General features: G+C 69.5%; 43 protein-coding genes and 1 pseudogene (1 of these 44 only partly in view). 18 read left to right on the top strand and 26 right to left on the bottom strand.

What is annotated here, in order from left to right:
- Window positions 1-17: 17 nt before the first annotated feature.
- From ACIBK6_RS29645 to ACIBK6_RS29635, 3 genes and pseudogenes are all read left to right on the top strand, one after another.
- Window positions 18-569 (top strand): annotated as a pseudogene (locus tag ACIBK6_RS29645) (Scr1 family TA system antitoxin-like transcriptional regulator); the annotation flags it as partial.
- Window positions 570-708: 139 nt separating this feature from the next.
- A complete protein-coding gene (locus ACIBK6_RS29640; RefSeq protein ID WP_399054486.1) occupies window positions 709-1,038 on the top strand; it encodes an Lsr2 family protein in 330 nt (109 codons plus the stop codon).
- 157 nt (window positions 1,039-1,195) lie between these two features.
- On the top strand, window positions 1,196-2,140 hold the full coding sequence (locus tag ACIBK6_RS29635; protein ID WP_399054485.1) for a hydrogen peroxide-inducible genes activator: 945 nt from the start codon (window positions 1,196-1,198) through the stop codon (window positions 2,138-2,140).
- A 49-nt stretch (window positions 2,141-2,189) separates the two neighbouring features.
- Here ACIBK6_RS29635 and ACIBK6_RS29630 read toward each other — a convergent pair whose 3' ends face one another.
- Genes ACIBK6_RS29630 through ACIBK6_RS29615 form a run of 4 tightly spaced genes read right to left on the bottom strand, consistent with a single transcriptional unit; the run spans window position 2,190 to window position 8,122 of the window.
- Complete coding sequence (locus tag ACIBK6_RS29630; RefSeq protein ID WP_399054484.1) at window positions 2,190-4,520, bottom strand: FtsX-like permease family protein; 2,331 nt, start codon at window positions 4,518-4,520, stop codon at window positions 2,190-2,192.
- Window positions 4,517-5,209, bottom strand: coding sequence for an ABC transporter ATP-binding protein (locus ACIBK6_RS29625; protein WP_399054483.1), 693 nt, complete (start codon window positions 5,207-5,209; stop codon window positions 4,517-4,519). The genes ACIBK6_RS29630 and ACIBK6_RS29625 overlap by 4 nt, the downstream gene beginning before the upstream one ends.
- The gene (locus ACIBK6_RS29620; RefSeq protein ID WP_399054482.1) at window positions 5,206-5,730 is read right to left on the bottom strand and encodes a PadR family transcriptional regulator; all 525 of its coding nucleotides are present in this window, start codon (window positions 5,728-5,730) and stop codon (window positions 5,206-5,208) included. The genes ACIBK6_RS29625 and ACIBK6_RS29620 overlap by 4 nt, the downstream gene beginning before the upstream one ends.
- Window positions 5,731-5,782: 52 nt before the next feature.
- On the bottom strand, window positions 5,783-8,122 hold the full coding sequence (locus ACIBK6_RS29615; protein WP_399054481.1) for an ABC transporter permease: 2,340 nt from the start codon (window positions 8,120-8,122) through the stop codon (window positions 5,783-5,785).
- A gap of 270 nt (window positions 8,123-8,392) precedes the next feature.
- On the opposite strand from ACIBK6_RS29615, the gene ACIBK6_RS29610 reads away from it, so the two are divergent.
- Window positions 8,393-10,681, top strand: coding sequence for a transglycosylase domain-containing protein (locus ACIBK6_RS29610; protein WP_399054480.1), 2,289 nt, complete (start codon window positions 8,393-8,395; stop codon window positions 10,679-10,681).
- A gap of 78 nt (window positions 10,682-10,759) precedes the next feature.
- Here ACIBK6_RS29610 and ACIBK6_RS29605 read toward each other — a convergent pair whose 3' ends face one another.
- The 3 genes from ACIBK6_RS29605 to ACIBK6_RS29595 form a co-directional block, all read right to left on the bottom strand.
- Window positions 10,760-12,838 (bottom strand): SpoIIE family protein phosphatase, encoded by a 2,079-nt coding sequence (locus ACIBK6_RS29605; protein ID WP_399054479.1) that lies wholly within the window; start codon window positions 12,836-12,838, stop codon window positions 10,760-10,762.
- Between the two features lie 293 nt (window positions 12,839-13,131).
- Window positions 13,132-13,809: a DUF402 domain-containing protein gene (locus ACIBK6_RS29600; RefSeq protein ID WP_399054478.1), complete on the bottom strand. Its 678-nt coding sequence runs from the start codon at window positions 13,807-13,809 to the stop codon at window positions 13,132-13,134.
- A gap of 58 nt (window positions 13,810-13,867) precedes the next feature.
- Entirely contained in the window at window positions 13,868-15,259 is a 1,392-nt protein-coding gene (locus ACIBK6_RS29595; protein WP_399054477.1) for a class II fumarate hydratase, read from the bottom strand.
- Window positions 15,260-15,367: 108 nt separating this feature from the next.
- Between ACIBK6_RS29595 and ACIBK6_RS29590 the strand changes: the two genes are divergently transcribed.
- Complete coding sequence (locus ACIBK6_RS29590) at window positions 15,368-16,891, top strand: ricin-type beta-trefoil lectin domain protein (RefSeq protein WP_399054476.1); 1,524 nt, start codon at window positions 15,368-15,370, stop codon at window positions 16,889-16,891.
- Between the two features lie 62 nt (window positions 16,892-16,953).
- Here the strand turns inward: ACIBK6_RS29590 and ACIBK6_RS29585 are convergent, their stop codons facing one another.
- Window positions 16,954-18,624 carry a fumarate hydratase gene (locus tag ACIBK6_RS29585; RefSeq protein WP_399054475.1) on the bottom strand — a complete coding sequence of 557 codons (1,671 nt, stop codon included), beginning with the start codon at window positions 18,622-18,624 and terminating at the stop codon, window positions 16,954-16,956.
- A gap of 166 nt (window positions 18,625-18,790) precedes the next feature.
- Between ACIBK6_RS29585 and ACIBK6_RS29580 the strand changes: the two genes are divergently transcribed.
- Entirely contained in the window at window positions 18,791-19,492 is a 702-nt protein-coding gene (locus ACIBK6_RS29580; protein WP_399054474.1) for a DUF1707 domain-containing protein, read from the top strand.
- Window positions 19,493-19,642: 150 nt separating this feature from the next.
- On the top strand, window positions 19,643-19,996 hold the full coding sequence (locus ACIBK6_RS29575) for a WhiB family transcriptional regulator (RefSeq protein ID WP_399054473.1): 354 nt from the start codon (window positions 19,643-19,645) through the stop codon (window positions 19,994-19,996).
- A 77-nt stretch (window positions 19,997-20,073) separates the two neighbouring features.
- Here the strand turns inward: ACIBK6_RS29575 and glpX are convergent, their stop codons facing one another.
- On the bottom strand, window positions 20,074-21,105 hold the full coding sequence (glpX, locus tag ACIBK6_RS29570; protein WP_399054472.1) for a class II fructose-bisphosphatase: 1,032 nt from the start codon (window positions 21,103-21,105) through the stop codon (window positions 20,074-20,076).
- A 126-nt stretch (window positions 21,106-21,231) separates the two neighbouring features.
- Here glpX and ACIBK6_RS29565 point away from each other — a divergent pair, with 126 nt between their 5' ends.
- The gene (locus ACIBK6_RS29565) at window positions 21,232-21,777 is read left to right on the top strand and encodes a DUF4245 domain-containing protein (RefSeq protein ID WP_399054471.1); all 546 of its coding nucleotides are present in this window, start codon (window positions 21,232-21,234) and stop codon (window positions 21,775-21,777) included.
- Window positions 21,778-21,857: 80 nt separating this feature from the next.
- Here ACIBK6_RS29565 and ACIBK6_RS29560 read toward each other — a convergent pair whose 3' ends face one another.
- From ACIBK6_RS29560 to ACIBK6_RS29545, 4 genes are all read right to left on the bottom strand, one after another.
- On the bottom strand, window positions 21,858-22,448 hold the full coding sequence (locus tag ACIBK6_RS29560; protein WP_399054470.1) for a malonic semialdehyde reductase: 591 nt from the start codon (window positions 22,446-22,448) through the stop codon (window positions 21,858-21,860).
- 390 nt (window positions 22,449-22,838) lie between these two features.
- Window positions 22,839-23,069 carry an exodeoxyribonuclease VII small subunit gene (locus ACIBK6_RS29555; RefSeq protein WP_399054469.1) on the bottom strand — a complete coding sequence of 77 codons (231 nt, stop codon included), beginning with the start codon at window positions 23,067-23,069 and terminating at the stop codon, window positions 22,839-22,841.
- A 10-nt stretch (window positions 23,070-23,079) separates the two neighbouring features.
- Complete coding sequence (gene xseA, locus ACIBK6_RS29550; RefSeq protein ID WP_399054468.1) at window positions 23,080-24,294, bottom strand: exodeoxyribonuclease VII large subunit; 1,215 nt, start codon at window positions 24,292-24,294, stop codon at window positions 23,080-23,082.
- Between the two features lie 9 nt (window positions 24,295-24,303).
- The gene (locus tag ACIBK6_RS29545) at window positions 24,304-25,740 is read right to left on the bottom strand and encodes an APC family permease (protein ID WP_399054467.1); all 1,437 of its coding nucleotides are present in this window, start codon (window positions 25,738-25,740) and stop codon (window positions 24,304-24,306) included.
- A 140-nt stretch (window positions 25,741-25,880) separates the two neighbouring features.
- Here ACIBK6_RS29545 and ACIBK6_RS29540 point away from each other — a divergent pair, with 140 nt between their 5' ends.
- Complete coding sequence (locus ACIBK6_RS29540; protein WP_399054466.1) at window positions 25,881-26,870, top strand: 4-hydroxy-3-methylbut-2-enyl diphosphate reductase; 990 nt, start codon at window positions 25,881-25,883, stop codon at window positions 26,868-26,870.
- 71 nt (window positions 26,871-26,941) lie between these two features.
- Window positions 26,942-27,712, top strand: coding sequence for a polyphosphate--glucose phosphotransferase (ppgK, locus tag ACIBK6_RS29535; RefSeq protein ID WP_399054465.1), 771 nt, complete (start codon window positions 26,942-26,944; stop codon window positions 27,710-27,712).
- A 93-nt stretch (window positions 27,713-27,805) separates the two neighbouring features.
- Here ppgK and ACIBK6_RS29530 read toward each other — a convergent pair whose 3' ends face one another.
- Window positions 27,806-28,375 (bottom strand): DUF6542 domain-containing protein, encoded by a 570-nt coding sequence (locus ACIBK6_RS29530; protein WP_399054464.1) that lies wholly within the window; start codon window positions 28,373-28,375, stop codon window positions 27,806-27,808.
- 210 nt (window positions 28,376-28,585) lie between these two features.
- On the opposite strand from ACIBK6_RS29530, the gene ychF reads away from it, so the two are divergent.
- The 3 genes from ychF to ACIBK6_RS29515 all read left to right on the top strand — a co-directional run bounded on the left by ychF (window position 28,586) and on the right by ACIBK6_RS29515 (window position 31,231).
- Window positions 28,586-29,674, top strand: a complete 1,089-nt coding sequence (gene ychF / locus ACIBK6_RS29525; RefSeq protein ID WP_399054463.1) for a redox-regulated ATPase YchF — start codon at window positions 28,586-28,588, stop codon at window positions 29,672-29,674.
- A gap of 121 nt (window positions 29,675-29,795) precedes the next feature.
- Window positions 29,796-30,371: a DinB family protein gene (locus tag ACIBK6_RS29520; RefSeq protein ID WP_399054462.1), complete on the top strand. Its 576-nt coding sequence runs from the start codon at window positions 29,796-29,798 to the stop codon at window positions 30,369-30,371.
- A gap of 42 nt (window positions 30,372-30,413) precedes the next feature.
- A protein-coding gene (locus ACIBK6_RS29515; RefSeq protein ID WP_399054461.1) for an IS5 family transposase occupies window positions 30,414-31,231 on the top strand; the annotation gives its coding sequence in 2 pieces (ribosomal slippage) (window positions 30,414-30,756 and window positions 30,756-31,231; 819 coding nt in all).
- 52 nt (window positions 31,232-31,283) lie between these two features.
- Here ACIBK6_RS29515 and ACIBK6_RS29510 read toward each other — a convergent pair.
- From ACIBK6_RS29510 to ACIBK6_RS29500, 3 genes are all read right to left on the bottom strand, one after another.
- On the bottom strand, window positions 31,284-31,799 hold the full coding sequence (locus ACIBK6_RS29510) for a GNAT family N-acetyltransferase (protein WP_399054460.1): 516 nt from the start codon (window positions 31,797-31,799) through the stop codon (window positions 31,284-31,286).
- A gap of 112 nt (window positions 31,800-31,911) precedes the next feature.
- A complete protein-coding gene (serB, locus tag ACIBK6_RS29505; protein WP_399054459.1) occupies window positions 31,912-33,138 on the bottom strand; it encodes a phosphoserine phosphatase SerB in 1,227 nt (408 codons plus the stop codon).
- Window positions 33,125-34,009, bottom strand: a complete 885-nt coding sequence (locus tag ACIBK6_RS29500) for a LysR family transcriptional regulator (protein WP_399054458.1) — start codon at window positions 34,007-34,009, stop codon at window positions 33,125-33,127. The genes serB and ACIBK6_RS29500 overlap by 14 nt, the downstream gene beginning before the upstream one ends.
- A 297-nt stretch (window positions 34,010-34,306) precedes the next feature.
- Here ACIBK6_RS29500 and serC point away from each other — a divergent pair, with 297 nt between their 5' ends.
- Window positions 34,307-35,428 (top strand): phosphoserine transaminase, encoded by a 1,122-nt coding sequence (serC, locus tag ACIBK6_RS29495; protein WP_399054457.1) that lies wholly within the window; start codon window positions 34,307-34,309, stop codon window positions 35,426-35,428.
- A gap of 40 nt (window positions 35,429-35,468) precedes the next feature.
- Here the strand turns inward: serC and ACIBK6_RS29490 are convergent, their stop codons facing one another.
- From ACIBK6_RS29490 to ACIBK6_RS29470, 5 genes are all read right to left on the bottom strand, one after another.
- Window positions 35,469-36,152 carry a response regulator gene (locus ACIBK6_RS29490; RefSeq protein WP_399054455.1) on the bottom strand — a complete coding sequence of 228 codons (684 nt, stop codon included), beginning with the start codon at window positions 36,150-36,152 and terminating at the stop codon, window positions 35,469-35,471.
- A 12-nt stretch (window positions 36,153-36,164) separates the two neighbouring features.
- A complete protein-coding gene (locus ACIBK6_RS29485; RefSeq protein WP_399054454.1) occupies window positions 36,165-37,319 on the bottom strand; it encodes a sensor histidine kinase in 1,155 nt (384 codons plus the stop codon).
- A 118-nt stretch (window positions 37,320-37,437) separates the two neighbouring features.
- The gene (locus ACIBK6_RS29480) at window positions 37,438-38,541 is read right to left on the bottom strand and encodes an aminotransferase class V-fold PLP-dependent enzyme (protein ID WP_399054453.1); all 1,104 of its coding nucleotides are present in this window, start codon (window positions 38,539-38,541) and stop codon (window positions 37,438-37,440) included.
- Between the two features lie 29 nt (window positions 38,542-38,570).
- Entirely contained in the window at window positions 38,571-38,978 is a 408-nt protein-coding gene (locus ACIBK6_RS29475; protein WP_399054452.1) for a RidA family protein, read from the bottom strand.
- Window positions 38,979-39,091: 113 nt separating this feature from the next.
- On the bottom strand, window positions 39,092-40,369 hold the full coding sequence (locus ACIBK6_RS29470; RefSeq protein WP_399054451.1) for an MFS transporter: 1,278 nt from the start codon (window positions 40,367-40,369) through the stop codon (window positions 39,092-39,094).
- Between the two features lie 406 nt (window positions 40,370-40,775).
- Between ACIBK6_RS29470 and hemA the strand changes: the two genes are divergently transcribed.
- From hemA to ACIBK6_RS29455, 3 genes are all read left to right on the top strand, one after another.
- The gene (gene hemA, locus ACIBK6_RS29465) at window positions 40,776-42,017 is read left to right on the top strand and encodes a 5-aminolevulinate synthase (protein WP_399054450.1); all 1,242 of its coding nucleotides are present in this window, start codon (window positions 40,776-40,778) and stop codon (window positions 42,015-42,017) included.
- A gap of 31 nt (window positions 42,018-42,048) precedes the next feature.
- On the top strand, window positions 42,049-43,071 hold the full coding sequence (locus ACIBK6_RS29460; RefSeq protein ID WP_399054449.1) for a hydroxyacid dehydrogenase: 1,023 nt from the start codon (window positions 42,049-42,051) through the stop codon (window positions 43,069-43,071).
- A gap of 198 nt (window positions 43,072-43,269) precedes the next feature.
- Window positions 43,270-44,103, top strand: a complete 834-nt coding sequence (locus tag ACIBK6_RS29455; RefSeq protein WP_399054448.1) for a UbiA family prenyltransferase — start codon at window positions 43,270-43,272, stop codon at window positions 44,101-44,103.
- Window positions 44,104-44,175: 72 nt separating this feature from the next.
- On the opposite strand, the gene ACIBK6_RS29450 is transcribed toward ACIBK6_RS29455, so the two are convergent.
- From ACIBK6_RS29450 to ACIBK6_RS29435, 4 genes are all read right to left on the bottom strand, one after another.
- Entirely contained in the window at window positions 44,176-46,941 is a 2,766-nt protein-coding gene (locus tag ACIBK6_RS29450) for a bifunctional YncE family protein/alkaline phosphatase family protein (protein ID WP_399054447.1), read from the bottom strand.
- Between the two features lie 4 nt (window positions 46,942-46,945).
- Window positions 46,946-48,316 (bottom strand): ABC transporter permease, encoded by a 1,371-nt coding sequence (locus ACIBK6_RS29445; protein WP_399054446.1) that lies wholly within the window; start codon window positions 48,314-48,316, stop codon window positions 46,946-46,948.
- The gene (locus tag ACIBK6_RS29440; RefSeq protein ID WP_399054445.1) at window positions 48,313-49,254 is read right to left on the bottom strand and encodes an ABC transporter ATP-binding protein; all 942 of its coding nucleotides are present in this window, start codon (window positions 49,252-49,254) and stop codon (window positions 48,313-48,315) included. The genes ACIBK6_RS29445 and ACIBK6_RS29440 overlap by 4 nt, the downstream gene beginning before the upstream one ends.
- A gap of 213 nt (window positions 49,255-49,467) precedes the next feature.
- The gene (locus ACIBK6_RS29435; RefSeq protein ID WP_399054444.1) at window positions 49,468-53,334 is read right to left on the bottom strand and encodes an FG-GAP-like repeat-containing protein; all 3,867 of its coding nucleotides are present in this window, start codon (window positions 53,332-53,334) and stop codon (window positions 49,468-49,470) included.
- 637 nt (window positions 53,335-53,971) lie between these two features.
- On the opposite strand from ACIBK6_RS29435, the gene ACIBK6_RS29430 reads away from it, so the two are divergent.
- Window positions 53,972-57,671 carry the 5' portion of an RHS repeat-associated core domain-containing protein gene (locus ACIBK6_RS29430; protein WP_399054443.1) on the top strand. Its footprint extends 3,104 nt past the window's final position, so only the first 3,700 of its 6,804 coding nucleotides appear in the window; it begins with the start codon at window positions 53,972-53,974; its stop codon lies beyond the right edge, outside the window.

Genomic DNA, 57,671 nt, shown 5'->3' with positions numbered 1-57,671 from the left:
CGGCGCTGTCGCTGGTCATGGTCTGGCGCCGTCGCCCTCCGCATGTACTCAACTTCCCTTGCTTGGGCCAGACTTGTGCTCACGCCGCCACCATCGGAAGTGTTTCGAGGCCCGACCTGGGCATTGGTCGCGGCGGCATATGTCAAACCCGCGGCCGGTTCGCCGAGGAACTGAAGAGCGTTCGGGAACTGCACCCAGACGGCCCGCTGACTCAGACGAAGGCTGGACAGCTCACTCGTACCTCAAAAAGCACTGTCAGCCGGGAGTCGGGCACTGGGTCAATTCCTGGAGAGCTTCCGACAGCCCTGGACCAACTCTTCAACACAGACGGAAAATTCAGGCGCCTGTATGAGGAGGTGATGTCAGCTGCCTTCCCGGCGCTCTACCAGCGCCGCATGACGATAGAGCGGACTGCGGTAGAGGTGCGGGAGTGGTCCCGGACAGTCGTACCGGGCTTGCTGCAAACACCCGAGTACGCGCATGCCATTCTGCGCAAGGGCGACCCAGGAGCCAGTGACGCCGAGATCGCTGAAGCCGTTCACCTTCGCATGGCACGTCAGGAGCTCCTCAACGGGGCGCCGGGCTTGTGGAGTTCGCGAAGCGGGCGGACGAGGTGTGAGGGCACGAAGAACAGCCTGAACGTCACCGCTGGTAACTCGACGCGGGACGTGGATGTTGCAAGGGTCAAACGGCCCTACAATCCCACCCATGGCTCAGAAAATCGTAACCGTCTACACCGACGACCTCACTGGCAAAGAGTCCCAGGAGGCCGCAACCCACACCATCGTGATCGACGGCGTGGGGTACGAAATCGACCTCGGCCCCGACAGCTACGACAAGCTGCTGGAAGCCGTTGCGCCCTTCACCAAGGCCGGTCGCCGCATCAAGGCGGGCCGCATCAAGACCGCTCAGAAGGCCTCTGGGGGCCGTACTGACACGGCGGCAATCCGGGCCTGGGCCAAGGAGAAGGGCTACGACATCAACGACCGCGGTCGAGTGCCGGCCGAGATCCGCGAGGCCTACGACAAGGCCAACTGAACGAGACGAACGTCTTGAGGAAGGCCCCCAGCGATGGGGGCCTTCTTGCATCTCTGGCCGGCACGTATTTGCCGCGATGCGCGCCCAGAAGTTGCAAATAGATAAGTAGTGGATCGCGATAGATAGAATGGCTCGGCATGACCGGAGGTGCCCATCAGTGGCCATCAGTAATAGGGGCAAGCAGCCCAGCCTGGCGCAGCTGCGGGCGTTCGCGGCCGTCGCGGAGCATCTGCACTTCCGTGACGCGGCGGCCGCCATCGGCATGAGCCAGCCCGCGCTGTCCGGAGCGGTCTCGGCGCTTGAGGAAGCGCTCGGCGTGCAGCTCCTGGAGCGTACGACCCGCAAGGTGCTGCTCTCGCCGGCCGGCGAGCGGCTCGCGGTGCGGACGAAGGCGGTGCTCGACGCGGTGGGCGGGCTGATGGAGGAGGCGGAGGCGGTACGCGCCCCCTTCACCGGGGTGCTCCGGCTCGGGGTGATCCCGACGGTGGCTCCCTATCTGCTGCCCGCCGTGCTGCGGCTCGTCCATGAGCGCTACCCGGAGCTCGACCTCCAGGTCCACGAGGAGCAGACCTCCTCGCTGCTCGACGGGCTCGGCGCCGGGCGCCTCGATCTGCTGCTGCTCGCCGTTCCGCTCGGGGTGCCGGGGGTGACCGAACTCCCTTTGTTCGACGAGGACTTCGTGCTCGTCACCCCGCGCGACCACCGGCTCGGCGGGCGTACCGGCATTCCCCGTGAGGCTCTGCGCGAACTGCATCTGCTGCTCCTCGACGAGGGGCACTGCCTGCGGGACCAGGCGCTCGACATCTGCCGGGAGGCCGGGCGGACCGAGGGGGCGCCGGTGACGACGACCGCGGCGGGCCTGTCGACGCTGGTGCAACTGGTCGCGGGCGGGCTCGGGGTGACGCTGCTGCCGCGTACCGCCGTCGAGATCGAGACGGGCCGCAACGACCGCCTGGTCACCGGGTACTTCGCGGAACCGGCCCCCTCGCGCACGGTCGCCCTGGCGATGCGGACGGGGGCCGCTCGCCAGGGCGAGTTCGAGGAGTTCGCCGTCGCTCTTCGCGGGGCGATGCGGGATTTGCCGGTCAGGGTGTCGGGGTGACGGTACCGGGGGCGCTGCCCCCGGACCCCCGTACCGCGACCTCCCGGCGCTACTCCGTACGCAGCCCGTCCGGCCGCATGAGGCGCCACAGCGGTGGCAGGGACAGTGCCGTGACCAGGGCGACCACGCCCGCGCCGATGCCGACCATCGACACCGCGGGCACCCAGTCGACGGTGACGGACCGGCCCACCATCCTGAGCAGGACCGAGCCGAGGCCGAGGCCGACCACCGCCGCGAGGCCGAGGCCCAGCGCGACCGGCAGCGCGGTCTGCCACAGCACCGACCAGCTGAGGGTGGTGCGCCGGGTGCCGAAGGCGACCAGGGACGAGAGCAGCTTCCTGCGTTCGCGCAGCTGCTCCAGCATCGAGACCAGCAGGCTCGCGCCGATCAGCATCAGTACCGCCGCGGCCCCGATGTAGAGGCCCCTGCGCACCCCGGCGAACCGGGCCGACGTCTGCACGCTGCTCAGCGCCCGCGCCGTGGTGAGCGGGTCGGCCGCGGCGGCCACGTTCAGCACGCGCTCCTTGGCCAGGGAGTCGCCGGGGGCGGTCGAGACGTACACGCTGGAGCGCGTCGGCACCTTCGGGGTGTGGGCGAGCGCGCCCGGGGTGAGCAGGAGGCCGTTGCGGGCCGTTCCCATCGGGTCGGGGCGGGTCTGGACGTTCTTGATGCCCGCCGGGACGGTCCAGGGGATCTCCGCGCCCTTGGGCTGGCCGGGGCCGCCGTTCGTCGGGTCGAGGTAGAGCGTGCTGCCCGGCTTCGCGGGCGTCTCGTGGCCGAACTCACCACCGACCGCGTTGAAGACGTCCCCGTCCGCGCAGGCCGGCAGGGTGGCGGTTTCGCGCAGGTCCGCGCAGCTGCCGACCGTGACGGGGGTGTAGTTCGTCAGGTTCTTGGGCCGGTCGCCGGCGTCCACGTAGCCGAGGACCACCGTCTGGGTCACGCCCTCGGTGTCCTTCAGGGTCTGGACCTCGCGGGACTGCTGCGCGGGGGTGCTGTCGGCGAGCGGCACGGTCAGCTGGGCCCGGCTGGTGTCCTCGCCGCTCGACTTCACGTAGTCGCCCTCGACGGCGCCGAACAGCATCTGCAGGGCGATCGCGCCGGCCACCGCCACCGCGATGCCGTTCACCGTCCTGGCCGCCGAACCGGACGTCAACTGCATTCTGCGGACGGCGAGTTGCCAGCCCACCGGGCCGCCGCCGAGCCTGCGCACGACCGCTTCCACCAGCCAGGGGAGCAGCGCGGTCACGCCGATGAGCAGCAGTACGGTGCCGCCGATCACCTGGATCTGGTTGAACGTTCCGTGGTCGCGGCCCCGGCCCATCATCGGGGCGAGCAGAGCGAGGCCGCCGAGCGGCGGCAGCGCCCGCCACCACATGCGCCGCTTGCGCGGCACCGAGGTGCGGACGACACCCAGCGGTTCCACGACCACCGAGCGCATCGCGAACAGGGTCACGGCGACCGCCGAGGCGGGGACCGCGACGGCCACGCCCGCCGCGAGCAGCGGGGTGGGGTCGAGGTCGGAGGGGAAGACGTTGAGCCCGGCGATCGAGACGTCGCCCGCGTACTGGCGGCCGACCACGAAGAACAGGGTGCCGAGGACGAGCCCGACGAGCGCTCCGGCGAGCGCCTCGCCGGCCGCGATCCACCGGGTCATCCGGCGGTCGGCGCCCGCAAGGCGCAGCGCCGCAAGCCGCTGGTCGCGCCGGTCGCCGCCGAAGCGTACGGCGGCGGCGATGAACACGCCGACCGGCATCAGCAGCACCACGAAGATGATCACGATGAGCAGGGCGAGGACCGGGTCGAGCTTCTCCTGCTGCCGGTCCACGAACCCGGTGATCCGCAGCACGTCGCCCTGGCTGACGGCGGCCTTGCGCTGTTTGAGGGTGTCGCTGCCCGCGTAGTAGGCGAGTTCACGCGGTCCCATCAGACCCTGGTCGGCGATGGTCGCGCTGATCTTGTACGGGATGCGCTCACGCAGCAGCTTGCCCTCGGGCGATGCGAGGAGATCGCGCAGGGCGGGCGAGGCCACCATGGTGCCGGGGGCCGGGATCGCCGAGAGGCCCGGTGGCAGCGGAGGCCTGTCGCCCTCCGGCTGGAGCAGCCGGCCCCGTATGTCCTCACCTTGGTACGTCGATTCCGCGCGCCCGATGAGCAGGGTGTCCGCCGTCGCGCCGGTCTGGACGGAGGATCCGTAGTCGTTGCGGGCGTTGTCGCGGGCGTGCCGGGCGTTCAGCGCGCCCGGCAGGGCCGTGGTGCCGAGCAGCAGTGCCACGCCGAGGCCGACGCCGACCGCGGTGAGCAGGGTGCGCGTCCAGCCCTCCCGGCCGCCGGACAGGGCGAACCGGGCGCCGAGGGCGAGGTCGCGGTACAGGCTCATGCGGAGTGCTCCAGCATCATGTCGCGGGACTTTCCGTCGCGTACGACGATCTCGCGGTCCGAGTAGGCGGCCACCCGCGCCTCGTGGGTGACCAGGACCACGGCCGCGTTGGTGGAGCGGGCCGCCTCGGTCAGGAGCTGCATGACGCGTTCGCCGTTGAGCGAGTCGAGCGCGCCGGTCGGCTCGTCGGCGAAGACGACCCGGGGGGCGGTCACGAGCGAGCGGGCCACGGCCACCCGCTGGCCCTGACCGCCGGAGACCTCGCCGGGGCGCTTGTGCCCGAGCTCGGCGACCTCCAGGCGCTCCATCCACTCCAGCGACCTGCGCTCGGCCTCCTTGCGCTTGACGCCGGTCAGCCGGAGCGGCAGCGCCACGTTCTCCACGCAGGTCAACTCGGGTACCAGCTGGCCGAATTGGAAGACGAAGCCGAACTCGGTGCGGCGCAGCGCGCTGCGCTCGGCGTCCGACATCGCGGACAGTTCACGGCCGTCGTAGAGGATCCGCCCGGAGTCCGGGGTGACGATCCCGGCGAGGCAGTGCAGCAGCGTGGACTTGCCGGAGCCGGAGGGGCCCATCACGGCGACGACCTCGCCGGCGTGGATGGAGAACCCGGCACCGTCCAGGGCCGGTGTCGGACCGTAGGCCTTGTGCAGGTCCTGGGCGACGAGAAGGGAACCGGCGGGCGTCATGAACGAACCTCCGTGGCGAGCTGGGCGAGGCGGGCGGCGGTCAGTTCCAGCCAGCGCAGGTCGGCTTCCAGATGGAACAGGGCGTGGTCGCAGATCAGTTGGTCGGTGAGGTCGCCGCGCCGCTTGCGGTCGGTGAGCACCCGCATCAGGCGCAGGTGCTCGGCGCGCTGGGTGTCGAGCACGTCGGCCGCGTCGCGGCCGGTCAGCAGGGCGAGGACGACCTTGGTGTAGAGGGTCGACTGGAGGTACGGCTCGGGCTTCTCCGGCTGCCTGATCCAGGCGTCGACGTCGGTGACGCCGGCGGCTGTGATGGCGTACCGCTTCCGCTCGGGGCCGCCGCCCGCCTCGACGCCGTCGACCTCGACCAGGCCGTTCTTCAGGAGTCGCGACATGGTCGAGTAGACCTGCCCGTAGTGCAGCGGACGGTCGTGCCCGAACTTCTCGTCGAAGGCGCGCTTCAGGTCGTACCCATGACGTGGGCCCGACTCAAGGAGCCCGAGGAGGGTGTGGCCGATGGACATGGGGCCTTCCATTCTTCTCAACTGCTGCGAATGATGGGGAAGTTACGGGTGGTTACTCGGTACGCAGGCCGTCGGGGCGCATCAGGCGCCACAGGGCCGGCAGGCTCAGTACGGTCACGGCGAGGATCACCGCGGCGCCCGCCGCGGCCAGCGGGGCGAACAGCCACCACTCCGTGACGGTCTTGCCGATGATCCGCAGCATCAGCGCGCCGAGCGCGGTGCCGCCGACCGCCGCGAGCGCGATCCCGAGGGCGACCGGCAGGGCGGTCTGCCACAGCACCGAACCGGCGAGGGTGGTGCGCCGGGTGCCGAAGGCCACCAGCGCGGCCAACAGGCGCCTGCGCTCGCGCAGTTGCTCCAGCTGCGAGACCAGCATGCTGGCCGCGATCAGGCCGAGCGTGGCGAGGGAGGCGGCCTGGAGCCCGGTCTGGATCCCGGCGTACTGCTGGTCGCGCTCGATGGTGCGTACCGTCGCGACGCGCAGGAGCGGGTTGACGCGGGTCGCGGTGTTGCGGATGTGCTCGGCGGCGTCCGGCACCTCCTGGTCGACGACGAGTACGGCGCGGGTGACGGCCCCCGAGGTCAGCAGCGAGGTGTCGATCGCGCCCGGCGTCACGAAGATGCCGTGCTCCTCGCGGCCGGTGGGGTCCGGGCGGGCGGTGACGGTACGGGCGGAGGCGGGCAGCGTCCACAGGACCTGCCGCGCGCCGGGCTCGTGGTCCGGCGCGGTGTTGACCGGCCGGCCCGGACGCGCCGTCCTGTCCATCCAGGCAGCCTGCTCCGGGTCGTCCGTGGGGTGCACCACGAAGGTGTCGCCGTCCGTGCAGGAGTCGATGTCGGCCAGTTCGCGCAGGGTCGCGCAGTCGCCGAGGGTGAGCTGGGTGGTGGGCCGGATGTCACCGGCCGCCACCGTCCCGGGGCGGGTCACGTAGCTGGTGACGGAGCCGATCACCTGGCGCACGCCGGGGGTCTGGCGGAAGGCACCGATCATCCGCTCGGCGAGCGCGGTGTCCGGGTAGTTGGCCATGACGGTGTACTGGGCGCGGCTCGCGTCCGCGCCCGTCACCTTGTTGAAGTCGTCGTGGATGCCGACGAAGAACATCTGGAGCGCCACCGAACCGGCCACCGCGACGGTGATGCCGCTGACCGCGCGCGATGCCGTACCGCTGCTCAACTGGAGCCGCCGGACGGCCAGTTGCCAGGGCAGTGAGCCGCCGCGCAGCCGCGCCACGACCGCCTCGACCAGCCAGGGGAGCAGCGTGATGAGCCCGAGCAGGACCAGGGTGGCGCCCGCCGCGATGGCGACCGGGGCGAGCGCGTTCAGCTCGATGTCGAGGCGCTGGGAGACGACGAGCAGCAGAGCTCCGGCCGCGGGCAGCAGCAGCCGCCACCACAGCCTGCGGCGCCGGGGACGTCCGCCGCGTACGACACCGAGCGGCTCGACGCTGACCGAGCGCATCGCGGCCAGGGTCACCCCGACGGCCAGCGCGGGCACGGCGACGGCGACGAGCGCCGCGAGCCAGGGCACGGGCGTGAAGTCGCCGGGGAAGAAGCCGACGCTCCACAGCCCGATCGGGCCGATGACCTGGGCGGCGCCGAGGAAGAGCAGGGTGCCGGTGGCGAGCCCGAGCACCGCTCCGGCCAGCGCCTCGCCGCCGGCGATCCAGCGCGTGGTGCGGGCGTCGGCGCCGACCAGGCGCAGCGCCGCGAGCCGCCGGTCGCGCTGTTCGCTGCCGAACCGTACGGCGGTCGCGATGAAGATGGCGACCGGCATCAGCAGCACGACGCAGATCAGTATGACGAGGACGACGAGCATCGGATTGAGCTGCTGTACGTCGCCGATGTTGCCGAAGCCGGCCGCCGAGTCGGCGCCGCTGTCGGCCGAGAGGGCGGAGCTGCCCGCGTAGAAGAACAGCTCCGATGGGTTGACCAGGCCCGCGTCGCCGATGGTCTGGGTGATTTTGAACGGGAGCCGCTGGCGCAGGAGTTCACCCTCGGGGGAGGCGAGCAGATCGCGCAGGGCGGGGGAGACGGCCATGGTGCCGGGGGCGGGTATCGCGGTCAGGCCGGGCGGCAGCACGGGCGAGGCGCTCGCGGACCGCAGCAGTCTTCCGCCGATGGTGTCGTCGCGGAACTCGGTGTCGGCGACGGCGTACAGCAGCGAGGCCTTCAGTCGGCCGGTGTTCTTGTCCGAGCCCTCCGAGAAGGGCTGCCGGGCGTGGCTGCGCGCCGCCCGCTCCCCGGTCAGCTGCGGCACCGACGCCGCCCCGAGCAGCAGGGCCACACCGAGTCCGACCCCCAGTGCGGTGAGCAGGGTACGGACCCAGCCCTCGCGGCCGCCGGTGAGGGCGAACCGCGTGCCGAGGGCGAGATCGTGGAGGCGTCGCTTCATGGAAGAGCACTATACGCACTAGGTATACCTGCTGTGTATACCCGGGGTGCATAGCGGTCGGTGACCATCTCATTACTGGGCAAATCGGGGCAGCATTATTGACTCTCGCAACCCTTGCCACGTTTCAGTCGTCGGTTCCCATGGGGCGGGTGCTGATTCTCACGTACGGAAAAGGCGTGATCGAATCTGCTTTGTCCATAGGTGCGGTGTTAGTTTTCTGAGCTGATCTGGCGAGTCTGGTGAGTCATATGAAGGCGAGCGACTGAGGTTATGGGCCGAGCGGAAGAGCGGCGCGCCCGGCAGGGCGGAGCGCGCCGGGGCGACAAGCAGAAGGTGAAGAAGAAGGGCATACGCCGGTTCTTCACCTGGAAGAAGATGCTCGGCGCCTTCTTCGGGCTCTGCCTGCTCGCGATGGGCGCGTTCTACGCCATCTATCTGATGGTGTCGATCCCCAACGGCAACGACCAGGCCAAGCTGGAAAGCAACGTCTACAAGCTCTCCAACGGCACGGTGCTGGCCCGCACCGGATCGGTCAACCGCGAGACGGTCCCCCTCGACAAGGTGCCCCCGGACATCCAGCACAGCTTCGTCGCGCTGGAGAACAAGAGCTTCTACGACGACAAGGGCGTCGACCTCCAGGGCACCGCCCGCGGCATCCTGAAGACCCTGATGGGCAAGGGCGCCCAGGGCGGCTCGACCATCACCCAGCAGTACGTCAAGAACAACTACCTGACGCAGGAGCAGACGGTCAGCCGCAAGCTGAAGGAGATCGTGATCTCCCTCAAGGTGGACCAGCGCTACAGCAAGGACGACATCCTCGCCGGGTACATGAACACCAGCTACTACGGCCGGGGCGCCTACGGCATCCAGGCAGCGGCGCAGGCGTACTACGGCAAGGACGTCTCCAAGCTGACGCTCCCGGAGGGCACTTATCTCGCGGCCCTGCTCCAGGCCCCCAGTCAGTACGACTGGCAGACCGCGGGCCCGGTCGGCAAGCAGCTGGTCGAGGGGCGCTGGAACAAGGCCCTCGACAACATGGTCGACATGAAGTGGCTGGACCCGGCGCAGCGCAAGGCGCTCCAGTTCGAGAAGCCGATGGACGCCAAGGTCGCCCCCGGCATGCAGGGCCAGACCGGCTACCTGATCAACGCGGCCAAGAACGAGCTGATCCGCAACGGCGTCGACTCGGCCCTCCTGGACGCGGGCGGCTGGACGATCACGCTCAACATCGACCCCGACAAGCAGAAGCTCCTTGAGGCCGCGGTCAAGGACCAGCTGACCAGCAAGCTGGACCCGAAGAAGCGCAAGGTCGACGCGGACCTCCAGGCCGGTGCGGCCTCGGTGGACCCGAAGACCGGCTCGGTGGTCGCCCTCTACGGCGGCCAGGACTTCATCAAGCACCAGCTCAGCAACGCGAGCAACCCCAGCTACCAGCCGGCCTCGACGTTCAAACCGGTGATCCTCGCGTCGGCGTTCAACCAGGGCGCCCAGACGCAGGACGGCAAGCCGATCAAGGCGAACACCATCTACAACGGTGACAGCAAGCGGCCGGTCAAGGGCAGCGACATCGCCTTCGACCCGCCGAACGAGGACGACCACAGCTACGGCGACATCACCGTCCAGGACGCGATGAACAAGTCGGTCAACTCCGTCTTCGCACAGATGGGCGTCGACGCCCACCTCGACAAGGTGCGCGACACCGCCGTCGCCATGGGCATGACCTCCATCAAGGGCATGAACCCCGTGCCGGCCATGACGCTCGGCTCCTACGGTTCCAGCCCGCTCCAGATGGCCGCGGTGTACGCCACGCTCGACAACCACGGCAAGCAGGTCGTCCCGTCGATCGTGAAGTCGGCCGAGCACAAGGACCACAAGTACAACAAGCCGGACCCGATCGGCAGCCAGGTCATCAGCAGGGACGCGGCGGACGCCGTCACCTCGGTGCTCACCGGTGTGGTCGACGACGGTACGGCCAAGACGTCGGTGGCCGAAGCGGACAACCGCAACGGCAAGCAGGTCGCGGGCAAGACCGGTACCTCCGACGACAACAAGTCGGCCTGGTTCACCGGCTACACGCCGGACCTGGTCACCTCGGTGGGCATGTGGGGCGAGGCCGCCGACGCGCGCACCGTGAAGGTCGACGGCAAGGACGTGACCGTCCCCAAGGGCGGCCAGGTCACGATGACGAACGGCGCCGGTGAGGACGGCCGCATCAACGGTGGCTCCATCCCGGCCCGCATCTGGGCCGCGTACACCTTCGACGCGGTCAAGGGCGGCTCCGACAAGTTCGACCTGCAGACCGACCAGGGCGCGGCCATGCAGCCCGACTACACGCCGCCGAGCCGCTCCGCGCGGCCGCCGTCGGCCCCGCCGTCGCGCAGCGCCGGGCCCCCCAGCCCCTCGCACAGCGTGCCGAACACGCCGTCCAGCAACACACCGTCGAGCCCGGCGGAGTCGCCGTCCGGCTCCACCTCGCACAGGCCGAGGCCGCCGAAGAGCCCCACGCCCAGCGGCTCGGGTGACGTCAGCCCGCCGCCCAACCCCCTCAACCAGGGCTGACCGCACCGGGCGCAGCACAACGGCCAACGGCCCCCACCCCCGAGAGGGGTGGGGGCCGTCGGTATTCCGGGCCGGTGTTCAGCTACGGGTGGGCAGTTCGAACCAGACCACCTTGCCGCCGGACAGCCGGGTCGCGCCCCACCGTCTGGCGAGGCGGTTCACCAGGAACAGGCCGCGCCCGCCCTCGTCGGTCTCGCGGGCCCGGCGCTGCCGGGGCAGCTGCGGGGAGTCGTCGCCGACCTCGCAGCGCAGTACGTCGGTCTTGAGCAGCCGCAGGGTGACCGGCCGCTCGGCGTACCGCACGGCGTTGGTGACGACCTCGCTGACGAGCAGTTCCACCGAGTCGGTCAGCTCCTCCAGGCCCCAGCGCTCAAGCGCCCTGCGGGCGAGCCGGCGGGCCCGGCCGGGGGCGGTCTCCTCCGGGTCGAGGAACCAGTACGCGACATCGCTCGGCGCGATCCCGTCGAAGCGGGCGGCGAGCAGCGCGATGTCGTCGTCGCGGTCGCCGGGGCCGAGCATGTCGAGCACGTCGTCGCAGAGCGCCTCCAGCGGCGGCGAGTGGTCCGGTCCGGTCAACTGGGCGGTCGCGGCGAGCCGTTCACGCAATTGCTCGATGCCGGTCCACACGTCGCGCAGCCGCGACTCGACCAGGCCGTCGGTGTAGAGCAGCAGCGTGGCGCCTGACGGGGCGTCCAGCTCCACCGCCTCGAAGTCGACCCCGCCGACGCCGATCGGGGCGCCCGGCGGCACCCGCAGGACCTCGGCACGGCCGCCGAGGTGCAGCAGCACCGGTGGCGGGTGGCCCGCGTTGGCGATGGTGATGCGGTGCGCGACGGGGTCGTACACCGCGTACAGGCAGGTCGCCATGCGGTCGGTGCCGAGCCGCTGGGCCTGCTCGTCCAGGTGGTGCAGCACCTCGGCGGGCGGCAGGTCGAGGCCGGCCAGGGTCTGGGCGGTGGTGCGCAGCTGGCCCATGATCGCGGCCGAGGTCATGGAGTGGCCCATCACATCGCCGACGACGAGGGCGACCCGGCTGCCGGGCAGCGGGATCGCGTCGTACCAGTCGCCGCCGACCCGGGCGGTCTCGGCCGCCGGCAGATAGCGCGAGGCGAGCCGCACCCCGGTGGGCTGCGGGAGGCTGTCGGGCAGCATGGTGCGCTGGAGCTCGTCGGCGATGTACGCCTCACGTCCGTACAGCACGGCCTTGTCGATGCCGAGGGCGGTGTGCGTCGCCAACTGGGCCGCCACCAACAGGTCGTTGGCCTCGAAGGCGGGCCGTTCGGGGCCGCGCACGAAGACGGCGGCGCCGATCACCCGCCGCCGGCCTCGGAGCGGCGCGAGTATCGCGCGCCGGCCGCCGGGCACCGTACGGTCCGGGCCGAGCAGCTCGGCGAGGGCCGCGCGGGCGGCGGGGGACTCGGCGAAGACCGGCCGCACCCCGCGCAGCACCTCGTTCAGCTCGCCGCCGGTGCGCACCTCGCACAGCTCGGAGGCGGGCGTCAGGTCGGGGCCGGGGCCGAGCACCGTGAGGCCCTCGGCCTCGGCGCTCTCGCTCAGCGCCTCGTCCACTAAACGCAGCCGGTCGGTACGGCGAAGGCGCAGCACGAACGGGGTGACCGGACGCTCGTCGCCGACCGGCAGCGGGTCGCGCAGATGGACCAGGATGGCGTCGGAGAAGGTCGGCACGGTGGCCCGGCACAGGCCGAGCACGATCTCGTCCAGGTCGATGCCGCGGGCGATCCGGCGGGTCGCGGCGCCCACGAAGCGCAGCCGGTCGCCCTCGCGGCGGGCCACCGCGGCGGCGTCACCGGGGCCCGCGGACCCCGAGCCGCCCTCGCCCGGGACGGCGGGCGCGCCCAAGGCGGGCACGGCCGATGCGGCCGCGGTGTCCCGGCCGCCGCGCTCGGGCTGGCCGGGCACGGAGGCGGTCACGCCACCGCTCCGGTCGGCGGCGCGGGCGCCCAGCGGGGTGCGCTTGGCCGCGCCGCGCGCGCCGTCCTGGCCGGAGCCACCGGCGCGGGCATCCGGCAGCTCCGCGCCCGGATCCGGGGCGGCCGCGGCGGGCGGGGCGTCACCCGGTCGGGGGCGGGTCTGCTCGGTGGGCCGGGCGATGTCCTTGCGCCGGCTCTCGTGCGAGGTGGGCTGGGGCTCCGTCACGCGTCGGGTTCCGTCCGTCCGGGATGAGACATCCGCCCTGCCGCGAGCGGCGGCAGGTGCAGCGACAGGGTAAGGATGCGCGATGGGGTCGCTCCACGCGGTATACCGTTCCCCAAGTTCTTGCGGAGCAGTACGGGCCCCGTCCGGGCGGCGGCGACACCGGGCATGCTCCACCCCCCTGTGGTGACATACGGTCAATTCTCGCACCGGGACTGCCGATTACTGCTGCCGACCCCTGCGAAGTCCTGCGGAGGACGATCCTACGTTTGAACCCCGGGGGCGCATCAAGGGTCTCACGACGGCATATGCGCCGGGGTGCGATCCCAGTCCGCCGGGAGCGCGGGAACGGGCCACCGGGGATCCGGCCGCCACGCCTCCCAGCCGTCCGAGAACGGCCAGCCCCACGCCTTTATCACCCCGACCGCGGCGCTCCCGGCCTCCCGGACCCGCCCGGCCTGCTCGCCGTCCATCAGGCCCACCCGCTGGGCCTCGGCGAACTCGTCCTCGTCCAGCCAGCGCCAACTGCGGTCCGGATGGACGGAGATGTCGAGGAAGTGGTCGGCGGAGTCGATGCCGCCGGACCACCGTACGCGCGGCTCCTCCAGGTTCACGTACCAGTTCTTGAAGCGCCAGCCCCGTTCCCAGAAAAGCCACACCGACCACGGCTCGCCGGGGCGCGCCAGCTTGAGCACGCCGCTGCCGAACCACTGGGAGCGCTCCGTGGTGCGGGCCGCGGTGTAGCGGGTGGCCAGCGGTTCCTGGTGCACGGGCCGGCCGTCCGCGAGCACCGGGCGCACGCATTCCGTGCCGGGCGCCATCCACACCGCGAGCAGCTCGTCGGTGTCCTGGACGACCGTCACCGGACGGCAGATGTGGAACTGGCCCTGGAGGCCAGGGGCGTGGTCGCGGTAGCGCCAGAGGATCTGGTCCCCCGGCGCCCAGTGGCGGGTGCCGCCTCCTGTACCTGTCATGTGCAGATATTAGGGAGTGCGGTCAAGGCCACGCTGCGACCCAGATCACCCGGTGCCGTTACGGCCGGGTCATCCGCAGTACGTCCAGGGCCTCATCCAGTTGCTCGACGGTCAGGTCGCCGCGCTCGACGTACCCCGATTCGAGCACCACCTCGCGGATGGTCTTCCGTTCGGCGAGGGACTTCTTGGCGACCTTCGCGGCCTGTTCGTACCCGATGTACTGGTTGAGCGGGGTGACGACGGAGGGCGAGGACTCGGCGTACTCGCGGGCCCGCTCCACGTTCGCGGTGATCCCGTCGACGGTACGGTCCGCGAGCAGCCGGGACACGTTGCCGAGCAGCCTGATGGACTCCAGGAGGTTCTTGGCGATCACTGGCAGCATCACGTTGAGCTCGAAGTTGCCGGCCGCGCCCGCCGTCGCGACGGTCGCGTCATTGCCGATCACCTGGGCCGCGACCATGAGAACGGCCTCCGGAATGACCGGATTGACCTTCCCGGGCATGATCGAGGAGCCCGGCTGGAGGTCGGGAAGACTGATCTCGGCCAATCCTGTGCGCGGCCCCGAGGCCATCCAGCGCAGATCGTTGGCGATCTTCGTGAGCGAGACGGCGACGGTGCGGAGCTGTCCGCTGGTCTCCACCAGACCGTCGCGCGCGCCCTGCGCCTCGAAGTGGTCCCGCGCCTCGGTCAGGGGCAGTCCGGTGGTCCGCGCGACCTCGGCGATCACGGCCGCCGAGAACCCGTGCGGGGTGTTGATGCCGGTGCCAACTGCCGTGCCCCCCAAGGGAAGTTCGGCCAGGCGGGGCAGCGAGGAGCGCAGCCGCTCGACGCCGTAGCGCAGCTGCGCCGCGTAGCCGCCGAACTCCTGGCCCAGGGTCACCGGCGTGGCGTCCATCAGATGCGTACGCCCCGACTTGACCACGTCGGCGAACTCGGCCGACTTGCGCTCCAGGGCGGCGGCGAGGTGGTCGAGCGCCGGGATCAGATCGGCGGTGACGGCGGCCGTCGCGGCGATGTGGATGGAGGAGGGGAAGACGTCGTTGGAGGACTGCGAGGCGTTGACGTGGTCGTTGGGGTGGACGTCGCGGCCCAGCCTCTCGGTGGCGAGAGTCGCCACCACCTCGTTCATGTTCATGTTCGAGGAAGTACCGGATCCGGTCTGGAAGACATCGACCGGAAAGTGCTCGTCCCAGCGGCCCTCGGCGACCTCGGTGGCCGCCTCCGCGACGGCGCCCGCGATGTCCTTGTCGAGCACCCCGAGCTCGGCGTTGACCTTGGCGGCGGCCGCCTTGACGCGGGCCAGCGCCTCGATGTGGGCCCGCTCAAGGCGCTGCCCGGAGACGGGGAAGTTCTCCACCGCCCGCTGCGTCTGCGCGCGCCACTTGGCCTGCGCGGGGACCCGCACCTCGCCCATCGAGTCGTGCTCGATCCGGTAGTCCATCTCGTTCATGTTCGCTGAACCTCCACACAAAGTTGAGCAGTTGTCTTGTTCTGGCTATTCCCAACACGCCTTACTGGCCAGTAAATACCGGTGGTAACTAATAACCGGGGAGGCGCAATGAGGCGCACCAGGCACAGACTTCGCTGTACGTTCGCGGCCGCCGTGGCCGCGGCGGCGGCCTTCGGGGGCATGGCCGCCACCGCGACCACCGCGCACGCCGCTGCCGCACCGTCCGCACAGTCCACCCCGCTCTCGCCCGAGCTGGAGAAGATCCGGGCGGCCGAGGCCACCCAGCTGTACGGCGACGCCGCCGAGCGGCCCATGGCGGACCGCAGGACCGGGCTCATCTCGCTCGGCGACAGCGAGATCTCCGGTGAAGGCGTCGGCACCTACGAGGCCGGCACCAACGGCCCCGACAACTGGTGCCACCGCTCGCCCGACTCCGCGATCCACCGCACCGGCATCCCGGCCGACGAGACGTACAACGTCGCCTGCTCGGGCGCCTACACGGGCAACATCAGGATCGGCGGGACCAAGCAGTACGCCGACGAGCTGGTCCAGAGCGACAGCCTCGCCATCAAGGCCCGCAACACCCGCATCAAGATGGTGCTGCTGGTCGCCGGGGCCAACGACGACCTCCAGTTCGGCCCGGTCATGACCGACTGCGTCGAGCGCTATCTGCTGCTCCAGGGCCCGTGCCAGTCCAAGTACGAGCCCGGCTGGCAGGCCCGGGTGGACGGCCTCGTGCCCAAGGTCGAGCAGACCGTCACCGACCTCAAGACCGTGATGCGCGACGCCGGTTACGCCGACGGCTCGTACAAGCTCGTGGTCATGGGCTACCCGAGCCCGATCGGCCCGGACTTCCACGACAACCCGGACTTCCCCGGCAAGCTCGCCTGCGGCGGACTCGGCTACGACTCCGACACCGTGTGGGGCCGCAACACCGCGGTGCCCGCCTTCGAGGTCGGCATGCGCAAGGTGGCCGCCGACACCGGTGTGACCTACCTCGACAACTCGCGGCTCTTCAACGGCCACGAGGTCTGCATGGAGGACACCTGGGCCCGCGGCCTCTACATCGACCTCTCCAAGCCCGGACTGCCGGACGCGAACTCGGTCCGCCAGTCCTTCCACCCCAACTACCGGGGCCACGGCGCCTTCGCCTCCTGCCTCACCCAGATCTACGACTCCGGTGCGCGCGAGGCCAGTTGCGCCGACCCCGCGTCCACCGGAACCGCGCAGCTCTACCCGCTGGCCTGGGACGACGCGTACCGGCCGCTGAAGAACGAGGCGACCGGCAGCTGCGTCGATGTCACCGCGGCGAGCAGCTCCAACGGTACGGCGGTCGGCGGCTGGGACTGCCACGGCGGCCGCAACCAGGGCTGGTGGTACGACGGTGACCGCAAGTCGGTCCACACCCAGCTCACCCAGGACCGCTGCCTCGACGTGCCGGGGGCGAAATACACCGCCGGCGCCCAGCTGATCATCTGGAACTGCTCGGGCGCCGCCAACCAGGAGTGGGTGCGCCAGTCCGGCACCCTGCGCCCGGCCGCGTCCACCGGCCTGTGCGCCACGCTGGGAGCCGCCAAGGACCCGCTGACCCTGCGCCCCTGCGACGGCACAGCGAGCCAGCGCTTCGCCTGACCCAACCCGACGATTCGGCCCCGCCCGGACAGCCGGTCCGCGGCGGGGCCGAGGAGTCGGAGCTACGCCTGCCCGGCACCCCGCACGGGGATGTTCAGGAACGTCGGCGGCTCGGCAGGTGCCTGGAAGAAGTCATTGCCCTTGTCGTCCACGACGATGAACGCCGGGAAGTCCTCGACCTCGATCTTCCACACCGCCTCCATGCCGAGCTCCTCGTACTCGACGACCTCGACCTTCTTGATGCAGTCCTGGGCGAGCCGCGCGGCCGGGCCGCCGATGGAGCCCAGGTAGAAACCGCCGTGCGCGTCACAGGCGTTGGTGACCTGCGCGGAGCGGTTGCCCTTGGCCAGCATGACCTTCGAGCCGCCCGCCGCCTGGAACTGCTCGACGTAACTGTCCATCCGGCCGGCCGTGGTGGGGCCGAAGGAGCCCGAGGCGTACCCCTCGGGGGTCTTCGCCGGGCCCGCGTAGTACACCGGGTGGTCCTTGAGGTACTGCGGCATCTCCTCGCCCGCGTCGAGCCGCTCCTTGATCTTGGCGTGCGCGATGTCGCGGGCCACGACCAGCGGGCCGGTCAGCGAGAGCCGGGTCTTCACCGGGTACTTGGTGAGCTCGGCGAGGATCGCGTCCATGGGCTGGTTGAGGTCGATGCGTACGACCTCGTCTTCATCCGCGTTCAGGTGCTCGTCGGTCGTCTCCGGCAGGAAGCGCGCCGGGTCCCGCTCCAGCTCCTCCAGGAACACGCCCTCCGCCGTGATCTTCGCGACGGCCTGGCGGTCGGCCGAGCAGGACACGGCGATCGCGACGGGCAGCGAGGCGCCGTGCCGCGGCAGGCGCACCACGCGCACGTCGTGGCAGAAGTACTTGCCGCCGAACTGCGCGCCGATGCCGATCTTCTGCGTCAGCTCGAAGACCTTCTTCTCCAGCTCCTCGTCCCGGAAGCCGTGCCCCAACTCCGAGCCCTCACAGGGCAGTTCGTCCAGGTAGTGCGCGGAGGCGTACTTGGCGGTCTTCAGCGCGAACTCGGCGCTGGTGCCGCCCACCACGATCGCCAGGTGGTACGGCGGGCACGCGGCGGTGCCCAGCGAACGGATCTTCTCCTCCAGGAACTTCATCATGGAGGCCTCGTTGAGGACGGCCTTCGTCTCCTGGTAGAGGAACGACTTGTTGGCCGAGCCGCCGCCCTTGGCCATGAAGAGGAACTTGTACGCGCCGCCGTCCGTCGCGTACAGCTCGATCTGCGCGGGCAGGTTCGAGCCGGTGTTCTTCTCCTCCCACATGGTGAGGGGAGCCATCTGCGAGTAGCGCAGGTTCAGCTGCGTGTACGCGTCGTAGATGCCGCGCGAAAGGGCCGCCTCGTCGCCGCCCTCGGTCAGCACGTTCTGACCGCGCTTGCCCATGACGATCGCGGTGCCGGTGTCCTGGCACATGGGCAGGACGCCGGCCGCCGCGATGTTCGCGTTCTTCAGGAGGTCGAGCGCGACGAACTTGTCGTTGCCGGACGCCTCCGGGTCGTCGATGATCTTCCGGAGCTGGGCGAGGTGCGCCGGGCGGAGGTAGTGCTGGATGTCGTGGATCGCCTCGGCGGCCAGCTTGCGCAGCGCCTCCGGCTCGACCTTGAGGAACGTACGGCCGTCGGCCTCGAAGGTGGCGACACCCTCGGTGGTCACCAGGCGATACGGCGTGGTGTCCTCTCCCAGGGGGAGAAGGTCGGAGTACTGAAACTCTGGCATTGCGGCCATTCCTCACTCGGCAGACAGCTGCTGGACCTCCATTGGCACAGCACCCACCAGCGTATGCCGCCCCGAAAGCGCCGATCCTGTGAGGTAGGGCTCAGTCGACTGGCTCGTTCCATCCCGCGACTAGTCGCGATCTATCGCGTTTGGGTACGCTGGCTCCGTGGACCTCGAAAAGCACGCTCAGCCGGACCCCGCGGAGCCCGCGAAGGCCGACCGCACCCAGCATGCCGAGCCCCCGGCGCTGCGGGCCTCCGACGCCGACCGGGACCGGACCGCCGACATCCTGCGCGACGCCCTCGCCGAGGGGCGCCTCGACTCCCAGGAGCACGCCGAGCGCATCGACGCGGTCTACCGGGCCAAGACGCTGGGCGAACTCCAGCCCCTGGTCCAGGACTTGCCGGCGGCGGGCGAGCGGCGCCGCCCGGCCCTCGCGCCCCTCCCGCGCGAGGCGGCGGAGGCCGGGGCGCCCGACGTCGCCGCCGAGAACCTGGTCGCGGTGTTCTCCAGCTCCACCCGCAAGGGCCGCTGGCGGGTCGGCCGCCGCACCAACGCCTTCTCGTTCTTCGGCAGCGTGGAGATCGACCTCACCGAGGCGCTCTTCGCGCAGCGGCTGACCGTCATCAACGCGACTGCGATTTTCGGCAATGTCGAGATCCGGGTGCCCGAGAACCTCAGCCTGCGCGGCAGCGGCACCGGAATTTTCGGCAACTTCGAGGTGGTCGCCCTCGAAGCCGACGATCCTGAGGCACCGGTGGTCGTCGTCAATGGATATTCGGTCTTCGGCAGCATCGAGGCCAAGCCGAAGCGGGGCTGGCGCATCGCCGATCTCCACGGAGCGCTGCGCAAGCGCCTCGGTCCCTGAGGGCCGGACCGGCGCGCGGCGGCGCCCGGATCAGGCCATCGGCGCGCGAGCGAAGTTCCGCACTACGGAACTCAGTGCATAGGCCCGCGTACAGCGGGTAGGGACTGTCGCATCGTCGCTCGCTCGCGAAGCCGTCGTCAGGAGTAGACCGTGCCGCATCCGCCGCATCATTCCTTGCAGGTCGCCGCCGTTCCGCCGCAGCGCGGTCCAGCACGGGAGGATCAGGCGGGCCCATGGCATGCGGAGGCGGTCTGCCGCCGGGACGAGGCAGGCCTGTTCTTCGCCCCTTCGAAGGAGCCGACGGCCGCCCGCCTCTCGCGCGAGGAGGCCGCCAAGCGCGTCTGCGCCCGCTGTCCCGTGATGGTCGAGTGCCGCGAGCACGCCCTGCTCATGCCCGAGCCGTACGGCGTCTGGGGCGGCCTGACCGCGGCCGAGCGCCGGGTGGTGCTCGCCCGCCGGCGCCGTCGCGAGGTCGAGCTCAAGAAGTCCGTGTCCGCCGCATAGCCCTGCGTATGTGAAGGGGCGCCCCCGCCGCACAACGGGGACGCCCCTTCACATACGCAACTCGCTTGCCTTCGCGGCTACTTGGCCCGGTCGAAGTCGATCGCGCTGTACGCGCGCAGCTTGGACAGCCGGTGCGTCGAGTCGATCTGGCGGATGGTGCCGGACTTCGAGCGCATCACCAGGGACTGGGTGGTCGCGGTCTCGCCGCGGTAGCGGACCCCACGCAGGAGCTCGCCGTCGGTGATGCCGGTGGCGACGAAGAACACGTTTTCGCCGCTGACCAGGTCGTTCGTGGAGAGCGTACGGTCCAGGTCGTGCCCGGCGTCCAGCGCGCGCTGCCGCTCGGCCGCGTCCTTGGGCCACAGCTTGCCCTGGATGACACCGCCCAGGCACTTGATCGCGCAGGCGGAGATGATGCCTTCCGGGGTGCCGCCGATGCCCATGAGCAGGTCGACGCCGGTGCCTTCGCGCACGGCCATGATCGAACCGGCGACGTCGCCGTCCGAGATGAACTTGATGCGCGCACCGGTCTCCCGGATCTCCTTGACGATGCCCTCGTGGCGGGGGCGGTCCAGGATGACCACGGTGACGTCCTCGGGCGAGGAGTTCTTGGCCTTGGCGACCCGGCGGATGTTCACCGAGACCGGGGCGTTGATGTCGACGAAGTCGGCGGCCTCCGGGCCGGTGACCAGCTTGTCCATGTAGAACACGGCGGACGGGTCGAACATGGTGCCGCGGTCGGCGGCGGCGAGCACGGCGATCGCGTTCGGCATGCCCTTGGCGTTCAGGGTGGTGCCGTCGATCGGGTCGACGGCGATGTCGACCTCGGCGCCGGTGCCGTCGCCGATGCGCTCCCCGTTGTAGAGCATGGGGGCTTCGTCCTTCTCGCCTTCACCGATGACGACGACGCCGTTCATCGAGACGGTGGAGACGAGGGTCCGCATCGCGTTGACCGCGGCGCCGTCCGCGCCGATCTTGTCCCCGCGGCCGACCCAGCGCCCGGCGGCCATGGCGGCGGCCTCGGTGACCCGCACCAGTTCCAGCGCGAGGTTGCGGTCGGGGGCCTCCGGGGAGACCTTGAGTTCGGACGGCAGATGATGCTCGGTCATCGGAGCGCACCTTTCTGTACGGCGACGGCCGCAGATAAAGAGGGTGCTTGGACTCTATCGGCACGTCGACAAATTGAGCAGAGGGGGCCACGTATGAGCGGCGACATGACCTGAGACCATGGGGTCGTGGCAGGAACGCGCAGCAGCAAGCAGACAGTCCGGAACATGCTGCAGTCGCTGGCGGTGATCGGCATCGCGGCGGCTGTGATCTATGTGTTCATTCCGCACGACGACTCGGGCGTCCCCGTCAAGGCGGTCGACTACAAGGTCGAGCTCACCACCGTGCGCCGGGCCGCTCCGTACCCGGTGGCGGCCCCGGTCGGCCTGCCCGACCAGGAGAAGTGGCGGGCGACCTCGGTGTCGTACGACGGCGCCAAGGGCAACGCCTGGCACCTGGGCTTCCTCGACCCGCAGAACCAGTACGTGGCCATCGAGCAGTCGACCGCTCCGGTCGAGAAGTTCGTCGCCGAGGTCAGCAGGGACGCGGCGAGGACCGAGAAGTCGGAGCGGATCGCGGGCGCGACCTGGACCTACTGGAACGGCTCGAAATACGACGCGCTCGTCCGCCAGGACCACGGCTCCACGACCGTGGTGACCGGCACGGCGCCGTACGCGCAGCTGGTGGCGATGGCGGGCGCGCTGGAGTCGAAGAAGACCCCGCCGACGGGCTGACGGCGGTACGCGACGCATACGACGAGGGCCGCCGCACCATTCCGGTGTGGCGGCCCTCGTCGTATCGGTCGCGCGTCGACTCAGACGGTCGTGACGACCTGGTCGTACTCCAGGCGCGGGCTGCGCGGGAACCAGGCGTCCTCGCCCGGCTTGCCGATGTTGACGACCATCAGCGGGGTGTGGTCGTCGTCCAGGAACTCCTTCTGTACACCGGCGAAGTCCAGACCGGTCATCGGGCCCGCGGCCAGGCCGGCGGCGCGGACGCCGATGATGAAGTACGCGGCCTGCAGCGCGGAGTTGAGCAGGGCCGCACCCTCGCGGACCGGGCGCTCGGAGAAGAAGGCGTCCTTGGCGGCCGGGAAGTGCGGGAAGAGGGCCGGGAGCTCCTCGTGGAACTCGTTGTCCGCGGCGAGGATCGCGACCAGCGGGGCGGTGCGGGTCTTGGGCTGGTTGCCCTCGGCCATGTGCTTCACCAGGCGCTCGCGGGCCTCGTCGGAGCGGACCAGGACGATGCGCAGCGGGCTCTGGTTGAAGGCGGTCGGGCCGTACTTGACCAGGTCGTAGATCGCCTGGACCTGCTCGTCGGTCACCGGCTCGTCGGTGAACGTGTTGGCGGTGCGGGCCTCGCGGAAGAGGAGGTCCTGGGCGGCGGGGTCAAGGGCGAGAGACATCTGGGAAACACCTTCCGGGCTGCTGATCAAGCGATGTCTCCGACGGTACGGCAGGATTAGGTTAACTTTCAACTAAACCCGGGTTCGGGTGATCAGCCTCACAGGGGCTGGGCCCCGGGTGCCCTGTGCCCTCGCGGCGCAGCCGCACAATGTCACGGCCCCGCGCGCCTTGAAGGGTCCGATTTCGGCTGCGGACCGTGGCCGGCCGCTCGCGCAGTTCCTCGCGCCCCTGGCGGCACTGGTGCCGGCCCGCATCGGCATGTTCGGCCCGCCTCGACGCGGCGCTGGCCAGAAGCCGCACCTTCAGCCCGTCCGGCGATTGAGGACGAGCGCCCTTTGGGCGCGAACGGGGTCTGGGGCGGAGCCCCGGAGGTCCGGCACCCCGGGGACTCAGTCCTCCTCGGTCGGTTCGGCCAGCGCCGCGTCGAGGCGGGCCCGGGCTCCTTCGAGCCAGCGGCGGCACACCTTCGCGAGCTCCTCGCCCCGCTCCCAGAGCGCCAGCGACTCCTCCAGCGTGGTGCCGCCGGCCTCCAGGCGCCGTACGACATCGATCAGCTCGTCCCGCGCCTGCTCGTACCCCAGCGCCGCATCGCCCGATGCGGCCTCGTCCCTCTTGGCCATGCGATCCACCCTATGTCCGCGGTACGACAGTGACGTGCAGCTCGCCCTCGGCGACCCGGGCCCGCAGGTCCTCCCCGGCGGACACCTGGCCGGGGGAGCGGACCACCTCGCCCCCGGCCCGCTGGAGCACCGCGTACCCCCGCTCAAGAGTGGCCGCGGGCGACAGCGCGACCACCCGGGCGTGGGTGTGCGACAGTTCCGAATCGGCCCGGTCCAGGAGGTGGCCGAGCACCCGGCGCGAGCGGTGGAGCAGCGCGTCCACCTCGTCGGCCCGGTCGTCCACCATCCGCTGCGGCCGCTCCATCCAGGGCCGGCCGAGGACCCCGGCGAGCCCCCGCTCCTCGCGGTCGACCAGGCCGACGACATGGCGGCGCGCCCGGTCCCGCAGCAGACGGACCCGGTCGAGCTCCTCGCCGACGTCCGGCACGACCTTCTTCGCCGCGTCGGTCGGGGTGGACGCCCGCAGGTCCGCGACCAGATCGAGCAGCGGCGCGTCCGGCTCGTGCCCGATCGCCGAGACGACCGGCGTACGGCACTCGGCGACCGCCCGCACCAATGGCTCGGCCGAGAACGGAAGCAGGTCCTCCACGCTGCCGCCGCCCCGCGCCACGATGATCACGTCGACGTCCGGCAGCCCGTCGAGCTCCTGCACCGCCTGGACGACCTGCGGCACCGCGTGCACCCCCTGCACCGCCACGTTGCGCACCTCGAAGCGCACCGCGGGCCAGCGCCGCCGGGCGTTCTCCAGCACGTCCCGCTCGGCCGCCGACGCGCGCCCCACGACGAGCCCGACGAGCTGCGGAAGGAAGGGCAGCGGCCGCTTGCGGTCCAGCGCGAAGAGCCCCTCCGCCGCCAGGCTCCGCTTCAACTGCTCAAGCCTGGCCAGCAGTTCACCGATGCCGACCGGCCTTATCTCCACCGCCCGCAGCGAGAGCTGGCCGCGCGGCGCGTACCACTCCGGCTTCGCGTGGATGACGACGCGCGCGCCCTCCGACACGACGTCGGCCACCGCGTCGAACACCTGGCGGTAGCAGGTGACGCCCACCGAGATGTCGTGCGCGGGGTCGCGCAGTGTCAGGAACACCACGCCCGCGCCGGGCCGTCGCGAGAGCTGGGTGATCTGCCCCTCGACCCAGACCGCCCCCAGCCGGTTGATCCACCCCCCGATGAGGCGCGACACCTCGCCGACGGGAAGCGGCGCGTCCGCACTCGTATTCAGAGCCATGTACGCAGGCTAGTCCGCGCCACTGACAGTCCCGCCGGGCGTCGGGCCCCCGGACCCCGAGCCCCCGCCGGGCGTCGGGGGCTCGGGGTCCGGGCCGGCTTGGTGGCCCCACTGCATGGCAAGCACCACCAGGCCCACCGCCAGCCAGCCCAGGCCCACCAGCTGGGCCGCCGCCGTGGCTTCCCAGATCACCGCGATGATGACGGCCGCGCCGAGCACCGGAATCACCATGTGGCTCAGCCAGTTGGGGGCGCCCGCCATGCGGCGCACCGCGTACCAGCCGACGACGGAGGCGTGCAGCAGGAAGAAGGCGGTCAGCGCGCCCATGTCGACCACCGAGACCAAGTGGTCCATGCCGTCGGCGCGGCGGGCCGCCCACACCGCGGCCACCAGAGTGACCACCGCGGCGAGCAGCAGCGCCGCACGCGGCACCCCGGAGTCGGTCCGCGACAGGACGCGCGGCAGCCGCCGGTTGCGCGCCATCGCGAAGACGAGCCGGCCCGCCGCCGCCTGCCCGGCGAGCGCCGCGAACGCCGCCCCGATCGCCTTGCTGACCGCCACCAGGGTGTGCAGCCAGCCGCCGACCGAGGCCTCCACGGTGTCGTAGAAAGCCGAGCCCTGCTTGGCCGGATCGGCCGCGAGCCGCGCCGACGACATCGGTTCGAGCAGGGCCGCCAGATAGGACTGCGCGACGAACAGGACCCCGGCGAGCACCAGGCAGAACAGCACCGCCCGCGCCACCTTCGCCGAGCCCCCCGTCACCTCCTCGGCGAACGTGGCGATCGCGTCGAAGCCCAGGTAGGACAGGACCGCGACGGACACCGCGCCGAGCACCGCGCCCGGCGAGAACCCGGCGTCGCCGGTCAGCGGCGTCAGCCAGCCCCGCTGCGCACCGTCGCGTACGAGCACGACCACCGCCGAGACCACGAAGACGAGCAGCACCACGATCTCCATCGCGAGCACCGCGAAACCGACCCGGGCCGCGGCCCGTACGCCCCACAGGTTCAGCAGGGTGGTGATCACGACCGCGACGGCCGTCCACACCCAGCGCGAGACGGACGGGACCAGGGAGTTCATCGCGATGCCGGAAAAGAGGTAGGCGACGGCGGGGATGAGCAGGTAGTCGAGCATCGCCATCCACCCGGCGATGAAACCGGGCCCCTCGCCGAGCGCCTTGCGCGCGTACGCGAACACCGACCCGGCCAGCGGGACGACCCGCACCATCTGCGCGTAGCTGAACGCGGTGAACCCCATGGCGACCGTCGCCACCAGATAAACCAGCGCGACAGCGCCGTGCGACTTGGCGTCGAGGGTGCCGAAGATGCCGACCGGGGCCATGGGGGCGATGAAGAGGAGCCCGTAGACGACGAGGTCCCGGAATCCGAGACTCCGCCGCAGCTGCCCGGCGGGTTCGGCCGCCTCGGTCTCCTCGCGTACGCCGCTCATGCAGCCAGTCTCACCGGCCCCGCGATCTTTGGCCCGCCGGGCAAGCCGGTCGGGGGCGCGGGCTCGCGGAGTCGCCCGGCCTTGTCGCGGCGAGGTGCCGGGCCGTGGGGCGCCCGGGGGTGTCGGAGCGCGCCCGTACCATGGGGGGCATGACTGCTACCGCTTCCCGCCGGGTCCTGCTCGCCGCTCCCCGTGGCTACTGCGCGGGCGTGGACCGTGCCGTGATCGCCGTGGAGAAGGCCCTGGAGCAGTACGGGGCGCCCGTCTACGTCCGGCACGAGATCGTCCACAACAAGTACGTCGTGCAGACCCTGGAGAAGAAGGGCGCGATCTTCGTGGAGCAGACGGCGGAGGTGCCCGAGGGCTCCATCGTCATGTTCTCCGCGCACGGCGTCGCCCCCACCGTTCACGCGGAGGCCGCCGAGCGGGGGCTCGCGACCATCGACGCCACGTGCCCGCTGGTCACCAAGGTCCACAAGGAGGCCGTGCGGTTCGCCAAGGAGGACTACGACATCCTCCTCATCGGCCACGAAGGCCACGAGGAGGTCATCGGCACCTCCGGCGAGGCCCCGGACCACATCACGCTGGTCGACGGCCCCGAGGACGTGGCCGGCGTCGAGGTGCGCGACCCGGACAAGGTCGTCTGGCTCTCCCAGACCACGCTCTCCGTGGACGAGACGATGGAGACGGTCGACGCCCTCAAGAACAAGTTCCCGAACCTGCTCTCGCCGCCCAGCGACGACATCTGCTACGCCACGCAGAACCGCCAGGTCGCGGTGAAGAAGCTTGCCGAGGAAGCCCAGCTGGTGATCGTCGTCGGCTCCAAGAACTCCTCGAACTCGATCCGCATGGTCGAGGTCGCCCTCGACGCCGGCGCCCCCGCCGCCCACCTGGTGGACTTCGCCGACGAGATCGACGAAGCCTGGCTGGAGGGCGTCACCACGGTCGGCCTGACCTCCGGCGCCTCGGTGCCGGACGTCCTCGTCGACGGCGTACTGGAATGGCTGGCCGAGCGCGGTTACGGCGATGTCGAGACCGTAAAGACGGCGGACGAGTCGATCACCTTCTCGCTGCCGAAGGAGCTCCGACGCGACCTGCGTGCCGAGGCCGCCGAACTCTCGGGGAAGTAGACCGCTCGGCTCTCCTGGAAGTAGACCGCTCCGGGAAGTGCCGCCCGGCCTCCGCCCGTAACGTGGACCTCATGAAGGCCATGAAGAACGTGTTCGGAGTGGACATCGGCGGGTCCGGCATCAAGGGTGCCCCGGTCGACCTGGACCGCGGCGACCTGACGCAGGAACGCCACAAAGTACTGACCCCGCAGCCCGCCACCCCCGACGGTGTGGCGGGCTGCGTCGCGGAGGTCGTCGGCCACTTCGGCTGGTCGGGTCCGGTCGGCATCACGTTCCCCGGGGTGGTCAGCTCGAACACCGTCCGGACCGCCGCGAACGTCGACAAGAAGTGGGTGGGCGTGGACGCGGCCCGCCTCCTCGGCGACCGCCTGGGGGGCCTGCCCGTCACCGTCCTGAACGACGCGGACGCGGCGGGCGTCGCCGAGATGCGCTTCGGCGCGGGCCGGGGCCGCAAGGGCTCCGTCGTCCTGCTCACCTTCGGTACGGGCATCGGCAGCGCCCTGTTCATCGACGGCCGCCTCGTCCCCAACACCGAACTCGGCCACCTGGAACTGGACGGCCACGACGCGGAGCAGCACGCCTCGACCAAGGTCAAGGAGGACGAGGACCTGAGCTGGCCGCACTGGGCGCACCGGGTCCAGAAGTACCTCGCCCATGTGGAGATGCTGTTCTCGCCCGAACTGTTCATCATCGGCGGCGGAGTCAGCCGCAAGTCCGAGAAGTTCCTGCCGCTGATCAAGGGCATCGAGGCCGAGCTCGTCCCGGCACAGCTCCAGAACAACGCGGGGATCGTGGGCGCGGCGATGGTGGCGGCGGGGGTTGACGGGTCGGCGGGGAGCTGAGCCGGCGGGGGCAGGCGCCCTGAAGGGGCGCGGGGCTGAGACAACGTGGCGCTCCGCCGCGATGGCCGACGGACGCCACTTCCCGCGGAGCGCTCAGCGCCGACCGGGGCTGCGCCGGCGCCCCACCAGCCGTACCTTCCGTACGGTGGCGACCACGCCGGCGACGAGCGTTCCGGCGTACAGCCAGCCCGCGTGCAGGGCGAGCGCGGTGATGACGCCCATCGCCTGGCCGCCGAAACCGCCGGCGCCGCCCGAGACCGGGACGATGCCGACGGCGAAGGCGATGGGTACGCAGATCGGTGCCGTCACCAGGTCGGCGGGCCGCACCCAGAGCGCCGTCACCGCGCTGACGGCCAGGAACAGCATCCCGTACACCGCGGGTGAGCCGTCCAGGAGCAGCGAGTCCAGACAGGCGAGCGCGAACATCAGCGCGGCCGCGAAGAGCCCGCCGCCGAGCCCGGTGAGCCGGGGGGAGGGCAGCCTGCGCAGGGCGAGGATCACGGGCGGCACGCGCCGGCTGCGCCCGGCCGCCCGGTATACGGCGGCGCTCTCGCCGCTCACCGCGGCCCCGGCGGGCACGCCCAGTGGCGCCCGGGAGGGACCCGGCGCCGATGTCCGTGCTCGCTGTCCGTGCTGCGGGGTGCGCGTCCTGTATTGCTCCACCGCACCAACGTAGGTCGCGACAGGGGAGGAACCGTCCATTGGACACGCCCTTTGGGCGAGCTTGGCGCAGCGTTCGACGATCCGGGCCCGTCACGGGCGGTGCCGCGCGCCCCTGAACCGGGCCCGTCACGGTCGGTACCGCGCGCCCGTAAACTGGTGGGCGGTCCACTCTCAGGACCGTCCACCGCCCTCGTACCGGGAAGTCGCCACGTGTCGCTCACGATCGGAATCGTCGGTCTGCCGAATGTCGGCAAGTCGACCCTGTTCAACGCCCTGACCAAGAACGACGTACTGGCGGCCAACTACCCGTTCGCCACCATCGAGCCGAACGTCGGCGTCGTCGGCGTCCCCGACGCCCGGCTCGCCAAACTCGCCGAGGTCTTCGGCTCCCAGCGGCTCCTCCCCGCCACGGTCGACTTCGTCGACATCGCAGGCATCGTGCGCGGCGCCAGCGTGGGCGAGGGCCTGGGCAACAAGTTCCTCGCGAACATCCGCGAGTCGGACGCGATCTGCCAGGTCATCCGTGCCTTCAAGGACGAGAACGTCGTGCACGTCGACGGCAAGGTGTCTCCGAAGGACGACATCGAGACGATCAACACCGAGCTGATCCTGGCCGACCTCCAGTCCGTCGAGAAGGCGGTCCCGCGCCTGACGAAGGAGTCCCGCCTCCAGAAGGACAAGGTCGCGGTCCTGGCGGCGGTCGAGAAGGCCCAGAAGATCCTGGAGGCGGGCGAGACCCTCTTCTCGGCGGGCATCACGAAGGGCACGGAGCAGGGCGACCTCCTCCACGAGCTGCACCTGCTGACCACGAAGCCGTTCCTGTACGTCTTCAACGTGGACGAGGACGAACTGGTCGACGAGGACTTCAAGAACGAGCAGCGCGCGCTGGTGGCCCCGGCCGAGGCGATCTTCCTCAACGCGAAGATCGAGTCGGAGCTCATCGAGCTGGACGACGAGGAGGCCCTGGAGCTCCTCCAGTCCATGGGCCAAGAGGAGCCCGGCCTCGCCACCCTGGGCCGCGTCGGCTTCGACACCCTGGGCCTGCAGACCTACCTCACGGCAGGCCCCAAGGAGACCCGCGCCTGGACCATCCCCAAGGGCGCGACGGCCCCCGAGGCGGCCGGAGTCATCCACACCGACTTCCAGAAGGGCTTCATCAAGGCCGAGGTCATCTCCTTCGCCGACCTGATCGAAGCGGGCTCGGTCCCGGAGGCCCGCGCCCGGGGGAAGGCGCGTATGGAGGGCAAGGACTATGTGATGCAGGACGGGGACGTGGTGGAGTTCCGGTTCAACGTCTGAGCAGATGGAATAACACCACGTTGTTGACGCGGCAAACGTGCAAGTCAGAAGGGGTCGACTCCTCCGGGGGTCGGCCCCTGGATCTTGAGACCACGAGCAGCCCATGGCAGGCTCATGCCGCATGATCGATGAATTCGCGAAGGACAACCTGCACGGGAGACTGCGGCGGGACCGCGAGGCGCTGCTCTGGAAACTCGACGGCTTGTCCGAATACGACGCCCGCCGACCTTTGACAGCGACCGGGACCAACCTCCTCGGCCTGGTCAAACACGTGGCCACCGTCGAGGCCAGGTACTTCGGCGAGGTCTTCGACCGCCCTTCCCCGGAACCGCTGCCCCGGTGGCAGGACTCCAACGGCAGCGATCTGTGGGCGACCGAGGACGAGACCCGCGATCAGATCATCGGGTTCTACCGGCGCACGTGGGAACACTCGGACGCGACGATCAACGAGCTTCCCCTCGACGCCCCCGGCCACGTGCCGTGGTGGGCGGAGGACACGAACCTGTTCGCCATCATGGTCCATGTCCTCGGCGAGTCCATCCGGCATGCCGGGCACGCCGATATCCTGCGCGAGGGCCTCGACGGCCGGACCGGGTTGCGCGCCGAACACGAGAAGCAGATCGACGAGGAAGCCCGTGCAGCCTACTGCGCGAAGATCGAGCAGGCCGCCAGGTCGGCCGCACCAATCAAGGCTTAGAGGTTGTACGTGACGTGATGTTCGTGCGGCATGATGCCGGTCGTGGGTGCTGATCTGTCGAAGCGTCTGGTTCCTGATGAACTCTGGGAACTGGTCGCCCCGTTGCTGCCGTCGTTCGCTGCTCGTCCGCAAGGTGGTGGGACCGCTCCGTGTGACGAGCGGGCCGTGTTCACGGCAGTGGTGTACGCGCTGACCAGCAGCTGTGCCTGGCGGCATCTGCCGCCGACGTTCGGCACGTCGCCCGCCACCGCGCATCGCCGCTTCACGGTATGGACCGAGGCCGGCCTGTGGCGTCGGCTGCACCGGGCGGTGCTGGACGAACTCGGCGCCCGGGGCGAGGTGGACTGGACCTCGGCGATCGTCGACGCGGCCTCCGTTCGCGCCAAAAGGGGGGATCGCTGACCGGGCCGAACCCGGTCGATCGCGGCAAGAAGGGCAGCAAGCTGCACGTCCTGTCCGATGCCCAGGGCATCCCGCTCGCCGTCGCCGTCTTCTGCGCGAACATGCACGACAGCCTCGCCCTCAAACCGCTCATCCGCGGCATACCCGCCGTCCGGTCCCGCCGGGGACCACGGCGGCGCCGACCCGTCAAACTCCGCGCGGACAAGGCGTACTTCTCCGCCGAACACCTGGCCTGGCTGCGCGAGCGCGGGCTCGTCGCACGCATCGCGCGGACCGGCATCGAGTCCGGCGAACGCCTCGGCCGGCACCGCTGGAAGATCGAACGGTCGATCGCTTGGCTCTTCGGCTACCGCCGCCTCACCGTCCGATACGAACGAAAGGGCTCGCACTTCCTCGCTTTCCTCGGCCTGGCCGCCGCCCTGACCTGCTACAAGAAGCTCGCGAAACCTGCCACGTGAGACACCCTCTTAGTGGCGGTCTCCCGCTGTGGGGAACCAAGGCGTCGGTCCGTCAGGGGGTGGTCACCGGGTGCGCGGAGAGATCGATGGTGAACGCCACCCGGTCGAGTCCGGGGCCGTCGTAGTCGGGCTTCACTGCTGAGGCCGTGAAGCCGAGCCGGGTGTGGAATGCCTGCGAGGCGGTGTTCTCCGGGCTGGTGATGCAGTGCACGTAACGGCGCACGTGTGACCGGGCGAGCGCGAAGAAGGCCTGGTAAAGGGCGCGTCCGACACCCTGCCCGTGGAGCGCCGGGTCGACGCCGACGAAGTGCACGTAGGCGGTTTCGGGCGCTGTCTGCGACAGGAAGCCGACCAGGAAGGCGGCGATCTCGCCACCTCCGCGTTCGACCAGGAAGCTCGTGGTGGTGAAGTGCTGGAAGTACAACCGGGGCAGAAGCAGCGCACGTTCCCGCGCTCCTGCCTCCCCTTTCAAACCGCCCCACCACGTGTCCAGTACGGCGAGTACGCGGAGATGGTCCTCGTCGGCAAGGTGCCGGGCCCGCAGGCCTGCGGGCAGATCGACGATCATCCGTCCAGTCTGCCATCCCGCGCGAGACGCATCGTGAACATGTCGGCACTCGGTCCCGGCCGAAGGCCCGGGGCGAGTGCCGCCGACACCCCGTACTGCTCCGGCAAACAGATCAGGCCACTTGAAGGACCCGGTGTTCCGTCACCACCTCCATCTCGTCGTGTGGAATTCCCAGCAGGTACAACAAGGAGTCCAATGAAGGGGAGTTGAGGGTGGTGGGCGCCGCCTTCCGGACCAAGGGCTTGGCGTTGAAGGCCACCCCGAGTCCGGCGGCATTGAGCATGTCGAGGTCATTGGCGCCATCGCCGATCGCCACGGTCTGCGCCATCGGTATGCCGGCTTCGTTCGCGTACTGCATCAGCAGACGGGCCTTGGCCGCCCGGTCCACGATGTCCCCGATGAGACGCCCGGTGAGCTTCCCATCCGCGATCTCCAGGGTGTTGGCCGCGCTGAAGTCCAGGCCGAGATGCCATGCCAGGTACTCGGTCACCTGGGTGAAGCCGCCGGAGACCGCGCCGATCCGGTATCCGAGTCGTCGCAGCGTACGCACGAGGCTGAGGGCACCCGGGGTCAGCCGTACGCGAGTGCTCACGGCGTCCACGACCGAGGCGTCCAGACCGGCCAGCAGGGCCACCCGCGCGCGCAGTGACTCCTCGAAATCGATCTCGCCGCGCATGGCCGCTTCTGTGATCGCCGAGATCTGCGTACCGCACCCGGCGTACTCGCCGAAGAGGTCGATCACCTCATCCTGAATGAGCGTGGAGTCGACGTCCATCACCACCAGTCGACGGGCCCGCCGTGACAGCCCCGCCTCGGAGATGGCGAGGTCCGCGGGGGCACTGCGGGCCACGCCGTAGAGTCCCGCGCGCAACTGCTTCACATCTGGTCCGCTGACCAGGAATTCGATGGCTGTCACCGGGCGCCGGGCCAGTGGTGTGATGCGGTCGATGCGGCCCCCGAGCGCGGAGATCTCCGTTGAGACCGCGGCTGTGGTGCGCGCGCTGAGCGTCGGTCCGACGAGGGTGACGTGCGAGCGGTGACCGCCGGGCTGTGTCTTCTCGTTCACGGTCCCGATCGGAGTGAGCTCTGAGTGCAGCTCTCTGGCGCTCGCCCAGTCGCGCAGGGCGGTGCGAAGTTCTCCGACAGCACAGCCTCCATGCCGGGGGGCGTGGATGCGTACGCACAAAGTGATGTGGGTTTGGGTACGAACCTTCTCCACATCGAGAATGGTGGCGTCGAACACGGCCAGTTGCCGGAACAGGCTGCTGGTGATGTCCGGCTGGTCGCGTCCGAAGATGCTGACGAGCATGGTGGACGCGTGCTGACTACCGTCCGGCATGACTTTTGAACCTTTCAACTGAGCTTTTTGGCATGCGAGTTCGCGACAGCGTGCGTCCTGCCATTTCCAGTGGTCTCGGCACCGGACGTACGTGGTGGTCCGCGAAGGCTTCCTTGGCCATGTCGGTGAAGCGGCGGGCGAGAGGGTGCGCCCCCTGCAGGGGATGCATCAGCGTCAGCGGGACGGGTGGTGCGTCCACCAGCGGAATGAACCGGACAGCCGGGTGAAGCTGTCGGCGCAGAACGAGTTCGGGAACAACACCAACACCCTTTTCCGCGGCGACCAGTTCGAGCCATTCGTCGAAGTTCTCGCAGTGGACGACCGTCGAGGGCCGACGGCCTTCCGGCCAGTCGGTGATGTCGGTGATCCCGCTCACGGTGTTCATCACCACGGGGTGGTCCGCGAGCTCACTCCAGGTGAGCTGGTTTCGCCGGGCGAGAGGGGAGCGGCAGGGCACCGCGGCGGCGCGCGGCTCCTCACCGAGTCTCACTTGCCGCATCCCCCTGGCCGCCGGAGCAATGCGCAGCAGAGCGATGTCCACGGCTCCGCGATCAACTCCGGCCAGCGTCTCGTCCCGACGTATCAGAGATACCCCCACGCCGGTCTCGTCCTCGAACCGGGAGACGGCGTCATGGACCCAGCCGTCCGGGAGGAGCCAGGTGAATCCCAGTCGCACCTTGCCCTTTTCGCTCGGAGGGGCAAGCGCCTCTTCAAGGCGCGGCAGGAGGAACTGCAACTTGTCGTGGAGTTCACGCCCGGCATGGCTGAGGGCAACGGAACGCGTCGTGCGGTCGAACAGCTTGACGTTCAAGGCCGTTTCCAGCCGGTGGATGCTTCGGGTGAGCGTGGGCTGGTTCGTTTCCAAGGTCACGGCTGCCCTGGTGAAACTGAGGGATTCGGCGACTGCGAGGAATGCTCGCAGGTGCCGGACCCCGACATCTGTCCAAGCCAACACAGGCCCCTTTGCTCGTGTACGCGCCGTCAGGGATGGGCGCCGGATCGAACCTAGGGGGCGAACGCGCCATGATCAGGCTCAATTACTCCATGGGTTCGCTCAGTGCTCCCAAGGAACCATTGCGGGCCGACGAGTGCGTCCTTCGGTACGGGTAGTGCTCCCTCTGGTAGCGGCCAGCACCCTGCCCGCCTGCGGGATGCGTAGATTCCCGCCATGAGCGACATCCGGATTCCCGCTGACATGAAGCCCGCCGACGGCCGTTTCGGCGCGGGCCCCTCCAAGGTGCGTACGGAGGCGCTGGACGCCCTGGCCGCCACCGGTACGTCCCTGCTCGGTACCTCCCATCGCCAGGCCCCGGTGAAGAACCTGGTCGGCGAGGTGCGCCAGGGCGTACGCGACCTGTTCTCCCTCCCCGAGGGCTACGAGGTGATCCTGGGCAACGGCGGCTCCACCGCGTTCTGGGACATCGCGACGCACGGCCTGATCGAGAACAAGTCCCAGCACCTGACCTTCGGCGAGTTCTCGTCCAAGTTCGCGAAGGCCGCCAAACTGGCGCCCTGGCTGGCCGAGCCGACCGTCATCAGCAGCGACCCCGGTACCCACCCGGCCCCGAAGGCCGAACCGGGCATCGACGTGTACGCCTTCACCCACAACGAGACCTCCACCGGGGTTGCCGCCCCCGTCCAGCGCGTCGCGGGCGCCGACGAGGGCGCCCTGGTCCTGGTGGACGCCACCTCCGGCGCCGGCGGCCTGCCCGTCGACATCACCGAGAGCGACGTCTACTACTTCGCCCCGCAGAAGTCCTTCGCCTCCGACGGCGGCCTGTGGCTCGCCGCGTTCTCCCCGGCCGCCCTGGAACGCGCCCAGCGCATCCACACCAGCGGCCGCCACGTGCCCGAGTTCTTCTCGCTGCCGACTGCGATCGACAACTCGCTGAAGAACCAGACGTACAACACCCCCGCCCTGTCCACCCTGTTCCTGCTCAACGAGCAGCTGAAGTGGATCAACGGCCAGGGCGGCCTCGGCTGGTCGACGGCCCGCACGAAGGACTCCTCGACCCGCCTGTACTCATGGGCCCAGGACTCCAAGCACGCCTCCCCCTTCGTCACCGACCCGGCCAAGCGCTCCCAGGTCATCGGCACGATCGACTTCGCCGACGACATCGACGCCGCCGCCATCGCCAAGGTCCTGCGCGCCAACGGCATCGTCGACACCGAGCCCTACCGCAAGCTCGGCCGCAACCAGCTGCGCATCGCCATGTTCCCGGCGATCGACCCGGCGGACGTCGAGGCCCTGACAGCCTGCATCGACTACGTCATCGAGCGCTCTCGCTAAGGGTGTCGTCCGGCCGTGATCCGCCGGACACCCCCTGGGGTCAGGAGGATGGCGTCTGGCGGGCCACGGGCTGGAGCAGTCCGGCGGCCACCGTCTTGTTGTAGGCGTCGATGCGCGAATTCGCTCCCATCTTCTGGAAGATGTTGCGCAAGTGCCGTTTGACGGTGTTCTCGGTTATCCCCAGCCTGTTGGCGATCTGCTGGTTGCTGAAGGCGACACCGACGTAGGTGAGGATCTGCAACTCCCGCCGGGACAAAGGAGATTCCTCCCCGGCCGGTTCTTCCTCCACGTCATCGGGTCCCCGCCCCAAGAACGCCTGACGCGAGGCGAAGACAGTGACGTGGTCCGACGGCTCCTGGACCTGCTTGATGGCGAACACCAACTCTTGACGGGTCACTCCCTTGTGCAGGAAACCCTTGATGCCCTTCTCTATCAGGGCGGTGATCAGTGCCGCGTCATCGTCGTGCATGGTGAGTACGATGACCTCGGTCCGGGGCGAGACGTCCCGAATCCTCTCCACGGTGACCGGCGGATCGTTCCTGGGCATCTCGATGTCCAGAAGGACGATGTCCGGCTGTAGTTCGCGAGCCGCCTCGACGGCCTCGAACCCGTCGCTGACCTCGGCAACCACCTCGAAGCGTTCCTCAAGCCGCAGTACGTCAGCCAGCGCACCGCGCAACAGCGCGTGATCGTCGGCGATCGCGATCCGGGTCTGCTGCTCCACGCCAACCATCACCTATCGAAGTCCGGCCCATTCGGCGCTCCTGGTGTAGGGCACGTGAACGACGACCTTCGTGCCCTTGCCGTCAATACTCGTCCAATGGACCTGACCACCCAGTTCTTTCACGCGCTCCCGCACGGAGGAGAGGCCGGACGCCACAGTGGAGCGGAGCGTCGCGGACGCGTCGAAGCCCTTGCCGTCGTCGACGACGTACGCGTTGATCTCATGGGGTGCGATGTCCACGGCCACCTCGATGCACTCCGCACCGGCGTGGTTGAGAGCATTGCGCAGGCACTCGCGCAGGATCACGAAGAGTTCCCCGCTGATATCCCGGGTCAGCCACTGCTCGTCGCCGCTGACCTTTACCCGCGTGGTCGGTGAGTCGTACTGGATGTCGGCCAGGAAGTCCGCCAGGGACTCCTCGATGCCGGCGCGTGGCGTGGTGATGCGTAGGTTCCCGACGAGCGTACGGGTGTAATAGAGGGCCTCGTCGAGGAAGGCGTAAGCCGAGCGCAACCGGTCTCCCGGCGGTCCCTGCATCTCATGCGCCTCGTGCAGTTCGAGGCAGCGCAGGATCATGGCCAGGGAACTGCCGAGGTGGTCGTGGATGTCGCGGGCCAGCCGTGTGCGGTCGTCGGAGTTCGCGTTTCTGACCTTGGTGAGAAGGAAGGCGTCGTACCCGCGCATCGCCGACTGGACCCTTAGCCCGACGCTGCTGTTGTAGACGTACAACGTCCTTTTCAGCAGCCGGTCCGCTGTCGTGTACGGCATCGTCTGCACCGCGCGGTGCACGTGATCGAGGAAGCTCTCGAAGAGGGCCGTACAGGCGTGAAACGACTCGGCGGGATGAACGCCGTTGAAGGCCCGGCTCATTCCCAGGCCGGAGGATGCCGACAGCGTCTGCCGGTCGGGGCGCTTCCACGACCCTTCGAGGTCGGCGACGCAGTCGTCAATGATGGCCTCGGCCTGCCACCGGCACTCTTCCCAATGCGGGGACTCGCCCAGCACATTGCCCTGCCGGCGCAGGGCCTGCCGGTAGGAGTCAAGGAGGGACTGACGCCCCGAGCGCAGCATCACCGCGAGTCGCGCGGCGCAGGTGGCCTCATCCGCTACGCCGTCCGATGCCTCGGCTTCGGGGGAAGCAGGCTGGCAGCGCGGATGATCGATCATGCGAATGTACGTTACAGCAGGTCTCCTCCCGGTTTGCCTCAGCCAGGAGGAGATCTGCCGTACATACGCAGAACTGACGCGCACAGCCAAGGCGGTGGCTCCGCACCAGCCGATCGGCTCAGGAACGTGCGCTGCGCACAGCTGCCAGCAGGGTCTCCAGGTCCGACTGGTCATTGAAGTAGTGGAACCCCACTCTGAGCCGGTCGGCCAGAGCGGTCGCGCGAATGCGACGTGCGGCCAGTTCCTTCGCCAGCCGGTCGGCGTCATCGGCCTTCACGACGGCGATGTGGGACGCGTTCCCCTGGGCGGCCCTGGGCAGTCCCATGGAGCGCGCCTCGGTCAGGAACGCATCGGCCAGGGCGAGGCAGTGTGCCTCAACGGCCGCGCTGTCAAGCCGCTGCATCAGCCGGACCGCCGCACCGGCACCGATCCAGGAGAGCCAGGCCGGCGAAGTGTCACACCGTGCGGCGCCCGTGGCGAAGTCGAGGCCGCCGCCGAAGTAGGCGTGCGGCGCCGGTGAGGACTTCCAGCTGGGCATGAGCGGAGTCAGGTCCGAGAGCCTGTCGGGGCGTACGACCAGCCATGCCGCGCCTCTGGGGCACAGCATCCACTTGTAGCCGTGCACGGCCAGATAGTCGGGGCGCAGCTCGGAGAGGTCGAGCCGCAGAGCGCCGAGCGTCTGGGTGGCGTCCACGAAGAGGCGTGCCCCGACGGCGTCGGTCGCGGCCCGCAGCACCGGCAGGTCGGCGCGGACGCCGTCCCTGCTGAGCACCTCGCTCACCGCGAGCAGTACCGTGCGCTCGTCCACGGCCGCGACGAGGTCCTCCGTCCGTACGGCGCCGTCACGCGCCGGGACGACGACGACCTCGAACCGGTCGGAGTCCAGTGCGAGCCAGGGCAGCAGATTGCTGCGGAACTCGTCCGCGGGAACGACCACGCGTCCCGGGGGCAGACCGGCCGCGACAGTGGCGGCCGCCTCCGCCACCGACGCCATGGTCGCGACCGTCGCTTCGGGGACCGACAGGTACTCGGCGAACAGCGCACGTCCCCGGGCGGCCGCCCCGTCCCAGTCGAGCCAGTCGAAGTCGCCGCTCCGCCACTGCGCCAGCGCCGTGCCCAGTGCCCGGTTGACCGGCTCGGAGCCCGGGGGTGAGCCGGGGGTGTCCAGCCAGGTGGACACCCGCAGCGCGGGAAACTGGTCCCGGAACTCGCTGTGGCTCATCGGTGCTTGGGGCGTCGGCGGTAGTGGGCTCATTCGGGGACCGCCACGATTCCCTCGATCTCCACGGACAGCTCCGGCTTGGCCAGTGCCGCCACCACGGCCAGCGAGTGGGCCGGATACTTCCCGTCGGGGAACCAGTCGGCGTACACCTCGTCGCGCGCCGCGTAGTAGCCCGGGAGGCAGCTCACACCTGAGACGAACGACGTCAGCTTCACCAGGTCGGCGGGCCCGGCTCCGAGGGAGCGGAGCAACTGCTCGATGTTGGCGAAGATCTGGCGGGTCTGTCCGGCGGCGTCCGGGCCGGCCAGCCTGCCGTCTGCCAAGGTGCCGACCTGTCCCGAGATGTGGATCTGTCGACGGCCGGCCGGCACCTCCGCGAGGTGGCTGTACTTGCCGACCGGGGCGCCGATGACCGTCGGGTTCCAGACGCGTGTCATGAATGGTCCTTAAAACAAGGGGAGTTGGGTGATGGGGGCCTACTGCCCAGGGGTCTCCGGAACCGTGCCGCCAGTGGCTCATGGGGGAGGCGGTACGGTCCCGGAAACCGGTCTCATCGCTTCTGCGTGGCAGGAGCGCGGCGGGTGATGAAGACGATCACTGCCGCTGCGCACAGGACAGCGGCGAGCACGTACATCAGGCGGGAGAAACCGCTGCCGACCAGAGCTCCGGCGACTTGCGGCCCCAGGCTCGCACCGACGAAGAAGCAGAAGGTGGACAGCGAGAGCGCGGTGCTGCGGGCGACTCCCGAGCGCTCACCCACGGTGCCGACCATGGCCGGGGTCGCGATGGTGATGGCGGCGACGAAGACGAGGAGCAGGCCGGCCAGGCCGGTTGTGCCCGGCGACACGAGGCCGGTGACCAACGTGGTGACCGACGCGAGCAGGAGGCCGAAGACGACCCGGGCGACGTTCGGGACGCGGGTCAGCCACGGTGTGAGGAGCGGAATGAGGATCATGGCCGGCAGTGAGCTGGACCGCAGCACGAGCAGTTCCTGGTTGTCCGCCACGATGCCGCTGAGCTGGATCCCTGTGTACATGGCGACGAACGAGCCGAAGACGGCAGGAGTGGCGAGGTACAGCAGCCGAAGTCCCGGGGTGCACAGCACCCTGGGGATGGAGCGGTAGGCGCTGAGAGGCGAACCGCCCCGCGGCTCCAGGTCCGTCAGCATCACGGCGCGGAGCACGAACGCCATGACAGCGAAGGCGACCGCACCGGCGACGAACACCGCACGCCAGCCGAGGGCGTCGGCGATGGTCTGCGAGGCGACCTGGGCGATCACCGCGGAGGCCAGGAACGACGTGGTCACCGCGGTCGTGGTGACCATCCGGCGCTCGGGGGCGACGCGTTCGGCGATGTAGGACAGCACGGTGGGGGGAAAGGCCGCGACAGTGACGCCTTGGAGCACCCGCAGCGCGATACCGAGACCGAGCCCCGGTGCGCAGGCGACCAGCGCGGTGGTGACCGCCGTCGCCGCGATGCCGTACACGACGATCCGCCGGTGGCCGTAGCGGTCCGCCAAGGGGCCGAACACGACGAATCCGCCCGCGTATCCGAACCCGAAGGCACTGGCCATCCACGTCATCGCCGAGGCGCTCGCATGCCAGGCGTGCCCCATGGTGTCCATCACCGGGATCACGGCATACATCTGACCGGTGGCGAGAATCGCCGTGATGACGAAGGCCGCCAGGGTGGGGCCGAGCGGGGCGTACCCCTTCGACTCCGACGCGCGGCTCCGGCCGGGGGGCTGGGGCCCGGGAACCGTGGCCGGTCCGGCACTCCCGTCCCCGGCCGCGCCGTGGTCGGTCACTTGGGTGCTTCCGTGTGACATGGGTCCTCCCGGATGCGTGAGAAGCCACAGCGGGCGGATTGAGCTCCGCGGGTTCTCCGAAACAGTGCGATGAGGGCCCGGATCAGCATTCCGTCTCCAGGCCCGGCCATCGGACGTTATTTCCCTCGCGGGCGGAAGTGAAATGACCTCATCGGGCCATCTATGCGGAAGGCGTATAAATCGCGGAGAGTCCTTTCTGCGGTGCATGCAAGAGGCGTATAGGTCGCCCCGCGAACGCATTTCCCTGCCGGTCTGCAGGGAGCTAGTTTTTCGCCGTGGCCAGAATAGGTCACCCCTCGCGCAGCCCAATCCCGCTGATCCGTCCGCTGGAAGACGTGCGGGATCAGGGATGTGCGGGTTCCGGGACGTGCGGGTTCCGGTTTGCATTCGACAGACGGAGGAATCGTTGTTCGACTACCAGGCCTTCTTCGCCCATGAGATCGAGGCTCTCAAGAAGCGCGGCAACTACCGGACATTTGTGAGCATTGAACGACTGGCGGGCAGCTTCCCCCAGGCATTGCAGCACGATTCCGGAAACGGGCGCCGCATCAGGGTCTGGTGCAGCAATGACTATCTGGGAATGGGGCAGAACCCGCTGGTTCTGGCCGCGATGCACAAGGCGATCGACGAGTCCGGCGCGGGCAGCGGCGGGTCACGCAACATCTCGGGCAACAACCGCTACCACGTCCTGCTGGAACAGGAGCTGGCCGATCTGCACGGCACCGAGGCCGCGCTGATCTTCCCGTCGGGCTACTCGGCGAACGACGCGGCCCTGACCGTCCTGGCCGGGCGGCTGCCCGGCTGTGTCGTGCTCTCGGACGAGCTCAACCACGCGTCGATGATCGCGGGAATCAAGCACAGCGGCGCCGAGAAGGTCATATTCCGGCACAACGACATCGACCACCTCGAAGAGCTGCTCGCAGGCCTGGCCCCCGAGGCTCCGAAGGTCATCGCCCTGGAGAGCATCTACTCCATGGAGAGTGACGTGGCTCCGCTTGAGCAGATCTGCGAACTCGCCGAGCGGTACGGAGCGTTCACCTATCTCGACGAGGTGCACGCCGTCGGCATGTACGGACCCCAGGGTGCGGGGATAGCCGCGGAACTCGGCATCGCGGACCGCTTCGATGTCATCCAGGGAACCCTGGCCAAGGCGTTCGGCATCGCCGGCGGTTACGTGGCCGGACCCGCTTCCGTCATCGACGCGATCCGCAGCTTCGCGTCCGCCTTCATCTTCACCACGTCGCTGCCGCCTGCCATCGCGGCCGGAGCGCTGGCAGCCGTACGCCACCTCAAGCGCTCCGACCGCGAGCGCACCGACATGCGCGAGAAGGCCGCCCTGATGCACAGGATGCTGCGTTCCCTGGGCATCCCGGTGGTGTCCGACGACGCGCACATCGTGCCCGTACTGGTCGGCGACGCCCACAAGTGCCGTGAGGTCGCGGCCCAGCTCATGGACCGGCACGGGATCTACGTCCAGCCGATCAACTCGCCGAGCGTGCCCGTCGGTACGGAGCGTCTGCGCGTGACGCCGACCCCCCACCACAGCGAGGACGAGATCCACGGGTTCGTCGATGCGCTGGACGCCGTGTGGGCACGACTTAGCCTGCCGCGTCTGGACTCGGTCAGCCCGACCGCCGTAGCCGCGTGACCCCTGCCCGCCCCGACATGTGGAGCTCGTCATGACCCAGCCCGTCCCGCAGTTCCGAGAACAGGCCGGCAAGCAGGTGGTCGTCGTCAGCGACCCGCTTCCCGACGACACCCTGGCCGGACTGCGTCCCTACGAGGTCCGGCACTGCGACGGCAGCGACCCGCGCGCCCTGCGGGAAGCCCTGAAGGACGCACACGCCCTGCTCATGCGCAGCGGCACGAAGGCCGACGCCGAGGCCATAGCGACGGCACCGAACCTGCGCGTCATCGCCCGGGCCGGCGTGGGCCTGGACAACGTCGACGTCGCGGCAGCCACCCGCGCCGGCGTCCTGGTGGCCAACGCCCCGCACTCCAACGTGCTCAGCGTCGCCGAACTGACCATCGGCCTCATCATCGCCTCCCTGCGCAAGACCTACGCGGCCGGGGCCTCACTGCGCGCGGGGAACTGGGAGCGAGCCGCCTTCAAGGGCTCCGAGCTGGCGGGCCGGACCGTGGGCATCGTCGGCTTCGGCAACGTCGGAAAGCTGGTCGCCCGTCGGCTCGCCGCGTTCGACACCCCGCTGGTCGCTCATGACCCCTACGCCCCGCCGCAGGACGCGGAACGTCTCGGCGTCCGGCTGATGGAACTCGACGAGCTGATGTCCACGAGCGATGTCATCACGGTCCATCTGCCCAAGACCCCGGAGACGACCGGCCTGATCGGCCGTCGTGAACTCGGCCTTGCCAAGAGCACCGCACACCTGGTCAACACCTCGCGCGGCGGAATCGTCGACGAAGAAGCCCTCGCCGTGGCCCTGCGGGAGGGCCGGATCGCCGGAGCCGCGCTCGACGTGTTCGAGATCGAACCGGCCATCGGCTCCCCCCTGCTCGACCTCCCCTCCGTCACCGGCACGCCCCACTTGGGCGCCAGCACGAAGGAGGCACAGGAGCGGGCCGGGCACGAGGCCGTCCAGGCCGTATGCAACGCACTGGAGGGCAAGCCGGTCGCCCATGCGGTCAACGCGGCCGACGTGACGCCCCGGGCCTCGGAACACGCTGCCCCTCGCATATCCTGACAAGCCATTCCATTTACTGGCACGGGTCAGAATTCGGCCCGGGCAGCGACCATGCGCCTCGCTCTCCCGGGCCGGCCAAGACACGAGATCACTGACATGCCGAGTTACCTTGGGACGAACTCCCCGTCCGTCACCGACGATCCAGCCACTTCGGGGCCCAGGACCCTCTTGCTGTGCCTGAAGGAGTCCAGGCCGTCGGTGCAGGTCATCTTCCTGCTGCGGTTCACCGCGGCCTTCCTGCCGAGCAGTCAGATATCGGGGGCGGGCCTGATGCGGTTCCTCCCCTCGGCCGCCGCCTGGGGCCTGGCCACCATGTACGCGTACCTCGTCAACGGTGTGCACGATGCCCCCGAGGACCGCATGAACGGCAACGGCAGGCCGATCAGCAGCGGAGAACTCAGTCCGCTCCGGGGCATGTACGTGGCCCGGGTGCTGGCCGTACTGGCGCTGCTCATCGCATCGGTCACGGAGAGCCTCGCCCTGGTCCTCCTCGTGGCCGCCCAACTGCTCTGCGGCCACGCGTACTCGGCCCCACGGATCGCGCTCAAGGTCCGCACCTCGACTGCTTCCCTGGCCGTCCTGCTGCTCGGCGGACTGACCTTCGCCGCCGGTTGGGTAAGTGGCGGAGCCACTGAACACCCGCTGCCGATCCTGCTGTTCGGCGGTGCGATGACACTGTGGATGGCCTGCGTGGGCGCACTCGTCAAGGATCTCTCCGACCTACGCGGGGACGCCGCCGTCGGCCGCCGAACCGCCTTGATCCTGTGGGGGGAGCGACGAGCTCGCATCGTCTGCGCCGCCACCCCGCTCGCCATCGGCCTGCTGTACCTGCTCTCCTCGGTGACTGTCGCCCCCTCCCTCCTGCCCTCGGCCTTCGTGCTCCTGGCCGGCGCCGTTGCGACGACCTACTTCGTCCGGACCACGTCCTCGGACGAACCCCGCAACCGCAGCCGTCTCCCGTACAAGGCGTTCATGGTCACTCAGTACGGCGCATGCCTCACCGAGATCGCGACGGAACTCGTGCAGCTTTAGCGCCTGTCGCGGAACGCTGCTCCCGGCCGGCGGTGTCGCCGGTCGGGGGCCCCGAGACGCGATCGGGCTGCGTCAGCCGTCGGACTCCGGGGAGGGGATGTAGGCGCCGGGCACGTCATTCGGCGCGTAGATCTTGTTCTCGCCGGGGTACGGCTTCGACCAGTTGTGTGTCTGGTACCACGTGAAGTGGTTCATCTGCGCGGGGTTCGCGAAGTCGGGCACGGCGTGCGGGCCGGTCAGCCGCTGGTTCGACTTCCAGGTGTTCCACTCCGCCGCGAGCGACTGCTTGTCGGCAGGCACCTTGGTCGTCGGCGCGGCAACCGCCTTGGGGTCCTGCGGCGCCGGGGTGTCCACACCGCAGGACGGCGGGGTGCTCAGACCGTCGGTCAGCGAGGTCCGGTTGGGCAGCGCCTTGAACGGGGTGTAGTCCGGGTGCCCGGTGAACGCCCCGCGCATCGGGCTGGCCGCACTGTCCTTCTGGTTCATCGGGCGGATTCCGAGGATCTGCTCGATCGTCCGGATCATCGTGATCTGCGAGTAGTAGTGGCTGTCGACGGTGCCGTGCTGGGCCCAGGGGCTGATGATCTGGATCGGCGCACGGTGGCCGTCGACGTGGTCGAGGCCGGCCTGGGAGTCGTCCTCGACAACGAAGATCGCCGAGTCCTTCCAGTACGCGCTGTGGGAGATCTCGTCGACGATCCTGCCGGTCGCGAGGTCGTTGTCCGCGACCTGGGCGGCGGGGCCCGCCGGACCACCGGTGTGGTCGCTGGAGAGCCAGAGCATGTTCAGGTTCGCCGGACCGTTCTTCTCGAAGTGCTGCTTCCAGATCTGCTCCCGGTAGATGTCCGGGACGCTGGTGTCGAACTTCGGGAAACCGGGCACCGACACGCTGTTGAGTGACGGGATCGGCGAGGACGAGTTCAGGGCGTAGCCGGTGCCCCGCCCGGTCGCGTCCATGTTCTTGGCGTCGCAGTACAGGTTCTGCCAGCTCGCGTCCGACGGCTTCGTCAGGAACTGCTGGAACTCGCCGAAGTCCCGTACGGACTTGCCCGCCGCCTGCGCGCCCGTCCACAGGAAGCCGGACTTCTGGTGGCCGAGCGCGTCGTCCTCGGTGTCGTAGCTGCGCGCGTACTCACCGGCCGAGGACTCGGTGTACTCCGGATTGTCAGCCTGCATCAGCCAGTTGTGGCCCTCGGCGGAGTTCGTGCCGATGTCGTACGTGTTGTCGTACAGCCCGAACTGCCCGGCCAGCGCGTGCTGGTTCGGCGTCACGTTCGCGCCGAACTGGGTCAGCGACGGGTTGCCGTTGCCCTTCGCGATGTCACCGTAGACCTGGTCGTACGTCCGATTCTCCTTGACGATCAGGAAGACGTGCTTGATCGTCGACGGGTCGCCGATCCGGGCCGGGACCGGCACCGGCTTCGCCCTGCTGTTCTTGTTTGCCGAGGCGACCGCGCCCTCGCTCCAGCCGTTCTGCCGGAAGACCTTGGCGGTCTGGGACCTGATGACACGGTCGCTGGGCAGCGTGAACCGCGTCAGGCTCGACGTCGTGTCGTGGGTGTTGTGGCCGGCTCTGTCGGGGCGGCGGGCGTCGATACCACGGGTGTTGGAGACCACCACCTTGTCGCCGACCGCGGCGATCTCCGCGGGGAAGTAGTCCGTGGGGAGCAGGCCGACGTAGCTGACCGGCTCCTGCGGGGTCGTGTACCGGTAGACGGCGACGGCGTTGGCGCGGCCGAGCGTCACCAGCAGGTGACCGTCGTCGGTGAGCGTCACCGCGTTGGGCTCGTAGCCGACCGACGCCTCCGGCCACGGCTGGGTGGAGATGGTCTGCACGACCTTGTCGTTGGAGGTGTTGATGACCGACACGTTGTCGTCGGCGGTGTTGGTGACGAACACCGCCCCGTGCTTGGCGTACACGGCGGTCGGGTGCAGACCGACGCCGATGGTCCCGACGGCGGCGGACGGCTTCGCCAGGTTGATGACGCTGACCGTGCCGGTGGTGGTGGCACCGGTCACCGGGCTGGCCGGCACCTGGGTGCCGTAGGAGTTGAGCGTGGAGTCACCAGCCTTCGCCGGCCGGCCGCCCTCGTTGCTGACGTAGAGCTTGGTGCCGACCCGGACCATTCCGCGCGGGGCATTGCCGACGTCCCAGCTCTGCTTGACGGTCCCGGTGGCCGTGTCGATGGCGACCGCGCGGTTCTGGCCGTTGACGGCGGAGTACACGGTGGAGCCGTCGGCCGAGAACACCGCCGCACCCACCAGGGCGTGCTTGGTGTCCTGGACCGGGATCGAGATGGCCGTCGGGTTGGCGAGGGTGCCGTCCGGGTTCACGGTGAACCTGGTGTAGCCGTCGGCCTGGCCCAGCCACAGCTGCGAGCCGTCGGGCGAGTACGCCGGGCCTTCCTGGCCGACGGCGCCGCTCTTGATGCGCAGGTCGTCCACCGCGTTGGTGCCGACGCGCTGCTTCACCTTCCCGGTCTTGAGGTCCACGACGACCAGCGCCGCATCGCCGTCGGTGACCGAGGCCGCGAGGTGGCTGCCGTCCGGGCTGACCGTCGACGACATGATCTTGCCGTCGTTGATGAGGAGGCGGCTGCCGTACGGGGCGATGTACTGGTCGCTGGAGACGACCTGGCCCTTGGCGGTGACCTGGCCGACCTGCTCGGTGCCGAACTGGCGCGTTTCGGCGACGGCGGTGCCGGCGGCCAGGGCGGCCGTGGTGATGCAGGCCGTGACCAGCGTTGCCCGGCGGCCGACGGGTCTGCCGAGCAAGACGAAGTACTCCTTCTGGACTTGCTCCTTCTCGACTTGCCGACGGCGGCGCGTTATCTGCATGGCGTCATCCCTTCGGGGTGGTGGAGAGCAGTTCGACGTTGGCGTCGAACTGCCAGAGCGGGTTCGGTGCGTCCCCGGCCGGGGTCCGCACCAGGAAGTAGCCGTTCACATCCTTCGGTCCGTCGCCATCGGCCACGAACCGCCCGTCTGCGGTGACATCGAGCTGGTAGATGGCCGTCCCGGTGGTCTCGACGCCGGGGAGATGCCAGGAGACGACGCAACGCCAGTCGTTGCCCGGCCCCTCGGCCGCGACCTGGCCGTCGCCCTTGTTGCACGCCGCCGTGGCCCGCAGCTGCGCCTCGGTGACCCCGGGGCGGTTGAGCTGCTCGGTCTGCAAGCGGTAGAGGTGGGCGAACGCCGTGGCGACCGACCGCTGCACCTTGTCCTGCTCGATTCCGGAACCCGTGAACGAGGCCGGAGCCGGGGTCGCCACGGCGACGGCCGTGACCGTGAGGGCGACCAGTCCGGCCAGCGGCGGCAGCGCGGTGGTGAGCGCGCGGCGCCCGGAGCCGTCGTACGCCAGGTCGGTGAAGTCGCGCCGCAGGAACAGCAGATAGGCCAGCGCGGTCGCGAGCACGGCCCACACCAGGCCGACGACGATGCCGATCAGCAGCGGGCCGACCTGCGCCGGGTCGGCGAACAGACCGTTCCAGGCGATGAAGGCGTAGCTGGGCAGGGCGAGCCGTACGGCGACGGGCAGTGGCAGCATCTGGGCGAGCTGCATCGCGAGCGCGACGACCGCGGGCAGCAGCAGTCCCATCGGGGACCGGCCGAGGGCGACCGACCCGAGCAGTCCGATCGCGGCGAGGGCCAAGGTCGGAGCGAGTACGCAGAGCCAGGCGAGCAGCACCTTCCCGGCGGCGTCCGCGGGCGCCAGCACGTGTCCGTCGAGGCCGACGAGCGGCCGGTCGCCCACCGCCACAAGCCCGCCGACCGTACTGGAACAGGCCAGCCCGGCCACGAGCAGCAGGATGACGGTGAGGCCGGCCAGTGACTTCGCCACGAAGATCCGTCGAGGCGACCGGACCACCACGAGCAGGTGGCGCCAGGTGCCGAGCCGGTCCTCGGAGGCGAACACGTCGCCGGCGACCACCGAGGTCAGCAGCGGGAGCGCCCAGGTGCCCGAGAAGCCGAGCATCACCAGCGGTCCGGCCCACCCCGTGGCGTCCATCCAGCGGCCGAAGAGGGTGTCCGTCGGGAGCGTGCTCTGTTGGCTCACCGCCGCGACGAACAGCGCCGGTGTGATCCAGCAGGCGAGGACCAGCAGCCGGATCCGCCATTGCGCAAACAGCTTGACCAGCTCGAAGCGGTAGCAGCGCGGCACCGAGACGCGACTGGCAACGACAGCCCGTTCGTTGACTGTTGTCGCGGTCATCTGCCCGCCTCCTGCGGCTCGGTGAGGGCGAGGAACGCGGCCTCGAGCGGGGACACCACGGGGGTGAGCTCGCGTACCGCGATGCCCGCGTGCACGAGCCCCGCCACCAGTTTGTCGAGGGCGGGCAGCAGCGCCCGCACGACGAGCCGCTCGGTGTCGTGCCGTGCCCCCGCGTCGTCGACAACCTGGACCCCGGCGGTGTCGAGGGCCACCCGGCGGGCGGCCTGCCGGTCGGAGGCGAGCAGCCGGTAGTCGAGTTCACGGTTCTCGGCGGCCAGCTTGCTGAGCGGGCCGGAGAAGACGATCCGTCCGGTGGCGAGGATGGTGACCTCGGAGCACAATGCTTCGAGGTCGTCCATGCGGTGGCTTGAGAGCACGACGGTGGTTCCCTCCGCCGCGAGTCGGGTGAGGACACCGTGGACGTGTTTCTGGCCGGACGGGTCGAGGCCGTTGGACGGCTCGTCCAGCACGAGAAGCTGCGGCTTGGTGAGCAGGGTGGCGGCGAGCCCGAGCCGCTGACGCATGCCGAGAGAGAAACCGCGCGTCCGGTCGTCGGCGACGTCGGTGAGCCCGACCTGGTCGAGCACGTCGTCAATTCCCGCTGTCCGCATGTCGCTGCCGCGCAGAGCGGCCATCGCGGCGAGGTTCTGCCGGGCGGTGAGCGAGGGGTAGAGCCCGGGCCCGTCCACGAAGCCGGCGACACCGTCAGGAGCGGCCGTCTTCCGCCCGACCGGAGTACCCAGGATCTCAAGACGGCCACCGTCGGCGACGGCCAGGCCCAGCAGGAGGCCGAGCAGGGTGGTCTTGCCGGCGCCGTTCGGCCCGACCAGACCGTGTATCTGCCCCTGCGGCACATCCAGATCGATGCCGTCGAGTGCGACGACATCGCCGAAGCACTTGGTGATCCGGTGTGCCCGGATGGAAAGGAGTGCGTCCATGGGTCCCTTCTTTCGCAGCCTCCAGGGAACTTAGGGACGCCACAAAGCGCAAGCAGGGACGGCGAGTTGAACGTTCGAGGAATGGAAGGCGATCGGCGTTCGCCGCGCCGATGGACTGGTCGGGTGCCCCGTTCGCGTCCCCGCGTTCGAAACACCCGACCCCGGCGCCACCTCCGTGGCGGAGGTGGCGCCGGGGTCGGGAATCGTCCGGTGTTAACTGATGAGGGGCGCGTTGCCCCAGGTGTTGTCCGGCCACATCGGTGTGGGGTCGGCGAGGTGCCCGTTTCCGTCCCCTGCGTACAGGTGGAGGCTGCCGTCCGTCCATACTGCGGCGACGTCGGTCTTGCCGTCGCCGGTGAAGTCGCCGGGGATGAGATGGGTGACGCTGGACCAGGTGTTGCCACCGAACATCTGGGGACCTGCCGCCAGTTTGCCGTGGCCGTCGCCGATGTACAGGTGGAGTGTGCCGTCGGCCCATTCGGCGAGGATGTCGGCGTTGCCGTCGCCGGTGTAGTCGCCGGCGGCGAGGAGCTTCATGCCGCTCCATGAGTTGTCGGACCACAGAGGGGTCGACGCGCTCAGGTCTCCGTTGCCGTTGTTGCTGTACAGGTGCAGGGTTCCGTCACTCCAGATGGCGACCAGGTCGGTCTTGCCGTCTCCGTCGAAGTCTCCGGCGACGATCTGCTGTGCCCCGGTCCAAGTGGAGCCGCCGAAGAGCTGCTTGGCGTTGGCCGCGTCCAAACCGCCACTTCCCGTGCCCGGGTAGAGGTGGAGGGTGCCATCGGGCCACAGGCCGACGACGTCGGCCTTGCCGTCGGAGTTGAAGTCGCCGGTGGTCATGAGCTTCATCCCGCCCCAGGACTTGTCCCAGATCTGCGGGCCGGCCACGAGCCGCCCTCCGGCGTCCCCGGTGTAGAGGTGGAGTGTGCCGTCGGCCCACTCGGCGACCATGTCTGCACGGCCGTCGCCGTTGAAGTCACTGCGGCTGGAGGGGAGATAGGGCGAGCCCTCCACCGACTGGAGGTTGCTGCTCCAGTCCCGGCGGCTGAGGTCGACGGGAGTACCCAAGCCGTTCTGTCCGCCGGTGGCCGCCTGTCCGGGGAACTCCGTCAGATGCCCGTCCCAGGTCGCGGCGATCAGGTCCGGGCGCCCGTCGCCGTCGATGTCGCCGTCGCTGGTGAGCGCGGGGTACGAGAGGACTGGGACGCCGCTGCGGATCAGGCTGCGGGTGGTGCTGTCTCCGAGGCCCTTGGGGTCACCCGCGCGGTTGGGATAGAGGTAGATGTTGCCGGTGGTCCTGTCCCGGGCCCACAGGTCGGGCAGTCCGTCTCCGGTCACGTCACCGGGGGCCAGGACGGTCATGGAGCTCCAGCCGGCCGGGCCGATCAGGAGCGGCGAGAGCAGTCGTCCGTTGCCGTTGCCCGGGAAGAGCCAGAGTCTGTCCTTCTCGACGGTGATCAGGTCGTTGTGGCCTTGGGCGTTGCCGTCGGCGTTGCCCGGGGCGACGATTTGGCTGACCTGGGACCAGTCGGGCGCGTAGCCGGAGCAGTCGGTCACGGTCGAGTCGCAGGTGGGCCGGGGGACCGGGGTGGCCTGGGTACGGGTGAAGTCGCCGTTGCCAGGATTGAGATAGATGTACAGTTTGCCGCTCCTATGGACGAACAGGTCGTCCACCTTCGCGGTTCCGTGCATGGTGCCGCGGTGGGCGAGGATCGCGCCGCTCCAACTGCTGAGATCTGGCGCCTGGTTCGCCGCGACCGGGACCGCCAGTGCCGGGTCCGTCGAGCCGATCGTGTAGATGCGGATGTTGCCGCTCTTGTCGACGATCGCCGTGTCGGGCTTTCCGTCGCCCGTGAGGTCACCGGGTGTCGTGGTCGCCTGTGTGTTGTCGGGGACGTAGAAGGCGTACTCGTACGACTGGGACTGGTTGCCCGCTCTGTCCACGGCGCTCACGTAGAGGAAGTTCGTGCCCCAGCGTGTCGGCGCCAGCTTGATGGTCGCCGAACCGTTGGTGGCGGCGACGGTGCTGCTTCCGCCCACCGGAATCGCCGAGTTGAGCGAGTACTCGAAGTGGTCCACTCCGCTTCCGGCGTCGGTGGCGGTGACAGCGAACTGTCCCTGGAAGCCGTCACCGGCGACATGGGTCGTGCCGGGCACGGAGCCGGACGCCGGGAAGTCCGTCGAGGCGACGGTGGGCTGGCCCGGTGCGGTCGTGTCCACCTGGAAGTGGCACACGGGGGCGGTGGCCGAGTGGTTGATGCCGTCGTCGGTGCGCACGAACCAGCTGTACGTGTGGCCGTCGGTCAGCCGGCCGACCGCTTTGTCGGCGGTGCTGCCGTTGCCGATCCAGTCGGTGCTGGAGCTGCCGTCGCCCATGCCGATGAGCACGGCCTGGGTGTTGTAGTCCCACAGCGCGAACTGGCCGCGGACCAGCTGGCTCGCGTCGGGGTCGGAGACCTTGGCGCGGAGGTGAATGCCGTCGCTGGCGAGGCTGGTCGCGCCGATCCAGCCGAACGGAGTGTTCTGGCCGCAGTCCGGGGTGCTGGGGGACTGCGGGGCGGGCACGGTGACGGGTGAAGTGGGCACCGAGGGAACGGTGTTGTACTGAACCGTCAGGGTCGGGTTGGTGGAGAAGCGCTTGAAGGCGTCCCGGTCACTCTCGTTCGCGGCGAAGACTCCGACGGACAGGGTGCTTCCGGCACTGGCCACGGCCGAGGTGATGTCCGCGATGGCCGGCTGGTAGCCGGGGCAGTCGTTGTTGCGTGTGCCGGGGACCGAGGTGCTGCCGATCTGCTCGTGGCTCGCCGGTGCGCTGCTCCAGGAGATGCCGGCGTCGAACGAGTCGGTACGGAAGACGTTGACGGCGTACTTGTCGCAGCTCAACGAGGCGGAGTAGGTCTCCAGCATGTTCAGCGTGGCCGAGTTGACGGTCCTGCCGGAGTAGAAGGAGGTGTCGAACTTGTAGTAGACGCGTTCGATGCCCGTCACGGTCTCGTAGCCCTGGTAGCCGACGCCGGGGTCGCCCCACTGGGTGTCCCAGGGCTGCGCGTCATGCCCCTCCCACACGGCACCCCAGGTCTGGACTCCGGTGTTGCGGGGAACCCAGTTGGGATCGATGTACACCGGGAAGTGGGTGTCGGCAGCCGTCAGCAGCTTCTGGTCGGGAGTCAGCGTGATGGCGTCCTGGTTCACCGTTGCCTGGAGACCGGCCTGTTTGGCCCCGGTTCCCGGTCCGGTGGCCGACGAGCCGGTGTTGTCGCCGCTCGCGGGGGTCTGGGCGAATGCGGAGCGAAGAGCGGCCGGTGCCGACGCCGTGGTGCTGGAGTCCCACATGGTGGGGCTGGGCGCGGCGAACACGGTCGCCCCGGACGCGTCCTTGGCCGCGAGAGTGCCCGACGCTCCGTCCGACAGCGTGAGACCGGTGGTCGATGCGGAGAGCCGCAGGGATGCGAGCTTCGGATTGCGCGCCGCATCCGGTGTCTTGACGATCAGGACCTGGGTGAATCCGCCCTGGTCCTGTGCCGTGATCCGTAGGTCCACATCGGGCAGTACACCCGGGTAGAGGGCACTGCTCCCCGAGACGGTGGGCGCCGGGAGCGGATCGGGCCAGGAGAGAGCCAGTTCCTTGCCGTCGGCCGCCGTCATACGGGCCAGTGGGACGCTGCCCCCGCTGGACAGTGTGAGCGTGGTGGGCGTCGCGGAGGCGGTAATGCCGCCGTCCGCATTGCGCTGGAGTGTGGCATCCACCGCCTTCCAGCCGTCGTTCTTCTTGACCCGCACGGGCTGAACGCTCTGGGACTGGGTGAAACTGCCGTCCGGGTTGGCGGTCAACGAACTGGTCTGTGTGGTGGCCGAATCGACGGGTACCGGCGCTCCGGTCGACCGGGCCTTGGCCACCGCCGCAATGGCGTCGGCCTGCGCTCCGCCGGGATTGGTCCCGGCCGTAGCGGATTTTATTGTTCCGCCACTGTCGGCATGGGCCATGCCGGTGCCGAATGCGAGGGGAATGAGTGTGGCGCTCAGGGTTGTGCTCAGGATCGCGGCGAGATTTCTTCGTCTGCGCCGTCCAGGTGCCCCCATGGTGCTCCTACCGTGGACGTGGAAGGGGTTTGTAACGCCTGATCTGGCGATTGCCCGCGAGCATAACGGGGACGTGTGACATCGATCTGCCTGGGCAGACGGAAAATGGGTGCCCGAAATTTATTTGGCCTTTATGTGTGCAGTGGGGGTTTTGTGCCGAATATGAAATACGGTCCCGGGTGCATTAGGGATGATGCCCGGTCTGGCGGCTATGGTGCAGCTCTGCCCGGAAATGCTCCCCGACTCATTGCCTGTGTCCGATGAATCCTTTGCCATTCCTTGCTCCCTGCATGCCCAGATCATCGGCTCTCCGTTGGTAACTTTCCGTCCTCTTTTGTTTTCAGGGGTGGGGACTTTAATGAAGACCAAAAGTGGCAGATTTCTGCTGCGCTTTGGCTGGATTCGGCGAGACTGTGCGCGGCGCGATGCAGTGGCTCTGCTGACTTCCTTGGCCGTGCTGGTGGCTATGCTGTCCGGCGCTCCGGCTTTTGCCGCAGGTGGCCACAGGCCCAAGTTGTGGTCGCCCCGCCCAGTGGAAAAGACGCATTCGGTTCCCGGCCATGACGGTGTTACCGCGCAGCGGCAGTCCGCATCGAAATCGGCCGGACCGGCTGCGGCCGCGCCCGAGACGCCTTCCGTGGCTTGGCCCCTGCCGGCCCGGGTGCAGGTGAATCCCGCCGCGGCCAACGCCCCCGCGTCCCCGATGACTTCGGGAGGCGCGCTCGCCCCCAATCCCTTCCGGACCGAGCCGGGGCCGCCGCACGTGGCCGGCACCCCGGTCTGGATCAGTGGCCCCGGCTCCCTCGACAAGCGGCACCCGACCACGCCGTCCGACGGTCGGACCCCTGACAAGGTCACCGTCACGGTTGCCGCACACACCGCCGCCCAACGGGCCGGTGTCAACGGCGCTTTGGTGGCTCTGGCCAACAACGCCTCGGCGGGCCGGGACGGCAAGGTCTCCTTCGGCTTGGACTACTCGGGGTTCGCCGACGCGTACGGCGGTGACTACACCTCACGGCTGAGGCTCGTAGAGCTGCCGGCGTGCGCGCTGACGACGCCGGACACACCCCGTTGCCGCACCCCCAAGCCGGTGGCGTTCCACAACGACTTCACGCACCACCGCCTGGTCGCCGACGTCACGCTCCCCGCCGCCACGTCAGGCATGTCCGCGCCGTCCGGGCTGAAGGCGGCCGTTGCCGACAGCCCGGCTCAGGCCGACTCGGCGGCCGTACAGTCCATGGTGCTGGCCGCCACCGCGGCGCCCGCCGGTGCGGGCGGCACCTATGCGGCCACCACCCTTGCCCCGTCGGGCAGTTGGAGTGCCGGAACCTCCACCGGCGACTTCACATGGTCATATCCGATCGCCGTGCCCCCGCCGCTCGGCGGCTCGGCACCCGCCGTGTCCCTGTCGTACGACTCCTCCAGCGTGGACGGCCGCACCGCCGCCACCAACAACCAGCCGTCGTGGATCGGCGACGGCTGGGACTATCAGTCCGGCTACATCGAGCGCTCGTACAAGCCGTGTTCGAAGGACGGGCAGCCCAACACGGTCGGCGACAACTGCTGGTCGGTCGACAACGCGACGCTCCAGCTCGGCGGCCGCTCGGTCAAACTGGTGAAGGACGACGCCACCGGCACGTGGCGCGAGGGCAGCGATGACGGCAGCCGGGTCGAGCATCTGACCGGTGCCGCGAACGGCGCCCAGAACGGTGAGTACTGGCGCATCACCGCGACCAACGGCACGCAGTACTACTTCGGCCTCAACCACACTCCGGGCAGTACCACCACGCCCGCGACCAACTCGGCCTGGACGGCACCGGTCTTCGGCAACGATCCGGGAGAGCCCTGCCACGGGACGACTTTCGATGCCTCCTGGTGCCAGCAGGCCTGGCACTGGTCCCTGGACTTCGTGGTGGACCCCAACCAGAACGTCACCACGTACTCCTACAGCACCGAGTCCAACTACTACTCCCGGGGCACCACCAACACCCTCACGCCGTACATCCGCGGTGGCTACCTCAACACCATCGCCTACGGACAGCAGCTCCCGGATGCGGTGGCGGGCAAGAAGGCGGCGGCCCAGGTGGTGTTCACCACCGCCGAGCGCTGCATCCCCGACTCGACGTTCACCTGCGCGTCCAACCTGCTGTCGACGGCGAATGCGAGCCACTGGCCGGACGTGCCGTTCGACCAGAACTGCCCCTCAACGGGCACCTGCGCCAACCATTCGCCGTCGTTCTGGACCACCAAGCGGCTGACGTCCATCACCACCCAGGTCCTGGTCGGCACGGCCTACTCCACCGCCGACACCTTCACCTTCACCCACCAGTTCCCGCCGTCGGGAGACAGCAACAAGCCTGGTCTATGGCTCGCGTCGATCACCCACACCGGCAACGACGGCGGTACGACGCAGCTCCCCGCCGTCACCTTCATGGGGCAGCAACTCGCCAATCGCGTGGGCGCGGTCGACAACATCCCGCCGATCTTCCGCTACCGGGTCCACTCGATCAACACCGAGTCCGGCGGACAGATCAACATCCTCTACAAGGACACGGAGTGCGTGGCCGGCAGCAACATGCCCGCCTCCCCTGACAGCAACACCAAGGCCTGCTACCCGGTCTACTGGACACCGCAGGGCGCCAGTGACCCGACGCTCGACTGGTTCCACAAGTACCTCGTCCAACAGGTCACCGAGGTCGACAAGACGGGAATCGGCGCGGCCACCAAGTCCACGTCGTACGAGTACCTGGGCGGCGCCGCCTGGCACCACGACGACGAGGAACTGATCGACCCGAAGAACCGGACCTGGGGGCAGTTCCGCGGCTACGGGGAAGTGGTCACCCACACCGGCGCGGCCCCGGAAACCCTCACCCAGTCCTCCACCCTCTTCATGCGCGGCATGAACGGCGATGTGCTGGCCGACGGCTCCAAGCGGTCGGTGTCCGTCACCGACGCCACCGGTGGCGCGCTCGCCGACGATGACCAGCTAGCCGGCTTCGCCCGTGAGACCCGCTCCTACGACGTGATCGGCGGGACACTGCTGGCGGCCACCCTCAATGATCCCTGGGGCGGGCAGATTACGGCGACCCACAAGCAGACGGGGCTGCCGGACCTCACCGCCCGGATGAGCGGCACCGCCGCGGTCCACCAGCGGGCCCTGCTGGCCGACCACACCTGGCGTACGACGGAGATCGACAACACCTACGACGCCCAGGGCCGCATCGCGAACGTGGACGACAAGGGTGACGGCACCGCCGCGACCCCCGAGACCTGCACCAAGACCAGCTACGCCGAAAACGCCACGGCGAACATGCTTGCCTTCCCCTCCGAGGTCATCAAGGTCACCGGCGGCTGCGCCACCACCCCGGACTCGTCCAACACCATCTCGGACAACCGCAACCTGTACGACAGCAAGGCCTTCGGCGCCCTGGGCACGACCGGGGACGTCACCTCCACCCAGGTCCTCGACCACTACGACGCCTCCGGCACCGCCCAGTTCAAAACGGTGGGCACCACGACGTACGACACGTACGGGCGCACCACGAGCGTGACCAATGCGCTCGGCGCCAAGACCTCCACGGCCTACACGCCGGCCACCGGCGCCCTGCCGAACTCCGTCACCAGCACACAGCCGGCGATCGCCCCGGCCACCACCGGCTGGCAGAGCACCACGACATACGACCCGCTGCGGGCCGTCCCGTTGACCACCACGGACCCCAACGGACGTGTCACGGACGTCGGTTACGACCCGCTCGGACGGATCTCCGCCGTGTGGGAGCCGGGGCGGCCGAAGGCGACCAAGACCCCCAACAAGAAGTTCTCGTACTCCCTCAACAACGCCACTCCCAGCCTGGTGACCGTCCAGACGCTGCGCGAGGACGAATCGTACGCGTTCGACTACAAGCTCTACGACGGCCTGCTCCGCCTGCGTCAGGAGCAGGCGAGTAGCGGTGACGGTGGCTCCGGCCGACTGATATCCGACACGTTCTACGACAGCCACGGCTGGACCGTGAAGAGCAACGCGCCCTACTTCAACGCGACGAACCCCGGCACCACGCTCTACGTCGTCAACGACGCCGATGTGCCGTCCCAGACCGGCACCTTCTACGACGGCATGGGCCGGCCGACGGCGCGGACCCTCTCCAGTCTGGGCAATGAGCAGTGGCGCTCCGCCACCGCCTACCCGGGTGCGGACCAGACCGACATCGCCCCGCCGCAGGGAGCCTCGGCGACCAGCACCATCACCGACGCGCGGGGACACACCACCGCCCTCGTGCAGTACCACGGGCCCACACCCACCGGCGCGGCCGACACCACGCACTACCACTACAACGCGG

Origin of the sequence: Streptomyces sp. NPDC050485, assembly GCF_044458185.1 — a bacterium.
Taxonomy (GTDB): domain Bacteria; phylum Actinomycetota; class Actinomycetes; order Streptomycetales; family Streptomycetaceae; genus Streptomyces.
This window is presented reverse-complemented; position numbering and strand designations above follow the sequence as displayed.

Excerpts from the sequence above, each read along its gene's own strand:
- ACIBK6_RS29630 (WP_399054484.1), bottom strand. The coding sequence starts at position 4,520 with ATGAGCCTGTACCGCGACCTCGCCCTCGGCGCCCGGTTCGCCCTGTCC.
- ACIBK6_RS29560 (WP_399054470.1), bottom strand. The coding sequence starts at position 22,448 with ATGTCTCTCGCCCTTGACCCCGCCGCCCAGGACCTCCTCTTCCGCGAG.
- ppgK (WP_399054465.1), top strand. The coding sequence starts at position 26,942 with ATGAAGGCCATGAAGAACGTGTTCGGAGTGGACATCGGCGGGTCCGGC.
- ACIBK6_RS29555 (WP_399054469.1), bottom strand. The coding sequence starts at position 23,069 with ATGGCCAAGAGGGACGAGGCCGCATCGGGCGATGCGGCGCTGGGGTAC.
- ACIBK6_RS29610 (WP_399054480.1), top strand. The coding sequence starts at position 8,393 with ATGGGCCGAGCGGAAGAGCGGCGCGCCCGGCAGGGCGGAGCGCGCCGG.
- ACIBK6_RS29520 (WP_399054462.1), top strand. The coding sequence starts at position 29,796 with ATGATCGATGAATTCGCGAAGGACAACCTGCACGGGAGACTGCGGCGG.
- ACIBK6_RS29625 (WP_399054483.1), bottom strand. The coding sequence starts at position 5,209 with ATGACGCCCGCCGGTTCCCTTCTCGTCGCCCAGGACCTGCACAAGGCC.
- ACIBK6_RS29510 (WP_399054460.1), bottom strand. The coding sequence starts at position 31,799 with ATGATCGTCGATCTGCCCGCAGGCCTGCGGGCCCGGCACCTTGCCGAC.
- ACIBK6_RS29480 (WP_399054453.1), bottom strand. The coding sequence starts at position 38,541 with ATGAGCCACAGCGAGTTCCGGGACCAGTTTCCCGCGCTGCGGGTGTCC.
- serB (WP_399054459.1), bottom strand. The coding sequence starts at position 33,138 with ATGCCGGACGGTAGTCAGCACGCGTCCACCATGCTCGTCAGCATCTTC.
- xseA (WP_399054468.1), bottom strand. The coding sequence starts at position 24,294 with ATGGCTCTGAATACGAGTGCGGACGCGCCGCTTCCCGTCGGCGAGGTG.
- ACIBK6_RS29620 (WP_399054482.1), bottom strand. The coding sequence starts at position 5,730 with ATGTCCATCGGCCACACCCTCCTCGGGCTCCTTGAGTCGGGCCCACGT.
- serC (WP_399054457.1), top strand. The coding sequence starts at position 34,307 with ATGAGCGACATCCGGATTCCCGCTGACATGAAGCCCGCCGACGGCCGT.
- ACIBK6_RS29445 (WP_399054446.1), bottom strand. The coding sequence starts at position 48,316 with ATGACCGCGACAACAGTCAACGAACGGGCTGTCGTTGCCAGTCGCGTC.
- ACIBK6_RS29615 (WP_399054481.1), bottom strand. The coding sequence starts at position 8,122 with ATGAAGCGACGCCTCCACGATCTCGCCCTCGGCACGCGGTTCGCCCTC.
- ACIBK6_RS29450 (WP_399054447.1), bottom strand. The coding sequence starts at position 46,941 with ATGCAGATAACGCGCCGCCGTCGGCAAGTCGAGAAGGAGCAAGTCCAG.
- ACIBK6_RS29440 (WP_399054445.1), bottom strand. The coding sequence starts at position 49,254 with ATGGACGCACTCCTTTCCATCCGGGCACACCGGATCACCAAGTGCTTC.
- glpX (WP_399054472.1), bottom strand. The coding sequence starts at position 21,105 with ATGACCGAGCATCATCTGCCGTCCGAACTCAAGGTCTCCCCGGAGGCC.
- ACIBK6_RS29485 (WP_399054454.1), bottom strand. The coding sequence starts at position 37,319 with ATGATCGATCATCCGCGCTGCCAGCCTGCTTCCCCCGAAGCCGAGGCA.
- ACIBK6_RS29590 (WP_399054476.1), top strand. The coding sequence starts at position 15,368 with ATGAGGCGCACCAGGCACAGACTTCGCTGTACGTTCGCGGCCGCCGTG.
- ACIBK6_RS29540 (WP_399054466.1), top strand. The coding sequence starts at position 25,881 with ATGGGGGGCATGACTGCTACCGCTTCCCGCCGGGTCCTGCTCGCCGCT.
- ACIBK6_RS29475 (WP_399054452.1), bottom strand. The coding sequence starts at position 38,978 with ATGACACGCGTCTGGAACCCGACGGTCATCGGCGCCCCGGTCGGCAAG.
- ACIBK6_RS29460 (WP_399054449.1), top strand. The coding sequence starts at position 42,049 with ATGACCCAGCCCGTCCCGCAGTTCCGAGAACAGGCCGGCAAGCAGGTG.
- ACIBK6_RS29470 (WP_399054451.1), bottom strand. The coding sequence starts at position 40,369 with ATGTCACACGGAAGCACCCAAGTGACCGACCACGGCGCGGCCGGGGAC.
- ACIBK6_RS29545 (WP_399054467.1), bottom strand. The coding sequence starts at position 25,740 with ATGAGCGGCGTACGCGAGGAGACCGAGGCGGCCGAACCCGCCGGGCAG.
- ACIBK6_RS29640 (WP_399054486.1), top strand. The coding sequence starts at position 709 with ATGGCTCAGAAAATCGTAACCGTCTACACCGACGACCTCACTGGCAAA.
- ACIBK6_RS29595 (WP_399054477.1), bottom strand. The coding sequence starts at position 15,259 with ATGAACGAGATGGACTACCGGATCGAGCACGACTCGATGGGCGAGGTG.
- ACIBK6_RS29435 (WP_399054444.1), bottom strand. The coding sequence starts at position 53,334 with ATGGGGGCACCTGGACGGCGCAGACGAAGAAATCTCGCCGCGATCCTG.
- ACIBK6_RS29600 (WP_399054478.1), bottom strand. The coding sequence starts at position 13,809 with ATGACAGGTACAGGAGGCGGCACCCGCCACTGGGCGCCGGGGGACCAG.
- ACIBK6_RS29585 (WP_399054475.1), bottom strand. The coding sequence starts at position 18,624 with ATGCCAGAGTTTCAGTACTCCGACCTTCTCCCCCTGGGAGAGGACACC.